The organism is Ramlibacter lithotrophicus, assembly GCF_012184415.1.
In the GTDB taxonomy this organism is placed as follows: Bacteria; Pseudomonadota; Gammaproteobacteria; order Burkholderiales; family Burkholderiaceae_C; genus Ramlibacter; species Ramlibacter lithotrophicus.
Genome location: NZ_VTOX01000003.1, coordinates 393,005 through 447,955 on the forward strand (window position 1 = coordinate 393,005; position 54,951 = coordinate 447,955).

The 54,951-nt window shown below is 69.9% G+C and carries 52 protein-coding genes (2 of these 52 only partly in view); 23 read left to right on the plus strand and 29 right to left on the minus strand.

Annotation, left to right across the window (positions count from 1 at the left end):
* The 8 genes in view from aroB to RAMLITH_RS11770 are tightly spaced (at most 23 nt apart) and all read right to left on the minus strand, a layout consistent with a single transcriptional unit that may run on beyond the window.
* Nucleotides 1-822: the 5' portion of a 3-dehydroquinate synthase gene (gene aroB, locus RAMLITH_RS11735; protein WP_168107580.1), read on the minus strand. 285 nt of this gene lie to the left of the window's left edge; only the first 822 of its 1,107 coding nucleotides appear in the window; it begins with the start codon at nt 820-822; the stop codon falls past the left edge of the window.
* A 9-nt stretch (nt 823-831) separates the two neighbouring features.
* Nucleotides 832-1,359 carry a shikimate kinase gene (locus RAMLITH_RS11740; RefSeq protein WP_168107581.1) on the minus strand — a complete coding sequence of 176 codons (528 nt, stop codon included), beginning with the start codon at nt 1,357-1,359 and terminating at the stop codon, nt 832-834.
* Nucleotides 1,360-1,369: 10 nt separating this feature from the next.
* Nucleotides 1,370-3,364, minus strand: a complete 1,995-nt coding sequence (locus RAMLITH_RS11745; RefSeq protein ID WP_168107582.1) for a hypothetical protein — start codon at nt 3,362-3,364, stop codon at nt 1,370-1,372.
* 23 nt (nt 3,365-3,387) lie between these two features.
* Nucleotides 3,388-5,511 carry a type IV pilus secretin PilQ gene (locus tag RAMLITH_RS11750; protein ID WP_168107583.1) on the minus strand — a complete coding sequence of 708 codons (2,124 nt, stop codon included), beginning with the start codon at nt 5,509-5,511 and terminating at the stop codon, nt 3,388-3,390.
* Complete coding sequence (locus tag RAMLITH_RS11755) at nt 5,508-6,050, minus strand: pilus assembly protein PilP (protein ID WP_168107584.1); 543 nt, start codon at nt 6,048-6,050, stop codon at nt 5,508-5,510. Before RAMLITH_RS11755 ends, RAMLITH_RS11750 begins: the two co-directional genes overlap by 4 nt.
* Nucleotides 6,047-6,718 carry a type IV pilus inner membrane component PilO gene (locus RAMLITH_RS11760; RefSeq protein WP_168107585.1) on the minus strand — a complete coding sequence of 224 codons (672 nt, stop codon included), beginning with the start codon at nt 6,716-6,718 and terminating at the stop codon, nt 6,047-6,049. Before RAMLITH_RS11760 ends, RAMLITH_RS11755 begins: the two co-directional genes overlap by 4 nt.
* A 3-nt stretch (nt 6,719-6,721) precedes the next feature.
* Nucleotides 6,722-7,384: a PilN domain-containing protein gene (locus RAMLITH_RS11765; protein ID WP_168107586.1), complete on the minus strand. Its 663-nt coding sequence runs from the start codon at nt 7,382-7,384 to the stop codon at nt 6,722-6,724.
* Nucleotides 7,381-8,460 carry a pilus assembly protein PilM gene (locus RAMLITH_RS11770; RefSeq protein WP_168107587.1) on the minus strand — a complete coding sequence of 360 codons (1,080 nt, stop codon included), beginning with the start codon at nt 8,458-8,460 and terminating at the stop codon, nt 7,381-7,383. The genes RAMLITH_RS11765 and RAMLITH_RS11770 overlap by 4 nt, the downstream gene beginning before the upstream one ends.
* Before the next feature lie 268 nt (nt 8,461-8,728).
* On the opposite strand from RAMLITH_RS11770, the gene RAMLITH_RS11775 reads away from it, so the two are divergent.
* Nucleotides 8,729-11,200: a penicillin-binding protein 1A gene (locus RAMLITH_RS11775; RefSeq protein ID WP_168107588.1), complete on the plus strand. Its 2,472-nt coding sequence runs from the start codon at nt 8,729-8,731 to the stop codon at nt 11,198-11,200.
* Between the two features lie 3 nt (nt 11,201-11,203).
* Here RAMLITH_RS11775 and cyaY read toward each other — a convergent pair whose 3' ends face one another.
* Nucleotides 11,204-11,530 carry an iron donor protein CyaY gene (cyaY, locus tag RAMLITH_RS11780; RefSeq protein ID WP_168107589.1) on the minus strand — a complete coding sequence of 109 codons (327 nt, stop codon included), beginning with the start codon at nt 11,528-11,530 and terminating at the stop codon, nt 11,204-11,206.
* A gap of 12 nt (nt 11,531-11,542) precedes the next feature.
* On the opposite strand from cyaY, the gene lptM reads away from it, so the two are divergent.
* Both lptM and lysA read left to right on the plus strand, forming a co-directional pair.
* Complete coding sequence (gene lptM / locus RAMLITH_RS25770; protein WP_168107590.1) at nt 11,543-11,764, plus strand: LPS translocon maturation chaperone LptM; 222 nt, start codon at nt 11,543-11,545, stop codon at nt 11,762-11,764.
* Nucleotides 11,761-13,047: a diaminopimelate decarboxylase gene (gene lysA / locus RAMLITH_RS11790; RefSeq protein ID WP_168107591.1), complete on the plus strand. Its 1,287-nt coding sequence runs from the start codon at nt 11,761-11,763 to the stop codon at nt 13,045-13,047. Before lptM ends, lysA begins: the two co-directional genes overlap by 4 nt.
* Nucleotides 13,048-13,051: 4 nt before the next feature.
* Here lysA and RAMLITH_RS11795 read toward each other — a convergent pair whose 3' ends face one another.
* From RAMLITH_RS11795 to RAMLITH_RS11805, 3 genes are all read right to left on the minus strand, one after another.
* Nucleotides 13,052-13,690: a protein-methionine-sulfoxide reductase heme-binding subunit MsrQ gene (locus RAMLITH_RS11795; protein ID WP_168107593.1), complete on the minus strand. Its 639-nt coding sequence runs from the start codon at nt 13,688-13,690 to the stop codon at nt 13,052-13,054.
* On the minus strand, nt 13,690-14,685 hold the full coding sequence (msrP, locus tag RAMLITH_RS11800) for a protein-methionine-sulfoxide reductase catalytic subunit MsrP (RefSeq protein ID WP_168107594.1): 996 nt from the start codon (nt 14,683-14,685) through the stop codon (nt 13,690-13,692). The genes RAMLITH_RS11795 and msrP overlap by 1 nt, the downstream gene beginning before the upstream one ends.
* 155 nt (nt 14,686-14,840) lie before the next feature.
* Nucleotides 14,841-15,503, minus strand: coding sequence for a c-type cytochrome (locus RAMLITH_RS11805; protein WP_168107595.1), 663 nt, complete (start codon nt 15,501-15,503; stop codon nt 14,841-14,843).
* An 80-nt stretch (nt 15,504-15,583) separates the two neighbouring features.
* On the opposite strand from RAMLITH_RS11805, the gene yihA reads away from it, so the two are divergent.
* Together yihA and RAMLITH_RS11815 are read left to right on the plus strand one after the other, a co-directional pair.
* A complete protein-coding gene (yihA, locus tag RAMLITH_RS11810) occupies nt 15,584-16,267 on the plus strand; it encodes a ribosome biogenesis GTP-binding protein YihA/YsxC (protein WP_168107596.1) in 684 nt (227 codons plus the stop codon).
* Complete coding sequence (locus RAMLITH_RS11815; RefSeq protein WP_168107597.1) at nt 16,264-17,163, plus strand: alpha/beta fold hydrolase; 900 nt, start codon at nt 16,264-16,266, stop codon at nt 17,161-17,163. The genes yihA and RAMLITH_RS11815 overlap by 4 nt, the downstream gene beginning before the upstream one ends.
* 1 nt (nt 17,164) lies before the next feature.
* Here the strand turns inward: RAMLITH_RS11815 and RAMLITH_RS11820 are convergent, their stop codons facing one another.
* Entirely contained in the window at nt 17,165-18,028 is an 864-nt protein-coding gene (locus RAMLITH_RS11820; protein ID WP_168107598.1) for an LpxL/LpxP family acyltransferase, read from the minus strand.
* Nucleotides 18,025-18,846 (minus strand): lysophospholipid acyltransferase family protein, encoded by an 822-nt coding sequence (locus RAMLITH_RS11825; RefSeq protein WP_168107599.1) that lies wholly within the window; start codon nt 18,844-18,846, stop codon nt 18,025-18,027. The genes RAMLITH_RS11820 and RAMLITH_RS11825 overlap by 4 nt, the downstream gene beginning before the upstream one ends.
* A gap of 126 nt (nt 18,847-18,972) precedes the next feature.
* Here RAMLITH_RS11825 and metK point away from each other — a divergent pair, with 126 nt between their 5' ends.
* Nucleotides 18,973-20,154: a methionine adenosyltransferase gene (metK, locus tag RAMLITH_RS11830; protein ID WP_168107600.1), complete on the plus strand. Its 1,182-nt coding sequence runs from the start codon at nt 18,973-18,975 to the stop codon at nt 20,152-20,154.
* 450 nt (nt 20,155-20,604) lie between these two features.
* Here metK and RAMLITH_RS11835 read toward each other — a convergent pair whose 3' ends face one another.
* Together RAMLITH_RS11835 and RAMLITH_RS11840 are read right to left on the minus strand one after the other, a co-directional pair.
* Nucleotides 20,605-21,522 (minus strand): hypothetical protein, encoded by a 918-nt coding sequence (locus RAMLITH_RS11835; RefSeq protein WP_168107601.1) that lies wholly within the window; start codon nt 21,520-21,522, stop codon nt 20,605-20,607.
* The gene (locus RAMLITH_RS11840; RefSeq protein ID WP_168107602.1) at nt 21,519-21,980 is read right to left on the minus strand and encodes a hypothetical protein; all 462 of its coding nucleotides are present in this window, start codon (nt 21,978-21,980) and stop codon (nt 21,519-21,521) included. The genes RAMLITH_RS11835 and RAMLITH_RS11840 overlap by 4 nt, the downstream gene beginning before the upstream one ends.
* Before the next feature lie 349 nt (nt 21,981-22,329).
* Here RAMLITH_RS11840 and RAMLITH_RS11845 point away from each other — a divergent pair, with 349 nt between their 5' ends.
* The 4 genes from RAMLITH_RS11845 (at nt 22,330) to RAMLITH_RS11860 (ending at nt 27,831) form a co-directional block, all read left to right on the plus strand.
* Nucleotides 22,330-23,427, plus strand: coding sequence for a ferritin-like domain-containing protein (locus tag RAMLITH_RS11845; protein ID WP_168107747.1), 1,098 nt, complete (start codon nt 22,330-22,332; stop codon nt 23,425-23,427).
* A 155-nt stretch (nt 23,428-23,582) separates the two neighbouring features.
* Nucleotides 23,583-26,150 (plus strand): DNA ligase D, encoded by a 2,568-nt coding sequence (ligD, locus tag RAMLITH_RS11850; RefSeq protein WP_168107603.1) that lies wholly within the window; start codon nt 23,583-23,585, stop codon nt 26,148-26,150.
* 2 nt (nt 26,151-26,152) lie between these two features.
* Nucleotides 26,153-26,923: a histidine phosphatase family protein gene (locus RAMLITH_RS11855; RefSeq protein WP_168107604.1), complete on the plus strand. Its 771-nt coding sequence runs from the start codon at nt 26,153-26,155 to the stop codon at nt 26,921-26,923.
* Entirely contained in the window at nt 26,923-27,831 is a 909-nt protein-coding gene (locus tag RAMLITH_RS11860) for an NAD(P)H-hydrate dehydratase (protein WP_168107605.1), read from the plus strand. The genes RAMLITH_RS11855 and RAMLITH_RS11860 overlap by 1 nt, the downstream gene beginning before the upstream one ends.
* Here the strand turns inward: RAMLITH_RS11860 and RAMLITH_RS11865 are convergent.
* The 4 genes from RAMLITH_RS11865 to RAMLITH_RS11880 form a co-directional block, all read right to left on the minus strand.
* A complete protein-coding gene (locus tag RAMLITH_RS11865) occupies nt 27,788-28,501 on the minus strand; it encodes a hypothetical protein (protein ID WP_168107606.1) in 714 nt (237 codons plus the stop codon). The genes RAMLITH_RS11860 and RAMLITH_RS11865 overlap by 44 nt on opposite strands.
* 75 nt (nt 28,502-28,576) lie before the next feature.
* Nucleotides 28,577-29,581 carry a tripartite tricarboxylate transporter substrate binding protein gene (locus RAMLITH_RS11870; protein ID WP_168107607.1) on the minus strand — a complete coding sequence of 335 codons (1,005 nt, stop codon included), beginning with the start codon at nt 29,579-29,581 and terminating at the stop codon, nt 28,577-28,579.
* 28 nt (nt 29,582-29,609) lie between these two features.
* Nucleotides 29,610-30,674: a hydroxyacid dehydrogenase gene (locus tag RAMLITH_RS11875; protein WP_238344138.1), complete on the minus strand. Its 1,065-nt coding sequence runs from the start codon at nt 30,672-30,674 to the stop codon at nt 29,610-29,612.
* Nucleotides 30,675-30,682: 8 nt separating this feature from the next.
* Nucleotides 30,683-31,360, minus strand: coding sequence for an RraA family protein (locus RAMLITH_RS11880; RefSeq protein WP_168107608.1), 678 nt, complete (start codon nt 31,358-31,360; stop codon nt 30,683-30,685).
* A gap of 197 nt (nt 31,361-31,557) precedes the next feature.
* On the opposite strand from RAMLITH_RS11880, the gene RAMLITH_RS11885 reads away from it, so the two are divergent.
* Nucleotides 31,558-32,256 carry a GntR family transcriptional regulator gene (locus RAMLITH_RS11885; protein WP_168107609.1) on the plus strand — a complete coding sequence of 233 codons (699 nt, stop codon included), beginning with the start codon at nt 31,558-31,560 and terminating at the stop codon, nt 32,254-32,256.
* Between the two features lie 29 nt (nt 32,257-32,285).
* Entirely contained in the window at nt 32,286-33,530 is a 1,245-nt protein-coding gene (locus RAMLITH_RS11890) for an alpha-hydroxy acid oxidase (RefSeq protein ID WP_168107610.1), read from the plus strand.
* A gap of 6 nt (nt 33,531-33,536) precedes the next feature.
* Here RAMLITH_RS11890 and RAMLITH_RS11895 read toward each other — a convergent pair whose 3' ends face one another.
* The 4 genes from RAMLITH_RS11895 to RAMLITH_RS11910 form a co-directional block, all read right to left on the minus strand.
* Entirely contained in the window at nt 33,537-34,448 is a 912-nt protein-coding gene (locus tag RAMLITH_RS11895; protein ID WP_168107611.1) for an aminotransferase class IV, read from the minus strand.
* An 80-nt stretch (nt 34,449-34,528) separates the two neighbouring features.
* Entirely contained in the window at nt 34,529-34,702 is a 174-nt protein-coding gene (locus RAMLITH_RS11900; RefSeq protein WP_168107612.1) for a hypothetical protein, read from the minus strand.
* A gap of 82 nt (nt 34,703-34,784) precedes the next feature.
* Nucleotides 34,785-35,765 (minus strand): zinc-binding dehydrogenase, encoded by a 981-nt coding sequence (locus RAMLITH_RS11905; protein ID WP_168107613.1) that lies wholly within the window; start codon nt 35,763-35,765, stop codon nt 34,785-34,787.
* 15 nt (nt 35,766-35,780) lie between these two features.
* Nucleotides 35,781-36,593: an enoyl-CoA hydratase gene (locus RAMLITH_RS11910; protein WP_168107614.1), complete on the minus strand. Its 813-nt coding sequence runs from the start codon at nt 36,591-36,593 to the stop codon at nt 35,781-35,783.
* 234 nt (nt 36,594-36,827) lie between these two features.
* Here RAMLITH_RS11910 and RAMLITH_RS11915 point away from each other — a divergent pair, with 234 nt between their 5' ends.
* The 5 genes from RAMLITH_RS11915 (at nt 36,828) to RAMLITH_RS11935 (ending at nt 41,011) form a co-directional block, all read left to right on the plus strand.
* The gene (locus RAMLITH_RS11915; protein ID WP_168107615.1) at nt 36,828-37,436 is read left to right on the plus strand and encodes a TetR/AcrR family transcriptional regulator; all 609 of its coding nucleotides are present in this window, start codon (nt 36,828-36,830) and stop codon (nt 37,434-37,436) included.
* On the plus strand, nt 37,433-38,623 hold the full coding sequence (locus tag RAMLITH_RS11920; RefSeq protein ID WP_168107616.1) for an efflux RND transporter periplasmic adaptor subunit: 1,191 nt from the start codon (nt 37,433-37,435) through the stop codon (nt 38,621-38,623). The genes RAMLITH_RS11915 and RAMLITH_RS11920 overlap by 4 nt, the downstream gene beginning before the upstream one ends.
* On the plus strand, nt 38,620-39,813 hold the full coding sequence (locus tag RAMLITH_RS11925) for an ABC transporter permease (RefSeq protein WP_168107617.1): 1,194 nt from the start codon (nt 38,620-38,622) through the stop codon (nt 39,811-39,813). Before RAMLITH_RS11920 ends, RAMLITH_RS11925 begins: the two co-directional genes overlap by 4 nt.
* Nucleotides 39,814-39,896: 83 nt before the next feature.
* On the plus strand, nt 39,897-40,616 hold the full coding sequence (locus RAMLITH_RS11930) for an ABC transporter ATP-binding protein (RefSeq protein ID WP_168107618.1): 720 nt from the start codon (nt 39,897-39,899) through the stop codon (nt 40,614-40,616).
* Nucleotides 40,613-41,011: a hypothetical protein gene (locus tag RAMLITH_RS11935; RefSeq protein WP_168107619.1), complete on the plus strand. Its 399-nt coding sequence runs from the start codon at nt 40,613-40,615 to the stop codon at nt 41,009-41,011. The genes RAMLITH_RS11930 and RAMLITH_RS11935 overlap by 4 nt, the downstream gene beginning before the upstream one ends.
* Before the next feature lie 3 nt (nt 41,012-41,014).
* Here RAMLITH_RS11935 and RAMLITH_RS11940 read toward each other — a convergent pair whose 3' ends face one another.
* The 3 genes from RAMLITH_RS11940 to RAMLITH_RS11950 form a co-directional block, all read right to left on the minus strand.
* Nucleotides 41,015-42,190 carry an MFS transporter gene (locus RAMLITH_RS11940; protein WP_168107620.1) on the minus strand — a complete coding sequence of 392 codons (1,176 nt, stop codon included), beginning with the start codon at nt 42,188-42,190 and terminating at the stop codon, nt 41,015-41,017.
* 75 nt (nt 42,191-42,265) lie between these two features.
* Nucleotides 42,266-44,119, minus strand: coding sequence for a M48 family metalloprotease (locus RAMLITH_RS11945; protein ID WP_168107621.1), 1,854 nt, complete (start codon nt 44,117-44,119; stop codon nt 42,266-42,268).
* A 229-nt stretch (nt 44,120-44,348) separates the two neighbouring features.
* Complete coding sequence (locus tag RAMLITH_RS11950) at nt 44,349-44,936, minus strand: LemA family protein (protein ID WP_168107622.1); 588 nt, start codon at nt 44,934-44,936, stop codon at nt 44,349-44,351.
* Nucleotides 44,937-45,041: 105 nt separating this feature from the next.
* Here RAMLITH_RS11950 and RAMLITH_RS11955 point away from each other — a divergent pair, with 105 nt between their 5' ends.
* Both RAMLITH_RS11955 and RAMLITH_RS11960 read left to right on the plus strand, forming a co-directional pair.
* On the plus strand, nt 45,042-46,049 hold the full coding sequence (locus RAMLITH_RS11955) for a TRAP transporter substrate-binding protein (RefSeq protein ID WP_168107623.1): 1,008 nt from the start codon (nt 45,042-45,044) through the stop codon (nt 46,047-46,049).
* Nucleotides 46,046-46,915 carry a shikimate dehydrogenase gene (locus RAMLITH_RS11960; protein ID WP_168107624.1) on the plus strand — a complete coding sequence of 290 codons (870 nt, stop codon included), beginning with the start codon at nt 46,046-46,048 and terminating at the stop codon, nt 46,913-46,915. The genes RAMLITH_RS11955 and RAMLITH_RS11960 overlap by 4 nt, the downstream gene beginning before the upstream one ends.
* A 14-nt stretch (nt 46,916-46,929) precedes the next feature.
* On the opposite strand, the gene RAMLITH_RS11965 is transcribed toward RAMLITH_RS11960, so the two are convergent.
* Nucleotides 46,930-47,895: a Bug family tripartite tricarboxylate transporter substrate binding protein gene (locus tag RAMLITH_RS11965; protein ID WP_168107625.1), complete on the minus strand. Its 966-nt coding sequence runs from the start codon at nt 47,893-47,895 to the stop codon at nt 46,930-46,932.
* A gap of 135 nt (nt 47,896-48,030) precedes the next feature.
* On the opposite strand from RAMLITH_RS11965, the gene RAMLITH_RS11970 reads away from it, so the two are divergent.
* The 4 genes from RAMLITH_RS11970 to RAMLITH_RS11985 all read left to right on the plus strand — a co-directional run bounded on the left by RAMLITH_RS11970 (nt 48,031) and on the right by RAMLITH_RS11985 (nt 53,394).
* Nucleotides 48,031-49,011, plus strand: a complete 981-nt coding sequence (locus tag RAMLITH_RS11970; protein WP_168107626.1) for an amidohydrolase family protein — start codon at nt 48,031-48,033, stop codon at nt 49,009-49,011.
* 89 nt (nt 49,012-49,100) lie between these two features.
* Entirely contained in the window at nt 49,101-51,005 is a 1,905-nt protein-coding gene (locus tag RAMLITH_RS11975) for a TOL_0244 family TonB-dependent receptor (RefSeq protein WP_168107627.1), read from the plus strand.
* Nucleotides 50,993-51,580: a TOL_0243 family YfiR-like periplasmic protein gene (locus RAMLITH_RS11980; RefSeq protein WP_168107628.1), complete on the plus strand. Its 588-nt coding sequence runs from the start codon at nt 50,993-50,995 to the stop codon at nt 51,578-51,580. The genes RAMLITH_RS11975 and RAMLITH_RS11980 overlap by 13 nt, the downstream gene beginning before the upstream one ends.
* Nucleotides 51,577-53,394 (plus strand): sensor histidine kinase, YfiR-like protein-associated, encoded by a 1,818-nt coding sequence (locus RAMLITH_RS11985; RefSeq protein ID WP_168107629.1) that lies wholly within the window; start codon nt 51,577-51,579, stop codon nt 53,392-53,394. The genes RAMLITH_RS11980 and RAMLITH_RS11985 overlap by 4 nt, the downstream gene beginning before the upstream one ends.
* Nucleotides 53,395-53,404: 10 nt before the next feature.
* Here the strand turns inward: RAMLITH_RS11985 and RAMLITH_RS11990 are convergent, their stop codons facing one another.
* On the minus strand, nt 53,405-54,951 hold the 3' portion of the coding sequence (locus RAMLITH_RS11990; RefSeq protein ID WP_168107630.1) for a CHASE3 domain-containing protein. The gene runs 286 nt beyond the window's last position; the window shows 1,547 of its 1,833 coding nt (coding positions 287-1,833); the start codon falls outside the window, past its right edge — the gene reads right to left on this strand; it ends in the stop codon at nt 53,405-53,407.

The following is a 54,951-nucleotide window of genomic DNA, read 5'->3' on the forward strand; positions in this document are numbered from 1 at the left end:
CGCTTCCCCGTGCAGCCATTCGCCGTAGCCGAGGCCGGCCTCGATGGCGTGGCCGAACGTGTGGCCGAAGTTCAGGATCGCGCGCAGGCCCGATTCGCGCTCGTCCTGGCCGACGACGTCGGCCTTGATCTCGCAGCAGCGCTTCACCGCATGGGCCAGTGCCGCCGTGTCGCGCCGGGTGAGCGACGCCATGTTCTCCTCGATCCAGTCGAGGAAGGCGGTGTCGGCGATCGGACCGTACTTGATGACTTCGGCCATGCCGGCGCTGAATTCCCGGGCCGGCAACGTCTGCAGCGTGTCGAGGTCGCACACCACCAGCCGCGGCTGGTAGAAGGCGCCGATCATGTTCTTGCCCAGCGGATGGTTGATGCCGGTCTTGCCGCCCACCGACGAGTCCACCTGCGCCAGCAAGGTCGTGGGCACCTGCACGAAAGGCACGCCCCGCATGTAGCAGGCGGCCGCGAAGCCCGCCATGTCGCCGACCACGCCGCCCCCGAGCGCATAGATCACCGTCTTGCGGTCACACCCGTGCCCCAGCAGCGCATCAAAGACGAGGTTCAGCGTTTCCCAGTGCTTGTGCGCCTCCCCGTCCGGCAGGACCACCACGTGCACGTCCCGGTGGCGGCTGGCGATGGCGCCCTGCAGCCGCCTTGCGTACAGCGGGCCGACGGTCGTGTTGGTGACGACGACGCCTTGCGTCGCCGGCGGCGCGTCGGCCCAGGTCGCGGCGTCGCCGAGCAATCCGCAACCGATGACGATGGGATAGCTGCGGTCGCCAAGGGCGATCGGCACCTGGTGCAGGACGGAAGGAGCAGCGGCCATGCCGCCAGTTTAAGGGCGCGGCTGCAGCACGCCCGCCAGTTCCAGCTGCATCATCACCATGTTGACCAGGGTTGACACCGAAGGCCGCCCGGTTTCGATGACGTAGTGGCAGGTCTCGCGATAGAGCGGATCGCGCTCCTCGTACAACGCGCGCAGCCGCTGCAGCGGGTCCGCCACCTGCAGCAGCGGACGCTGGCTGTCGTGGCGCAACCGCCGGAACAGCTCTTCGGGCGCCGAGCGCAGGTAGACGACGCAGCCGGTCCGGCGCAGCTGCTCGCGGTTGGCCGGCCGGAGCACGGCGCCGCCGCCGGTGGCCAGAACGCAGGGGCCGACCTGGGTCAGTTCGCGGATGACTTCTTGCTCGATGTCGCGGAAGGCGGCCTCGCCTTCGCGCTCGAAGAACTCGCGGATCGAACAGCCGATCCGCGCCTCGATGTCATGGTCGGAGTCGCGGAAGGGCAGCCCCAGCCGCCGGGCGAGTTGCCGCCCGACGGTGGACTTGCCGGAGCCGGGCAGGCCGACGAGGACGATCAGCAAGCCGGGGCCGTCAGGGAACCACCACCGTTCCCAGCAACGTAGTATTGCCCTTCGGCGTCGTCGCCTTGAGCGATATCTCCGCGCCGGAGCAAGTATCCGTCGGTTGCGAACCTTTCTTCACGATAGCCCGGTGAAGCGTCGGGTTCGTTCCGTTCGGGACGCTCGCCGGGATCACTTCCGCCAAGGCACAGTTGGTTCCGCCACTCACGACGGCCGAGACGGCGGTGCCCGACGGCATGGCGTTGCCGTTCTGATCAGCGACCAGCACGGTCACCCCAGTAGACGAGACATCGGAAACCGGCGCAGGCGTTAGCGCAAAGCTCGTGGAGAACACCACGACTGCCTGGGCTCGCACGCGGGTGCTGCCCCATGCGCCGTTGCAGGTGTTCGCCACATTGGCCGTCAAGTAACTGTGACTCTCACAAGCCACAGCGCCGATACCCGCACCAGGGACCGAGGGATCTCCAATCTTCTGCTCACTCACCGGCGCAGTGTCGAAAACGCCGTTTTCGTTGATGTCGAGGAACGGCTGGCCCATGTCGTAGAACGGCTCACCCTGGTCGTATCGGTTATTGCCGTTGGCATCGACGAACGCCTCTTCGCCCTCTGTATACGCCAGCACCGTGACGCGCCCATTGGCCGGCCGGAATGACTGGCTGACCAGACTGACGCTGCAGCCCGACTTGTTGTTGGCGTCGATGACGACCGAGCACGACGCTGTTACCTGCCCCCCTTCGGTGACGAAGGTGATCGGGGTACCGGCGGGCACCGGCTGGCCCAGGCGGTCGGCGACGAGCAGATTGATGCTCGTCGATTCGTTGTCATAGGTCCAACCTTCGATGTTGAACGTCGAAGCCGACAGCGAGAAGAAATTCTGGACCGGTTGACCCGAATTCACGGACAGGCCGGCCGACGCCGCGGTAATCAGCGGGTTGTTGACAAGCTGTGCGCTCAAACTCAGCGGCGTGGGAACGGCCCCCGATTGCACGATCGCGCTCACTTCGCCGTTTGCGTCAGTTGCGACCACCTTCGAGGCGGTGGAGTTCGTGTCGGCAAAAGTCACGCCGCTGGCGATGGCCGACTGCGAGAGCGCAAGCCGCACGTCCGTGGACGTCGTGATCGGACCGCCGCTGGCGTCCACGACCTTGAACTTGACCGTCGACTGCTTCACCCCGAAAGAAGCAACGGAGGTGTAAATGGTCCCCGGCGTCGCCGATACGAACAGCAGGTTCGTGGGCTGGGGCGCCTGGACCGTAACGGTGGTCTGCACCGGCGGCGCGCTGACGGCGGAGGCGACGAGCGTGACAGTGCCGCCGGCACAACCCGAAGCCTGGAATGTGCTCACCGCCTTGCCGGCAGAATTTGACCGCACCTCGGCAGGGCTGAAGCTTCCGCAGTTCGCTGAGAAGCTGACGGGAACTGAGGTAGCCCCTGCCACGCCATTCACCCGCACGTCAACCGAGACCGAGGTGGATTGAAAGGCCGACAACGTCGTCAGGCCGGCGACCAGGTTCGACAACTGCACATTCGCGGGTGCCGTCTGCACGTCCAGTGTCGCCGCGAGATTCGTCGTGCCGACCGTCGCGTTTGCGGTGAGCGTCTCGGCCCCGGCAGCCGTGAGAGAGGAGGGAATGAGTTGCACCTTCGCGACGCCAGCCGTATCGGTAAGCACCTGGCCCGACGCTGGCTGGAACTGGACCAGGTCGGACCCCGACGCGAAGACGACCAACTTGTTTGACACGGGTGCCCCGCTGGCGTCCTTGAGCGTCGCCTTGGCATAGACGACGCTGCCGGAGGTCACCGAATTGTCGGCCACCGCAGCGCCGGCGGAATTCACCAACGCCATGCTCAATGTTGGAACGGTCACCGTGCCCGTGGGCGTACTACCAGTCCCTCCGGTGCCGCCACCTCCGGGCGTAATTCCGGGGCTGCCGCCACCGCCGCCGCAGGCGGTCATCAAAGCAGCGAGCAGCAGGCCCGCCAGCATTCGCATCAGGTACATCATGGCTCCTCTTCCAGACTCTTTCGTTAACGCGCGGCCGCCCGGTCGGCGATCATCTTGGGGGTGATGAACACCAGCATCTCCTGCTTGTTGGAGCTGCGCTGGCGGCTCTTGAACAGGTTGCCCACGGCCGGCAGGTCGCCGAGCACGGGCACTTTCGCCTCGTTCTCGCTTTCCGTCAGCTCGAAGATGCCGCCGATCACGACGGTGCCGCCGTTCTCGACCAGCACCTGGGTCTTGATGTGCTTGGTGTTGATGGCGATGCCGGCGGCCGTGGTCTCGCCCCGGCTGTCCTTGTTGATGTCCAGGTCCAGGATGATGTTGCCCTCGGGCGTGATCTGGGGCGTCACTTCGAGCTTCAGCGTGGCCCGGCGGAATGCGACCGCCGTGGCGCCGCTGGACGTGGCCTGCTGGTACGGGAACTCGGTGCCCTGCTCGATCATCGCCTTCGTCTGGTCGGCAGTGACGATCCGCGGGCTCGACACGAGCTTGCCCTTGCCGTCCGCTTCGAGCGCCGACAGCTCCAGGTTCAGGAAGCGGTTGGCGGCCGCGCTGAACAGCGAAATCGCGAAGGTGGAGGGACTGAAGCCGCCCTGACCGAGCGCCGGCAGGTTGACGAAGGTCGTGTTGGTCGTGTCCAGCTGGATGGCGCCTTCCCCGGTGGTGCCGGACACGGCGTCGTACGTGCCGCCGATCGCGATGCGGTTGTTGCCGCCCAGCGCATAGCCCGGGTCGCCGCCGCGCACCCCTCGCAGGTCGCTGCCGCCCAGGCGCACGCCGAGCGACTTGCCGAAGGTGTCCGAAGCCTCGACGATGCGCGCTTCGATGAGCACCTGGCGCACCGGAATGTCCAGTTTGGCGATCAGCTGCTGCACCGACTCCAGCTTGACCGGGATGTCCGTGACGAACAGCTGGTTGGTCCTCGGCTCCGCGATGACGCTGCCGCGGGTGCTGAGAATCCGCGCCGCGCCCGTGCCGGCCGTGAGCTGCGCCGCGATGTCGGCGGCCTTGGTGTAATTGAGCTGGAACGACTGCGTGCGCAGCGGCTCCAGGTTCTGGATCGCGTTGCGCGACTCGAGGTCGAGCTTTTCCTTGGCCGCGATTTCGTCCTTTGGCGCGATCCACAGCACGTTGCCGCTCTTGCGCATGCCCAGGCCCTTGGCCTGCAGCACGATGTCCAGCGCCTGGTCCCACGGCACGTCCTTCAGGCGCAACGTGACGGAACCGGTCACCGAGTCCGAGGTCACCACGTTGAAGTTGGTGAAATCGGCGATCACCTGCAGCAGCGAGCGGACCTCGATGTTCTGGAAGTTCAGCGACAGCTTCTCGCCGGTGAAGCCCGGCCCCTGGCTGAGCTTGCCCGGGTCGACCTTCTGCTGCCGCACTTCGACCACGAACTGGTTGTCGCTCTGGTAGGCGGAGTGCTCCCAAGCGCCCTTGGGCTCGATCAGCACCCGCACCCGGTCACCGACCTGCGCGGTCGTGATGGTGCTCACCGGCGTGCCGAAGTCGGTCACGTCGAGGCGCCGGCGCAGTCCCTCGGGCAGCGACGACTTGAGGAATTCCACGACCAGGTTCTGCCCCTGCTGACGGATGTCCACGCCGATCTGGTTGTTCGGCAGGGCGACGATCACGCGGCCGGAGGCATCGGTGCCACGGCGGAAGTCGAGGTCGCGGATCGGCTGGGTCTCGAGGTTGCGGCTTTCCGCGAAAACCGGCGGGGCCGCCGGGGCCGGGCCGGCGGCCACGACCGGGTCGAACACCACCAGCAGCGATTTGCCTTGCAGCTGCGCGCGGTACGCCGCCGCTGTCTTGAGGTTGACGACGAGGCGGGTGCGCTCGCCGGCCTGCACCACGTTCACCGAGCGGATGTTGCCCTGGTTGATTTCCACCGTGTTGCGGCCCAGCCCGTTGGTCGCGCCCGGCACGTCGAGCGCCACCCGCGCGGGGGACTGGATCGTGAAGCCGTTGGGGACGGCCTGCAGCGGCTGCGAAAAATCGATCCGCACGACCTCGACGCCGCCCTGGATCTGGCTCGTGACCGACTCCACCACCTGGGCCTGCGCCGACGCCGGCAACCAGAGGCCGAGCGAGCACGCAAGGACGGCGAGCATCCATCCCCGGCTCGACGCGATCAGTTTCTTGTTCATTTCGACCTCTCTTGCAGCTGCAATGTGGCGGTGCGCTCGATCCATTCGCCGGCGGAATCCTGGACGATCTCGCGCAGGACCACTTCGGTCTCGTCCACCTTCATGATCCGGCCGTAGTTCTGCCCCAGGTAGTTGCCCGGCCGCACCTGGTACAGCAGGTTGTCGACCCGGATCAGCGCCACCGGCTTGCCCTGCTTGATCAGGCTGCCGACCATGGTCATGGCGTCCAGCGGATACGCCTCCAGCGGTTCCTTGCGCCGCGCCAGTTCAGGCGCCACCAGCGAAGCCGTCGTGGTCGTCTGCGCCGACTCGCGCTTCAGTGCCTGCGTCAGCTTCTGGTTGCTGAAGGGGTCGCCCGCGCGCTCCTGCGTGTAGGCCTGGGGGCTGAATTTCTTCGGCTCGGGAATCGGCTCCACCTTGGGCCGGGTCTGGGCGCGCTGCTGGTTCATCCACTGCTGCAACTCCTCCTGTCCCGACTGGGTGCAGGCGGTGAGCGCCAGCGAGAGTGCCAGGAGGGCGGCTGCGGTCCGGCCCGTCATTTCTTGTTCCCCGGTGCCGCCGATTTTCTCTGGGCGTTCACTTCCTCGGCGTCCAGGTAGCGGAAGGTCTTGGCCGTGGCGTCCATGGTCAGCGTGCCGTCCTTGGCCGGGGTCAGCGCCAGGTTGTTGAGGGTCACGATTCGCGAGAGGTTGGCCACGTCGGAGGTAAACGCGCCGACGTCGTGGAAGCGGCCGGTAACGCGGACCGCGATCGGCAACTCGGCGTAGTACTCCTTCACGCTCACCTGCCCCGGCCGGAACAACTCGAAGTTGAGGCTGCGGCCGAGCCCGGCCTGGTTGATGTCGGAGAGCAGGGCGTCCATCTCGGCCTTGCTGGGCAGTTGCTTTTCGAGCTGCGTCACGTACTGCTGCACCTGCTCGCGCTGTTTCCTCAGCGCGTCCAGGTTGACCGCCTGCGCCAGCTTCTTGGTGTAGTCCTGGCGCAAGGTCACTTCCCGCTTCTGCTCGGCCTCCAGCTCCTCGGCGGAGCCGGTCAGCCACACGAACCAGAGCACGACCACGATCGCGGCCATGAGGAACAGGCACAACGCGGCCCGTGGCAGGACCGGCCACGAGCCGGGGTCGTTCGGGTTGAGCCCGCGGAACTGGCCCAGCACGGCCTGCTGGAGCTGCGCGAAGTCGATCTTGGGAGCGCTGACGGTGGCCATGCTTCAGGTTCTCCGCGCCGAGGCGCCCGTGGCCGCGGGAACGGCGGCGGCCGGGATCGAAGCCGCGCTCGCGGCGCCGCTGGCGGCTGCGGCCTTCTGCGCTTCGGCCGCCCGCAGCAGCTTCACGCGCATCGTGAAGTTCGACACCCGCCGCTGGTCGCGCGCGCTCAGCGTCACGCTGCCGGCGGTGATCTCGACGAGCTCCGGCCGGCTCAGCCACGGGCTGTTGTTGGCCAGGTTGCGCAGCAGCTCGGACACCCGCTCGTTCGACTGGGCGATGCCGGAGAGGGCGATCGTCTGGTTGTCCTGCTTCAGGCCGGTCAGGTAGACGCCGTCGGGCGTCTGCTGCACCAGTTCGTTGAGCAGGTGCACTGGCATGTTGCGGTCCGCCTGCAGGTCTTCCACCGCCTGCTGCCGTGCCCTGAGGGCGGCAATCTCGGCCTGCAGGGTCGCGATGTCCTTGATCTGGGCTTCCAGCCGCTTGATCTCGCCGGCCAGCACCAGGTTCTTGCCCTGCTGCTCGGAAATCTGCGCGGCATACCAGGCGTAAATGCCCCCGGCGATCACGACGCCGGCCAGCGCCGAGAGCACCAGCGTCGCGTAGAACGCCTCGCGCCGGCGCTTGCGGGCCGCCTCCCGGTGCGGCAGCAGGTTGATCAGGATCACTGCAGGAACCTCCGCATCGCCAGCCCGCACGACGTCAGGTACGACGGGGCCTCGCGGCGCATCTTCTTCTCCCGCACCGCGCCGCCGACCTGCATCCCTTCGAACGGATTGGCCAGGTTGCAGGGGAACGAGGTCTGGCTGGTGACGGCGTCGGTCAGTCCCGGCAGCGCCGCGGAACCGCCGGCGAGCATCACGTAGTCGACGCGGTTGTGCGGCGTGCTGGTGAAGAAGAACTGGAGCGCCCGGGCCACTTCCTGTGCCAGGCTGTCGACGAACGGCTTCAGGATGGCCGAGCCGTAGTCCTCCGGCAGGTCGCCGTTGCGCTTCTTGTTCTCGGCCTCCTCGGGCGAGAACCCGTACTGGCGCACGATCAGCTGCGTCAGCTGCGCGCCGCCAAACGCCTGGTCCCGGTCGTAGAGCACTTCCTCGTTGCGGATCACCTGCATGCTGGTGGTGAACGCGCCGACCTCGAACAGCGCGACCATCGTGTCCACGCCGCCGTTCGGCAGGGCCTGGATCAGGCGGCCGGCGGCCAGCCGCGACGCATACGACTCGACGTCGACGATCATCGGCTTGAGGCCGGCCGCTTCCGCGAGGCCCTGCCGGTCCTGCACCTTTTCCCTGCGGGACGCGGCGATCAGAACCTCGACGTCGCCGGCGGAGGTGGTGCTCGGTCCCAGCACGCAGAAGTCGAGGCTCACCTCGTCCAGCGAAAACGGGATGTACTGGTTGGCCTCGGCTTCGACCTGGGCCTCCAGGTCCTGCTCGGACAGGCCCGCCGGCAGGATGATCTTCTTGGTGATGACGGCCGACGGCGGCAGCGCCATCGCCACGTTCTTGGTCCGGGTGCCGCTCTTCTTGACGACCCGGCGCATGGCCTCGGCGACCTCCTCGAACTTCTCGACATTCCCGTCGACGACCCAGCCGCGCTCCAGCGGCTCGATGGCGCAGCGCTCCAGGACGAGCTCGCCGCCCTTGTCGCGGCCGAGCTCGACCAGCTTGACGCTGGACGAACTGATGTCCAGGCCAAGCAGAGGTGCCGGCTGACGGCTCAACAGAGACCCCAATAAGCTCATTCAGGCTCCTGCAGCTGGGTATTTCAAGACGTAACAGACTTAAAGTTTCACTTGAATGCTAGCAGTAACATCCTTGTCGGCAAAAGACTTTTGGCCTTCCGGGCGCTGTCCGCGTTGCCAAAAGCCGACGCCGGCGAACTGCGATACTGCAGGGGTGGAACGGGCGTGAGCCGGTGCTCACATCCCTTCGTTTTTCCGCCCGCTGCGCTCGAGCAGGGGGCCAGGGGGTCATTTTTATAATGACCGCTGCCATCTCACGTGGAGCCATATGCCGTCCGAACCGACCTCACAAGAGCACCGACCGCGGTGGCCGCGCTCCGTGCCGGGCTGGCGGGGGGCCGTGCTGCGCGGGCTGCTGTGGACGGCCGGCGCCGGAATCGCCGCCGTGGTGTCGGTGGCGATCATCGTGGGCGTGGCGCTGGCCGTCGCCTACCCCAACCTGCCGGAACTCACCGACCTCGCGGATTACCGGCCCAAGCTGCCGCTGCGGGTCTATTCCGCCGACGGCGTGCTGATCGGGGAGTTCGGCGAGGAGCGCCGCAGCCTCACGCCGATCGCCCAGATTCCCAAGGTCATGACCAACGCGGTGCTCGCGATCGAGGACGCGCGTTTCTATTCCCACGGCGGCGTCGACTACCGGGGGCTGATGCGGGCGGCCATCGCCAACCTCGGCCGGGTCAAGAGCCAGGGCGCGTCGACCATCACCATGCAGGTGGCGCGCAACGTGTACCTGTCGTCCGAGAAGACCTTCACCCGCAAGCTCTACGAGGTGCTCCTCACCTTCAAGCTGGAACACCTGCTGACGAAGGACCAGATCCTCGAGATCTACATGAACCAGATCTTCCTGGGCAACCGCGCCTACGGGTTCGCGGCCGCTTCCGAGACCTACTTCGGCAAGCCCATGAAGGACCTCACGATCGCCGAGGCGGCCATGCTGGCCGGCCTGCCGAAATCCCCGTCCGCCAACAACCCGCTCACCAATCCGTCGCGCGCCCGCTCGCGCCAGCTGTACATCATCGAACGCATGGAGGAAAACGGGTTCATCACCCCGGATGAGGCGCAGGCGGCGAAGAAACAGGAACTGAAGTTCCGCAGCACGACCGGGCAGACGCGGGTTCATGCCGAATACGTCGCCGAGACGGTGCGCCAGCTGGTGTACGCCCAGTACGGCGACGAGGCGTACACGCGCGGCCTGAACGTCTTCACCACCATCAACGCCGGCCAGCAGGAAACCGCCTATCGCGCCTTGCGCAAGGGCATCATGGACTACGAGCGGCGCCAGTACTACCGCGGCCCGGAGGAGTTCGTCGACCTGCCGGCCGACGACAAGGCGGCGGAGGACGACATCGACGACGCGCTGGCCGACCACCCCGACAACGGCGACGTGATGGCGGCGGTCGTGCTGGAGGCCGGCCCCAAGATGATCCGCGCCGTGCGCCAGAACGGCGAGCACATCGAGATCACCGGCGAGGGCCTGAAGCCGGCGCAGTCGGGGCTGTCGGAGAAGGCGCCGCCCAAGATCAGGATCCGCCGGGGCGCCGTCATCCGGGTGGCGCAGACGCCCAAGGACACCTGGGAGGTCACCCAGTTGCCGGAGGTGGAGGGCGCGTTCGTGGCGCTGGATCCCCGCGACGGGGCCATCCAGGCGCTGGTCGGCGGGTTCGACTTCAACAAGAACAAGTTCAACCACGTTACCCAGGCCTGGCGCCAGCCGGGCTCGGCGTTCAAGCCGTTCATCTATTCCGCGGCGCTGGAAAAGGGCTTCACGCCGTCGACCATCGTCAACGACGCGCCGCTGTTCTTCGACGCGGCGACCACCGGCGGACAGCCCTGGGAGCCGAAGAACTACGACGGCAAGTTCGAGGGTCCGATGCCGCTGCACACCGCGCTCGCCAAGTCCAAGAACATGGTGTCGATCCGCGTGCTGCAGGCCGTCGGCACGCAGAACGCGCAGGACTGGGTCGCGCGCTTCGGCTTCGACGCCGAGAAGCATCCGCCGTATCTCACCATGGCGCTGGGCGCCGGCGCCGTGACGCCGATGCAGATGGCCACGGCCTACTCGGTGTTCGCCAACGGCGGCTACCGCGTCAACCCCTGGCTGATCTCGAAGATCTCGGACCAGCGCGGCAAGGTGCTGGTCGAGAGCCAGCCCCCGCTGCCGAACGAATCGATGCGGGCGGTGGACGCGCGCAACGCCTTCATCATGGGCCGGCTGCTGCAGGAGATCACCCGCGCCGGAACGGCGGCTCGCGCCCAGTCCAGCCTCAAGCGGGTCGACCTGTACGGCAAGACCGGCACCACCAACGATGCCATCGACACCTGGTTCGCCGGCTACCAGCCGACCCTCGCCGCCGTGGTCTGGATGGGGTACGACACCCCGCGCTCGCTGGGCGTGCGCGAGACCGGCGGCGGCCTGAGCCTGCCGATCTGGATCACTTTCATGGACAAGGCGCTCAAGGGCGTGCCCGTGATGGAGCCGTCGGCCCCGGAGGGCGTCGTCAACGTCGGCGGCGAGTGGTATTACGAGGAATACGCCCGCGGCGGCGGCGTGGGCAGCGTCGGCGTCACCTCGCCGGCGCAGGAGAATGGCCCGGGGACGGCCACGCCGGCGACGGTGCCGGGTGCGCCCGGCGTGCCTTACGACAGGAGCCTCATGAACTCCGACGGGCTGCCGCCCAACCGGCCGGCCGTTTCGCCGTCCGAGGAGCGCCGCAGCATCCTCGACCTGTTCCGGAACTAGCCGCTAGGAGAACTCGAGCGGCAGCCCCGCCTGATCGCCGGCGTAGCGGCTCAGGTTGGCGAAGAACTCGCCCTGGCCCTTGGTGTCGACCCAGCGCGTGCCGTCGAACTTGTAGTGGAAGCCGCCGGCGCGCGCTGCCATCCAGACCTCGTGCAGCGGCTTTTGCAGGTTCACGACGATCTGGCTGCCGTTGCGAAAGGTGATCGTGACCATGCCGCCCACCCGCTGGTTGTCGATGTCGGCATCGGTCTGGTCGTTGATGCGGTCGCACGAGGCCTCGATGCGGCCCAACAGCGCCTCGGCCTGGTCCATGAATTCGAGGTCGGTCATTACAATTTCACCATGTTGAATGTTCCCGAAATTCTAGTCAGCACGGCCGCGCGGCGGCTTGTCCTGGCAGCAGTCGTGGTCGGCACGCTCGCCGGCTGCGGCCAGAGAGGGCCCTTGTTCCTGCCCACCGAACCGGCGGCGGCGCAACGCGCCACCCTGCCCCAGACCCTCAGCCCGGCACGTGCCGCCTCCGCGCCGCCCTCAGGCACGGCCACACCCGCTCCCCGCCAATGACCTCGCCCCACACCGCCGCGCTGCCCGGCCAGCCGCACTTCTCCCACCGCGACGGCGAGCTGTTCGTCGAGGACGTCGCGCTGCGCGAACTCGCGCGCGAACACGGCACGCCGCTGTTCGTGTACTCCAAGGCGGCCATGCTGTCGGCCCTGGCGGCCTACCAGCGCGGGTTCGCCGGGCGCAAGGCGCGCATCTGCTATGCGATGAAGGCGAACTCGTCGCTGGCCGTGCTGCAGGTGTTCGCGCAGGCAGGCTGCGGCTTCGACATCGTTTCGGGCGGCGAACTGCAGCGGGCGCTGGCCGCCGGCGGCCGGCCGGCCGACATCATCTTCTCGGGCGTCGGCAAGACCCGGGCCGAGATGCGCCAGGCGCTCGACAGCGGCATCGGCTGCTTCAACGTCGAGAGCGAAGCGGAACTGGAAGTGCTCAGCGAGGTCGCGACCGCGGCTGGCGCCGTCGCGCCGGTGAGCATCCGCGTGAATCCGGACGTGGACCCGAAGACCCACCCCTACATCTCCACCGGGCTGAAGGGCAACAAGTTCGGCGTGGCCCACGACCGCGCCCTCGCCGCCTACCGGCGGGCGGCCGCGCTGCCCGGACTGCGGGTGGTCGGCATCGACTGCCACATCGGCTCGCAGATCACCGCCGCCGCGCCCTACCTCGACGCAATGGACCGCATCCTGGATCTGGTGGAAAGCGTCGAGGCGGCGGGCATCGCGCTGCCGCACATCGACTTCGGCGGCGGCCTGGGCATTGCCTACCAGGGCGAGCAGCCGCCCGCAGCCGACGCGCTGTGGGCCAGGTTGTTCGAGAAGCTGGACGCGCGCGGTTTCGGCGACCGCCAGTTCCTGATCGAGCCGGGCCGCTCGCTGGTGGGCAACGCGGGCGCGTGCCTCACCGAAGTGCTGTACCTGAAGCCGGGCGAACAGAAGAATTTCTGCGTGGTCGACGCCGCGATGAACGACCTGCCCCGCCCCGCCATGTACCAGGCCTGGCACGCCATCGTTCCGCTTGGAGCGAGCAGCGCGGCGGCCAGCACCTACGACATCGTCGGCCCGGTGTGCGAAAGCGGCGACTGGATCGCGCGCGACCGCGAACTCGCCGTGCGGCCGGGCGACGTCCTGGCGGTGCTGTCCGCCGGCGCCTATTGCATGAGCATGGCCAGCAACTACAACAGCCGCGGCCGCGCCGCGGAAGTGCTGGTGGACGGCGATCGCGCCGTGCTGATCCGTGCCCGCGAAACCGTCGCCGACCAGATGCGGATGGAGCGCCTGCTGCCCTGACCGGTCAGGCGCGGCGCGCCGCGGCCGCGCCGGGGCCGCGCCGCTTGCGCACCGCCTGCACCAGCCGCCAGCCGAGCAGCAGCGCCAGGATGGCCGCGTACACCGCCACTTCGGCGAAGTCGTTCTTGCCGGCGCGCATCCAGAAGAAGTGCAGGATCGCCAGTCCGGCGACCAGGTACACGAGGCGATGCAGCGCCTGCCAGCGGCGCGCCCCCAGCGCCTTCACCGCGCGGTTGAACGACGTGGCGGCCAGCGGCGTCAGCAGCACGAACGCGAGAAATCCCACCAGGATGAACGGCCGCTTCGGGATGTCCTTCGCGATCTCCGCCAGGTCGAATCCCATGTCGAACCAGGCGTAGGCCAGCAGGTGCAGCGCCGCGTAGAAATAGACGAACAGTCCCAGCATGCGGCGAAAGCGCGCCAGCGCCGCGGTGCCGGTGATCACGCGCAGGGGCGTCACGGCGAGCGTCAGGCAGAGGAAGCGCAGCGTCCAGTCGCCGAGCGAGCGCTCCAGGTACTCCGCGGGATTGGCGCCGAGCTTGTCGGCCGCCGCGCCCCACACCAGCCACGCCAGTGGCAGGAGCGCCAGCACGAACAGCGCCGGCTTGGCCAGCGGGTGCATGAAGGCCCTGCCGGCCGGCATCAGTAGTTCTTCTTCAGGTCCATGCCGGCGTAGAGCTGCCCCACCTGGGCCTCGTAGCCGTTGAACATCAGCGTCTTGCGCTTTTTGGCGAACAGCCCGTCTTCCCCGATGCGCCGCTCGGTCGCCTGGGACCAGCGCGGATGGTCCACGTTCGGGTTCACGTTGGAATAGAAGCCGTATTCGTTGGCGGCCGCCTTGTTCCAGGCGGTCTTCGGCTCGCGGTCGGTGAAGCGGATCTTCACGAGGCTCTTCGCGCTCTTGAAACCGTACTTCCACGGCACGACGAGCCGCACGGGCGCGCCGTTCTGGTTCGGCAGCACTTCGCCGTACATGCCGAAGCTGAGCAAGGTGAGCGGATGCATCGCCTCGTCCATCCGCAGGCCTTCGACATAAGGCCAGTCAAGCACGCGCGAGCCGACGCCCGGCATCGTCCTGGAATCCGCCAGCGTCACGAACTCGACGAACTTCGCGCCGCCCAGCGGCTCGACCCGCTCGACCAGCTTCGACAGCGAATAGCCGACCCAGGGAATCACCATCGACCAGCCCTCGACGCAGCGCAGGCGGTAGATCCGTTCCTCCTGCGCGCCCAGCTTCAGCAGGTCCTCGATGGCGTAGCGCGCGGGCTTCTTCACCAGCCCTTCGATTTCCACCGTCCACGGCGCCGTCCTGAGCGTCTTCGCGTTGCGGTACGGGTCGTCCTTGTCGGTGCCGAATTCGTAGAAGTTGTTGTAGCTGGTCGCGTCGTTGTACTCGGTGACCTTCTCCATGGTCATCGCACCCGCGACCCCGGACTTCACCGCCGGCAGCGCAGCCAGCTTCCCGGGCCGCTGGACTTGCGCCAGCGCATCGCGCGAAGCCCAGCCGGCCAGCACCGGGCCGGCCACCCCCGCGGCCAGCGCCTTCAGCAGGTCGCGCCGGCCGTGGTACACCGCCGCCGCCGTGATCTCGCTCGGCACCGGGTGGATGAAGCCGTCGTCGTCGCTTCTGATCAGCATGTCGTCTCCCTGACGCCCGGCGAGGCCGGGCCACGCGACCATACAACATGGCGAAAAGCCCCGGCACCCGCAAGGCGGAGGGATCCTGACGGCGCATGGGACCAAAAAAAAACGAGCCCGGCGGGGCTCGTTCATGGTGGCCGGGGCGGGGCGGCTCAGCGCAGGCCGGCGATGTAATCGGCCACGGCCTTGATTTCGCGGTCGTTCATGCGAGCGGCGACCTGGTTCATCTGGACGCTGTTCTTGCGCACGCCGTCGCGGAAGCTGACCAGCTGGGCAGCGACGTAGTCGGCATGCTGGCCCGATACGCGGGGATACTGGGCCGGGATGCCGGCCCCGTTGGGGCTGTGGCAGCCGGAGCAGGCGGCGATCTGGCGGTCGGCCAGGCCGCCGCGGTAGATGCGCTCGCCCAGCGTCACCAGTTCCTTGTCCTTCGCGAAGGCCGGCTTGGCTTTCTGGCTGGCGGCCCAATACGCGATGTTCTTCATGTCGGCCTCGCTCAGCATGGCCGCAAAGCCCTGCATGACCGGGCTCACCCGCTTGCCGGCCTTGAATTCCTGCAGCTGCTTGACGATGTATTCCGGATGCTGCTGCGCCAGCTTCGGATTGGCGGGCACCGCCGAATTACCGTCCTGGCCGTGGCAGGCGGCGCAAACCGCCGCGTACTTGGCGCCGCCGGCGGCGATGTCGGGCTTGGCCGCCGCTGGCGCGGCCGGGGCAGGCGCAGCGCCGGCCGCCGGGGCCGCCTGCTGGGCGAACGAGACGGACGCGGACATCGCCAGGGCAGCGGCAATCAGCAAGGAGACGGTCGGCTTCATTCTTGGAAACGTCTTTCGAGGCGCAAAACCGCGTAATTCTACAATGCCGCTCCCGGGCCTCCCCGAACCACAAGGCAAGCATGACCTCCCCCCCGGCCCCCAGAGACGCCACCAGCACGGCCGCCGCGCTCGCCATGGGTTGGCTCCACACCGCCCGCTTTCTGACCACCGCGCCGAAACTGGAATTCCTGCCGGCGCTGGAAGTCCCGGAGATCGCCTTCGTCGGCCGCTCCAATGCCGGCAAGTCCACCTGCATCAACACCTTGACGCAGCAAAAGCGCCTGGCCTTCGCCTCGAAGACGCCGGGCCGCACCCAGAGCATCAACCTGTTCTCGCTCGGCAAGCAGGGCCAGACCGATGCGGTCCTGGCCGACCTGCCCGGCTACGGGTATGCCGCGGTGCCCAAGGCCGACAAGCTGCGCTGGCAGCAGGTGATGGCCAATTACCTGGTGACGCGCGAGAACCTGCGCGCCGTCGTCCTGCTGGTGGATCCGCGGCAGGGCGTCACCGAACTCGACGACATCCTGCTCGAAGTCATCCGGCCGCGCGTCGAACAGGGGCTGAAGTTCCTTCTGCTGCTGACCAAGGCCGACAAGCTCAATCGCGCCGAAGCGGCCAAGGCGCTGTCGATCGCGCGCCTGCAGGCCGGCGGCGGCGAGGTCAAGCTGTTTTCGGCGCTCAAGAAGCAGGGCGTCGAGGAGACCGCCCTGCTGCTGTCGCATTGGGCCCATGGCGAGGAGCCACCGCGAGGAGAGCCGGGATGATCGACCGCTACCTGGAGGTGCTGCCGCACGGCATCACCCTGAGCTGCCGCGCCGCCGGCGCGCGCGGGCGACCGGTACTGATGTTCCTGCACGGTTTTCCGGAAGCGGCCTTCGTCTGGGACGAACTGCTGGAACACTTCGCCCGCCCCGAACACGGCGGCTACCGCTGCGTGGCGCCCAACCTGCGTGGCTACGAGCGCTCGTCGCAGCCCGAGGACGTCAAGGCGTACCGCGCGAAACACCTGGTCGAGGACATCGCCGCGCTCGCGACCATCGAGGGTGCGCCGCTGGAATGCCTGGTCGCGCACGACTGGGGCGGCGCCGTCGCGTGGAGTCTCGCCAACCAGCGGCCGCAACTGACGAAGCGCCTGGCGATCCTCAATTCGCCGCATCCGGGCACCTTCCTGCGCGACCTGCAGTCCGACCCGAAGCAGCAGGCGGCCAGCGCGTACATGAACTTCCTGATCCGCCCGGACGCGGAGGCGCTGCTGCGCGAGGACGGCTACCGCCGGCTGTGGGGCTTCTTCACGCAGTGGGGCGGCGCGCCATGGCTCACCGACGGGCTGCGGCAGCAATACCGCGACGTGTGGGACGCCAGCCTGACGGGCGGCCTCAATTACTACCGGGCCTCTCCGCTGCGCCCGCCGCGGCCTGAGGATCCCGCCGCGAGCACGATCGCCTTGCCGCGCGAGATGCTCACGATCGACCTGCCGACGCTGGTGCTGTGGGGCATGAAGGACGTCGCCCTGCTGCCCTCGCTGGTGGATGGCCTGGACCAGTACGTGCCCGACCTCACCCTGGAGAAAGTCGACGACGCCAGCCACTGGATCTTCCACGAGCAGCCCCAGCTGGTCGCCGACCGGCTGGAGCGCTTCCTGGCCGGGACCGGCCGCTGACTCAGTAGACCGGCGGCTGGCCCGGCGGGCGCGTCTTGAAGCGCTTGTGGACCCAGTAGTACTGGTCCGGCATGGCGTCAATCCAGCCTTCCAGCCGCTGGTTCATGAGCGCCGTGTCGGCCGCGATGTCCTCGGTCGGAAAGTTCTGCCACGCCGGCAGCACGCGCACCTCGTAGCCTTCGCGGGTCAGTCGCGTCACGACCGGCACCACCTTGGCCCGTCCCAGCTTCGCGAAGCGCGACAGCGACGGCACCGTGGCGGCGGCCAGCCCGTAGAAAGGCACGAAGATCGATTCCTCGGGGCCGAAGTTCATGTCCGGCAGCAGGTACATCACTTCGCCGCGCCGCAGCGACGAGACCAGTTCGCGCACGCCGTCCTCGCGTCCGAACGGCCGTCCGCCGGGGAAGCGGTGGCGGCCGCGCAGCACCCAGGCATCGACCACCGGATTGCTCTGCTTCGTGTAGATGCCGACCCAGCGCCGCGGCACCTGCTGCGTCAGCGCTGTCCAGCCGGCGTCCATCCCGACGAAGTGCGGCGCAAAGACCAGCGTCGGCTGCTCGCCGGCGAACTCGTCGACGGCGCCGGTGAGCACCAGCCGGCGCCGCACCAGCGCCGGGGCGCCATGCCAGATCCAGCTGCGGTCGAGCCAGGCCTGCGCGAAGCGCAGGAACACGCGAAACACCAGCGCCTCGCGCCGGCGCGGGTCCAGCCCGGGAAAGCAGGCCGCGAGGTTGGCCCGAACCACCCGCCGCCGCGGCACCACCATGGCGTACAGCACGCACCCCAGCAACCAGCCCAGCGCGCGCACGACGGCCAGCGGCCACGGCGCCAGCAAGCGCATGAAGAGGATGCCCAACCGGCTCATATCGCGCGTCCTGCCGGATGCTTGTACCGGGCGTAGCCCCAGAGGTACTGCTGCGGACATTCGCGGATCAGTGCCTCCATGTGGGAATTCACGCCGGCCGCGGCTGCCACATCGTCGGCGGGCACCGGGCCCGGCCATGGCCGCACCCGCACCAGGTAGCCGCGGCCGCGCGGCAGCCGCTCGCCCCACGCCAGCAGCACGACGGCGCCGGCCTGCCGCGCCAGCCGGGCCGACAAGGTCATCGTGTAGGCGGAGCGGCCGAAGAACGGAGCCCACACGCCCATGCCTTGCGGCGGGACCTGGTCGGGCAGCAGGCCCACCGCTTCGCCGGCGCGGAGCGCCTTGAGCATCTGCCGCACTCCGGCCAGGGTGGTCGGGGCCGCCGCCAGGTTGCGTCGCGCGCGGGCGGTGTCCACCACCTCCCGCAGCCACTCCTTGCGTGCCGGGCGATACAGCACCGTGATGGCGCCGAAACGCTCCGCATAGCCTTGCGCCGTGGCCTCGAAGCAGCCCAGGTGCGGCGTCAGGAAGACGATGCCGCGACCCCGGTCCCGGGCCTCGACGATCAGCGAGGCGTTCTCCCAGTGAATGCGCACCGGGCGGCCGAACCACAGCCGCGGTACTTCCGTCACGAGCTTGCCGGCCTCGGCGACGGCCGCCCGCACCGTGGCCGGTCCGTACCCCGCCTGCGCGGCGTTCTCCAGGAAACGGCGCCGGTACGACGGCGAGGCCAGGAACGACGCCCACCCGACCAGCGCCCCCAGGGCGTGCAGGAGCGGCAGCGGCAGCAGCGCGAACGCGCGGAGGATGGTCTTCACAAACGGTAAAATGAGCCGTCGCCGAGTTAATGAACTACTTGCAGGGCGACCCAGAAATTCTGCTAAAGCGTTCGCCCAAGCTCCGGCAAAAGGCAACGCGCCTTCAAACCAACGGAGTTTATTCAAATGGCGAACGACTTCCTCTTCACCTCGGAATCGGTGTCCGAAGGCCATCCCGACAAGGTGGCCGACCAGATCTCGGACGCGATCCTCGACGCGATCTTCACCCAGGACCCGCGCAGCCGGGTCGCCGCCGAGACGCTGACGAACACCGGGCTGGTGGTGCTGGCCGGCGAGATCACGACCAACGCGCACGTCGACTACATCCAGGTCGCGCGCGACACCATCAAGCGCATCGGGTACGACAACACCGAGTACGGCATCGACTACAAGGGCTGCGCGGTGCTGGTCGCCTACGACAAGCAGTCCAACGACATCGCGCAGGGCGTGGACCACGCGTCCGACGACCACCTGAACACCGGCGCCGGCGACCAGGGCCTGATGTTCGGCTATGCCTGCGACGAAACGCCGGAGCTGATGCCGGCGCCGATCTACTACGCGCACCGCCTCGTCGAGCGGCAGGCGCAGCTGCGCAAGGACGGGCGCCTGCCCTTCCTGCGCCCCGACGCCAAGAGCCAGGTGACGATGCGCTATGTGGACGGCAAGCCGCACAGCATCGACACCGTGGTGCTGTCCAGCCAGCACGCGCCGGAGATGAGCGACGGCCACAAGATGAAGCCGGCCTTCGTCGAGGCGGTGGTCGAGGAAATCATCAAGCCGGTGCTGCCGCGCGAGTGGCTGAAGGAAACCCGCTACCTGATCAATCCGACCGGACGCTTCGTCATCGGCGGTCCGCAAGGCGACTGCGGCCTCACCGGCCGCAAGATCATCGTCGACACCTACGGCGGCGCCTGCCCCCACGGCGGCGGCGCCTTCTCCGGCAAGGACCCATCCAAGGTGGATCGTTCGGCCGCCTATGCGGCGCGTTACGTGGCGAAGAACATCGTGGCTGCCGGCCTGGCCAAGCAGTGCCAGATCCAGGTGGCGTATGCGATCGGCGTGGCCAAGCCGATGAACGTGACGATCTACACCGAAGGCACCGGCGTGATCCCCGACCACAGGATCGCGGAGCTGGTGCACGAGCATTTCGACCTGCGGCCCAAGGGCATCATCCAGATGCTCGACCTGCTGCGGCCGATCTACGAGAAGACCGCTGCCTACGGCCACTTCGGCCGCGAGGAGCCCGAGTTCTCGTGGGAAAGAACAGACAAGGCTGCCGCGCTCCGCGCGGCAGCGGGCCTGAAGTAAGACCGCGCAGGCGGGCTTGCTTCAGGGCCGAGCGCAGCGCGCTTGTCTGTTCTTCAGCGCAGGCTCATATCGCCGCAAGGCGATGTGAAGGCGCGCAGCGCCGGTGCCGGAGCTAAAAGGCACCGATAAGGCAGCTGCGCTCCGCGCAGCTGCGGGTCTGAAGTAACCTTCAGACCCCGAGCGCAAGCGAGCTTATCGGGCTTTCAGCGCAGGCTTACATCGCCGCAGGCGATGTAAAGGCGCGCAGCGCCGTGCCGGAGCTAAAAGGCACGGACAAAGCAGCACCGCTCCGCGCGGCAGCGGGCCTGAAGTAAGACCGCGCACGCGGGCTTGCTTCAGCGCCCGAGCGCAGCGAGCTTGTCTGTTCTTCAGCGCAGGCTCATATCGCCGCAGGCGATGTGAAGGCGCGCAAGCGCCGTGCCGGAGCTAAAGAACTGACGATCAGCTCACCTACGACCCCGCCGCGTGCTGCTGCCGCTCGTACTCGCTGCGCTTCATCGTCACGTAGGTGTCCCGGTCCATCTCGCGCAGCTGGCGCGGGTAGCGCTCGGTTTCGCGGAACCACGTCTCGATGCGTTTGTCCACCTGCTGCCCCGGCGGTGCGCCGAGTGCCGCCAGGTGCGCGTCGATCGCCAGGTAGTAACGCATCGCGGTACGCTCGATCGCGCCGCGCACCCCTCCGATGTGGATCGGCTGCCCGGCGCCGTCGCGCCCGACGACGCTGAATCCGACCTTGTCCGCACCCGCCGTCGCCAGGTAGCCCTGCATCGCCAGCTTGCCCGCGATCCCATAGGCGTAGGAGTAGCTGAAGTGCATGAAGGTGCGCTGCCCGTCGATCGGCACCGCCGACACCGTGATTCGGTAGTCGCGCGTGCCGACCGGCCCGGTCGCCGCCGCCAGGCGGCTCTCGAAATAGTCGGGGCGCGCCGCCACCGGTTGCAGCGCGAAGTCGAGGCGGTAAGCGTCCTGCACCGGCTGGTCGTACTTGCGGCCGATCCGCACCTGGAGCATGGCGGCGCCGTTGTTGCGCTCCGCGGCGCGGCAGTACTTCGTGTTGAAGGGCAGCAGCAGCACGTCGCACCAGTCGTCGGGCTGGGCAAGCGCCCCGCTCACCTTGGAGAAAGGATGGTCGAGCACGGCATACACGTCGCCCTTGAGCGTGTCGCCGCGCTCGGACGAGTCGACGTGCAGCGCGCGCCGGAACGCGTTGTGGCGCAGTTCGTCGCGCAGTTCGTCGTATTTGGCGCGCAGCGCGCCCGGTCCGGCGTACGCGTGCGCGCTCGCCCAGCCGGCGGCCAGCGCCAGGACCAGTGCCAGCCTCAGCAGCAGGCGCTGCGTTCCGCGCGAGGGGTCCGGGTGGCTTCTCATGCGTGCTTCCCCTGCGTTTCGTAGGCCAGTTCCGGCGCATAGCCCTGGCCCGCCTGTTCCTCGACGAGTTCCTCGACGTCGAACTGGATCCCGCCCATGAACAGCGAGTGCGGCTGCACTGCGTAGATGTAGCGCCCGCGTTCCCCGAGGTCGAGGGCCAGCCGCAGCTGCGGCTGCTCCACCTGCTCCCAGGCCCGGATGAGGCGGGCCCGCACGAGGTTGTCCGTGCACTGCACCGAGCGCAGCTTGTGGTGGTTGTGCACGAGGTTGATCGCGTCGAGATAGGCCGCCGCGCTCTTGTTGCGGATGTGGAAGTTCGGCGTGACGTCGATGCCGACGGTGAGCACCTGGCCTTCGACCTCCAGCGTGAAGTTGCGTCCGGTGACGCCGTCGCTGCCTTCACCGTACTTGTACGTGAGGTGCAGGTGCGAAGGGGTCTTGCGCAAGGAGTACTTCATGGTCGGTCGATGGTGCGCGGCCGGTGCGCGATGCGTGACAGATTGCGCGAGCCCCGTCGCGCACCCTGTAGGACAACACAGCATTCCCCTGTGAGCGCGGCAGGCACGGCCCGTGGCCCGCGTGGCTTCCTTCCTACAACCGGTCTCCCGCTTCGCTGACGATGGCCGCCCACCGCGCGCCGAAGATGAGATGTGGGCCTCGCGGCCGCCGCACCCGCCAGATGCGCGGGCGTTCAAGGGCGGCTTCGCACTTCATCCATCGTCACAGGAGCATCACATGGCAGCAGAAGACAGAGACCTCAACCGCGAAGACCGCGAGCTGAACCGCGACCTCGAGGACAAGCGCGACATGAACCGTGACCCGATCACCGACGCGCCGGGCGCGCACCCGATCGGGACCGGCATCGGCGCCACCGGCGGCGCCGTCGCGGGCGCCGCGGCGGGGGCCATCGGGGGACCGATCGGCCTGGCGGTGGGCGGCGTCGTCGGAGCCGTGGTCGGCGGACTGGCCGGCAAGGCGGCGGCCGAAGCCGTCAATCCGACGGCGGAAGAAGACCACTGGCGGCAGAACTACACCCGTGAGCCCTACTACGAGCAGGGCCGCAGCTTCGACGACTACGGGCCGGCCTACCGCCTCGGCGCGACGGGGCGCACGAAGTACGAGCACGACTGGGACCAGGCCGAGCCGCGGCTGCGCTCGGAATGGGAATCCTCGCGCGGCACTTCGAGCCTGGACTGGGACAGGGCCCGTCCGGCCAGCCGCGCCGCCTGGGAGCGCGTGGACCGCAACCTGACGGGCGCCGATGACCGCATGGGCGTCGCCGGCGGCAACATGTACACGGCCGACAGCCGCATGCACATGGATCGCGATTCGATGGCTATGAGCGACGGCACCGGCAACCGGATGGAGATGTCGGGCGGCAGCATGGGTTCGACCGGGACGCAAGGCGTTGCCGCGAAGGTCGGCGAAATGCAGAGCGCCGGTGACAACAGCGCCGACCGCGACGACGTCATCGACGTGCTGAAGGACCTCGTCGAAACCTGTTTCGACGGCGAATACGGCTTCCGCGCCTGCGCCGACCAGGCCAAGCGCGAGGACCTCAAGTCGCTGTTCCGCCAGCGGGCCGAGGACTGCCGCCGCGGCGCGCAGGAGCTCGCCGAGCAGATTCATGCCCTCGGTGGCAAGGTGTCGGAAGGCGGCAGCGCGCTGGGCGCGGTCGAGCGCGGCTGGGTCGCGGTGCGGGCGACGCTGTCGACCTACGACGACAAGGCGGTGCTCGAAGAGTGCGAGCGCGGCGAGGACAACGCACTGGCCCGCTACCGCAAGGCACTGCAGAAGCCCCTGCCGGCCAACCTCAAGCTGCTCGTGGAGCGCCAGCTCCAGGGGGTCCAGCGCAACCACGACCAGATCAGGATGCTGCGCAATCAGTTCCGCGCGGCGTCGTGACGGCGCCCTGACGCGCTGGGAGAGGGCCGGCATGCGCCGGCCCTTTTTCCTGGCCGCCGAATCGATGTCCAGCTCCGGCGCCGGCACAAAAGCGCCCTTTTCCTACAGCTGCGCTGCCGCGGCTTTCCGATGATCGGCGCAGAAAGGCTCCTGGCATGGACGAGCGCTCATCCGACGCCCTCAAGACCGACCGCGACAAGCGCAACTTCGACATCACGCCCGAGCCCGCCGCCGGCGGCGCGGCCAACGAGGAAGCGCGCGCGTTCGTGGTACAGAAGCACTGGGCCACCCGCCTGCACTACGACTTCCGGCTGGAGCTGGGCGGCACCATGAAGAGCTGGGCCGTGCCCAAGGGTCCCAGCTTCGATCCGGCGGACAAGCGGATGGCGGTGCACGTCGAAGACCACCCGATCTCCTACAACACCTTCGAAGGCACGATTCCGCCCAAGCAGTACGGCGCGGGCAAGGTCATCGTCTGGGACAAGGGCGTCTGGATCCCGCTGGAGGACCCGTACGAGGGCTTGCGGCAGGGACGGCTCAAGTTCGAGTTGCGCGGCCACAAGCTGCATGGACGGTGGACGCTCGTGCGCATCAAGAACCGGCGCGACGAGCGCCAGGATCCCTGGCTCCTCATCAAGGAGCGCGACGAGCACGTCCGGGCGGCCGGCGAATACAGCGTCGTCGACGCCTTGCCCGACAGCGTGAAGCACTTGCCGGACCAGCCCGCGCCGAAGGGCGCCGCGGTGGCGCCGGCGACCGTCACCGGGGCTTCCGGGCCGCCTGCCGGGGCTCGCGCCGCGCCGCTGCCGGACAAGCTCCAGCCGCAACTCGCCACCCTGGTCGACGAGCCGCCCGGCGATCCGCAGCGTTGGGTGTTCGAGATCAAGTTCGACGGCTACCGCATGCTCGCGCGCGCCGAAGGCGGCCAGGTACGGCTGCTCACCCGCAACGGCAACGACTGGACGGCGAAGCTGCCGGAACTGGCGCGGTCGCTGGAGGCGATGGACCTGCCCGACGGCTGGTACGACGGCGAGATCATCATGCCGGGCACGCGGGTGCCGGCGGACTTCCAGGCGCTGCAAGGCGCCTTCGATTCGGCGCGCACCGCCGACATCGTCTACTACCTGTTCGACCTGCCGTATTGCGCCGGCCACGACCTGCGCGGCGTGCCGCTGGTCGAGCGGCGCGCGGTGCTGCAGCGCATCGTCGAGCGCAGGCCGCAGGACAAGGTCCGGTTCAGCGCGGTGTTCGACGCGCCGCCGCAGGAAATCGTGGCGTCGGCCTGCCGGCTCGGACTGGAAGGCGTGATCGCCAAGCGCCGCGATTCGGCCTACGTGACGCGGCGATCGTCGGACTGGGTCAAACTCAAGTGCGGCCAGCGGCAGGAGTTCGTCGTCGGCGGGTATACCGATCCCAAGGGCTCGCGCACCGGGCTCGGCTCACTGCTGCTGGGCGTGCACGACGAACAGGGCGCGCTGCGCTACGCCGGCAACGTCGGCACCGGCTTCAACGAGCAGACCTTGCGCGAGCTGCGCGCGCGGCTGGGCGAGCTGCAGGCGGGCGCCAGTCCGTTCGCGCCCGACGCGAACCTGCCCAGGCAGGCGCACTGGGTGCGCCCGGAGCTGGTGTGCGAAGTGGCCTTCGGCGAGTGGACCCGCGACGGCCGCATCCGCCATTCGGTGTTCCACGGGATCCGCGACGACAAGCCGGCCCAGGCGATCACGCGCGAAGCAGCCCGGCCGGCCGCGCCCGTGGACCGGCCGGCGAAGTCCGCGAGCCGTCGCAGGGCGGCCCCGTCGCCCGGCAAGGAGGCGGCGGTGCCGGCCGAAGTCGCACTCCCGGCCTCCCTGCGGGTGACCAACCCCGATCGCGTCATCGATGCGGCGAGCGGCGCCACCAAGCTCGACCTCGTGCGCTATTACGCGCTGGTGGCGCCGCTGATGATGGAGCACCTGCGCGACCGTCCGGTGGCGCTGGTGCGAGCCCCGACCGGCATCGGCGGCGAGCTGTTCTTCCAGAAGCACATGGAGCGATACAAGATGCCGGGGGTCGTTCAGCTGGATCGAGCCATCGATCCGGACCATCCGCCGCTGCTGGCGGTGGCGCAGCCGGAGGGCCTGCTGTCCGCGGCGCAGATGAACGTCGTCGAATTCCACACCTGGAATGGCATGACGCGCTCCATCCGCACGCCGGACCGCATGACCTTCGACCTCGACCCCGGCGAAGGCGTTGGCTGGCCGCAGATCCAGGAAGCGGCGCAACTGGTGCATGGCTTCCTGCGGGAGCTGGGCCTCGCCGCGTTCCTCAAGACCAGCGGCGGCAAGGGCCTGCACATCGTCGTGCCGCTCGTGCCGAAGTTCGACTGGGACACGGTGAAGGACTTCTCGCAGGCGATCGTCCAGCACCTGGCGCGCACCATCCCGCAGCGCTTCGTCGCCAAGAGCGGCGGCGGCAACCGGGTCGGCCGCATCTTCATCGACTACCTGCGCAACGGCTTCGGCGCGACCACCGCCGCGGCCTGGTCGGCCCGCTCGCGCCCGGGGCTCGGGATCTCGGTGCCCGTGCGCTGGGAAGAACTCGCGCAGTTGACCTCCGGCGCGCACTGGACCGTCGCCACCGTGCAGTCGCGCCTGGCGGACGGCAACGAGCCGTGGTCCGCGTACGAGGCGAGCCGCAATGGGCTAGCGGCCGCGATGAAGACGCTCGGCTTCAAGGCGAGGTGACCGTGCGAGCCCCGAGAGGTACCCAGTGGCCACGCACGCTGTGGATCGTGCGCCACGGCCAGAGTGCGGGCAACGTCGCGCGCGACTGCGCGGAAGCGGCCGGCCTGCCCGTCATCGACATTGCCGATCGCGACATCGACGTGCCGCTGTCGGAACTGGGACGACGGCAGGCGACGGCGCTCGGCCACTGGTTCGGCGAACTGCCGCCGGACCGGCGGCCCGACGTGCTGCTGTGCTCGCCGTACGTCCGGGCGCGGGAGACGGCGCGCCTGCTGCGCGAGAGCGCGGGACTGCCCGAGGACCAGTTGCGGCTGCGCGTCGACGAGCGGCTGCGCGAGAAGGAGTTCGGCATTCTCGACCGCCTCACCCGCTTCGGCATCCGCCAGAAGTACCCGGAGCTGAGCGACCAGCGGGTGCACGTGGGCAAGTTCTACTTCCGCCCGCCCGGCGGCGAGAGCTGGTGCGACGTGATCCTGCGGCTGCGCAGCCTGCTGGAGATGGTGACGCGCGAGCACGGCGGCGAGCGCGTGCTGGTGGTCGCCCACCAGGTGATCGTCAACTGCATGCGCTACCTGGTCGAGTGCCTCGACGAGGCGCAGATCCTCGCCATCGACCGTCGCGGCGACGTGCCCAACTGCGGCGTGACCTCGTACGAGTACCAGCCCGCGCGCGACGCCCTGGTGCCGGACCTGGTGAACTTCGTCGCGCCGCTGCGCGAGGCGGGCGCGCCGGTGACGGTCGAACCGGACGCCCTGGCGGCGCCCAAGCCGTGATGGCGGGCGAGCCGGGGTGGACATGCCTCGATGCGCGCCTGCTGCGGCACTGGCCGCTGCCGGCCGTCGCGCAGGACGCCGACAAGGAGGATCGCGGCCGGGTGCTGGTCGTTGCCGGCAGCCGCGAGATTCCCGGCGCGGCGCTGCTGGCCGGCATTGCCGCGTTGCGCGCCGGGGCCGGCAAGCTCGTGGTGGCGACGGCGCAGTCGGTGGCCCAGCCGCTGGCCCTGGCGCTGCCCGAAGCGCGAGTGATCGCGCTGCCGGAAAACGATCGCGGCGCCCTGGCGCCGGCCGCCCTCGAACTGCTCGCCGACAGCGCGAGCGGCACTCGGGCGGCGCTGCTCGGGCCGGGGCTGATGGACGACACCGGCACCTGCGAACTTGTCGAGGGCCTGCTGCCGCTGCTGCGCCACGCGCCGGTGGTGCTCGATGCGCTCGCGATGGACGTCGCGCGCCAGGGCCGCCGCTTCGACCAGCCGCTGCTGCTGACGCCGCACGCCGGCGAGATGGCCCACCTGCTCGGAGCGACCAAGGAGGAGATCGTCGCCGACCCGCTGCGGGCCGCCCGCGGCGCGGCGCACCGCTGGAACGCCGTCGTGGCCCTCAAGGGTGCGACCACGGTGATCGCGACGCCGCGTGGCGACTGCTGGCGCCACGAGGGCGGGCACCCGGGCCTCGCCACCTCGGGCTCGGGCGACGTGCTGGCAGGGCTGGTCGCGGGGCTGGCCGCGCGGCAGGCGCCACTGGAACAGGCCGGAGCATGGGGGGTGGTGCTCCACGCCGGAGCCGGCGCGGCACTGGCGCGGCGGCTGGGGCCGCTGGGGTTCCTGGCGCGCGAACTGGCGGCGGAAATTCCGCCCCTCGTCAGTCGCCTGCAGCGGCGGTCGGCGGCCGCCAGGGCAGCGTGAGCTGCAAGACCAGCGGCGGGCCTTCCCGGGACACCGTCACGCCTTCGGCCGCCGCGAGGGCTTCGACATCGGTCCACTCTAGCCGCCGGTAGGCCGGCTCGGCGACGAAGGAGGGCTCGCCCTGCGTCGGCCGCACGGTGAGCGTGAGCACCAGTGCGGGCCCGGTCGCGCGCGCCGCCAGCGTGAGATCGGCGGGGGCGAGCGTATGGTCGGTGGCGTGGATCAGCGCGGCCGTCACCACGCCGCGCATCGCCGAGCGCCGGACCTCGCCGGCCAGGTCGCCGACCTCGCTGCGCAGGTTGTAGCCGCGGAACGTGAGGCTGGTGGCGACCAGCCCCAGGCATTCGCGCACGCCGGCTTCGGCGGTGGTGGCCACCTCATCGTCGGGCGCAAGCCAGGTCACCACGTCCAGGCAGGAATGAAGCGCGGCCTTGGCGAAGCTGTTGATCTTGTGCGCGCTCTCGTGCACGTCGCGCAGGTCGGGCTGGGGCGCCTTGAGGCGGCGGTCCATGACCTCGTAGATCATTCCGATCGGCTGCAGGTTCACCACCAGGTGGTGCCGCATCGAGGGGGCCAGGCGGCGCAGCAGCGTGTAGCGCGCCGCCTCGGCCAGGCGGTCCGCCACGAAGCCCGGCACGGGCTCCTGGACCGAGGGCGGGGTGGGGCTCATCAGGTCAAGGGTATTTCACAGCGTCGACCCTTGTCAATGAAGAACCCCTGGCGTGCCGCGCGCGGCACGGCCGCGTCACTTGTCGGACCAGGGCATCTCTTTCCAGAGCGCACGGAAGGTCGCGTCGCCGTTTTGCAGCTCGGCGGCATACTGCGCCGGCGGCAGGTAGCGCAGCGGAGCGAAGTACGACGCCGCCTGCGCCTGGAACTCCTTGTCCTGCACCGTCTTCTCCAGCGCCTTGACCAGCGCCTCGCGCACCGCCGGCGGCAGGCCCTTGGGCGCCGCGACGCCGCGCAGCGAAGCCATGACGATGTCGAAGCCCTGCTCCTTGAAGGTCGGCAGGCCGGGCGCCAGGTTGGTGCGCGCCACGCTCATCTGGCCCAGGTTGCGCAACGGCGTGCCGCCCTTGGCGTACTGCAGCGCCTCGCCGATGTTCATCGCGGCGACGACGATCTGCTTGGAGGCGATCGCCTTGTGCACCTCGGCCGCGCCCTTGAAGGGGATGTGGTTCATCTTCACACCCGCCGCCTTCTCGAACATCATGGTCGCGAGGTGGTCGTCCGAGCCGATGCCGGTGGTGCCGTAACTGACGGCGCCGGGATTCGCCTTGGCGTACGCGGCCAGTTCGCCCAGCGTCTTGTACGGGCTGTCGGCATGCACGCTGAAGTTGCCCGGATCGTCGACGACGTTGCCCAGCAGGTCGAAGCTTTCCCAGGTGAACGTGGCCTTGCGCTCGATCGGCACGGTGAGCACGTTGGGCGTGTTGATGAAGCCGATCGTGTAGCCGTCCGGCGCGGCGGCCGCCACGGCGCCGAAGCCGATCGCGCCGCCGGCGCCCGGCTTGTTCTGCACGACGATCGCGGCGTTGTTGCCCAGGTACTTTTCCATGTACTTGGCCAGCACGCGGGCGATGATGTCGGTGCCGCCGCCGGGTGCGTACGCGACGATCATGTTGATCGGGCGTTCCGGATAGGCGGCGCGCGCCGCGGTGGGCGCCATGCCGACCAGGGCGGCGCCGGCCAGGAACAGCGCAGGAAGGGCGCCGAGGATCTTGCGTCGCGGGGTTGCGTACTGCTGCATTGTCGTCTCCTGTGAATGAACCGGTGCGTCAGGCGGTCGCGGCCAGCGCCGTGCGGCCGCCCGCGCCGAGCGCCTGGAGGCGGGCCTGGAAGGCGGGCCACACCTCGGGATTGATCAGCCGCGGCGGGCGGTGCCCGGCGAGCAGCTGCAGGATCTGCTCGGCCGCGATGACGGCCATGTTGCGGCGCGCCTCGTGGGTCACGCCGGCGGTGTGGAAGGTCGCGAACACGTTGTCCATCTGCAGCAGCGGATGGTCCAGCGGGGGCGGCTCCTGGTCCCAGACGTCGATGCCGGCGCCGGCAAGGTGGCCGCTGCGCAGCGCGTCGGTCAGCGCCGCCTCGTCGTGGATCCCGCCGCGGGCCGTCGTGATGAAGAGGGCGCCCTGCCTCATGCGGGCGAACGCGGCCGCGTCCACCATCTTCAGAGTGGTCTTGTCGCGCGGGCAGTGAAGGGAAACCACGTCCGAGCGTTCCAGCAGTTCCTCGAACGTCACCGGGGCCGCGCCGCGCCGGACGATCTCGGCCGGATCGAGCAGCGGATCGGTGGCGAGCACCTCCATGCCGAACGCGCGCGCCAGCGCCGCGACGCGGGTGCCCACGTGCCCGATGCCGACGATGCCCAGCGTCTTGCCGCGGATCTCGTGGCCCATCACGTCCTCGCGGCCGAACCCCTGTTCGCGGCGCAGCCGGCGGTCGCATTCCAGCATGCGGCGCGACACGCCGAGCAGGAGCCCGAACGTGTGCTCGGCCACCGAAGCGGCGTTGCCGCCGGCCTGGTTGACGACCGGAATGCCGGCCTTGGTGCACGCGGCGACGTCCACGGTGTCGTAGCCGGCGCCGGTCGACGACACGCACAGCAGCCCGGGACAGCGCTGCAGGAGCGAGTCGGTCACGAACCACTGCTTCGGCAACTCGTCCTTCGCGGCCGAGACGTGATAGACGTGCGCCTGCGCCAGCAGCGCCGCCGCGGCTTCGTCGGCGCCGCGCCGCGGGAAGACGTCGAGGACCACCCCCTCACGCTCCCGGAAAAAGCGGTCGAAGGCCGGATCGATCCACAGGTCCGCGCGGACCACTCGCATCAGGGGTGCGGTCATCGCAGACCTCAGCGCGGCTCGGGATCGCAGCCGATGCGCTTGAGGGCCGCATCGATCCACGCGATGTCCAGGCGCCCTTCGTTGATGGCGGCCATGGTCTTCGTCTCCGCCGCCACCTTCTCGGTGGCGGCCCGCAGCACGGCCTCGGCGTCGTCGTAAGGCACGCAGAGGAAGCCGTCGGCGTCGCCGACGATCAGGTCGCCCGGATGGATGACCATCCCGTCGATGGCGATCGGCACGTTGATCTCGCCGGGACCGTCCTTGTACGGACCGCGGTGCGTGACGCCCGCGGCATACACCGGGAAGCTGCCCGCGGCGATCGTCTCGACGTCGCGGATGGCGCCGTTCATGACGAAGCCGGCGACGCCGCGCTGCGAAGCGTTGGTCACCATCAGCTCGCCGACCAGGGCATTGGTCAGGTCCCCGCCGCCGTCGACGACGATCACGTCGCCGGGCTGGGCCATGGCGATCGCCTTGTGGATCATCAGGTTGTCGCCGGGGCGCGTCTTGACCGTCAGCGCGGGGCCGGCGAGCCGGCCCGAGCCGTGCATCGGGCGCAGCCGCGCACCGCCGGCCGTCATGCGCGCCATGCAGTCGCTGATGTTGGCAACGGGGATGGCGCGGAAGCTGTCGACGAGGGACTCGCTCACTTGCCGCTGGCGCTTGCAGATCTGCAATCCAATCATGTTCCGAAGGTTCCTGTTCGGCCGGCGAACCGCCGCCGGCTGCTCTGGCGCGACTGTACTCGAAAAAAACAATACGGCATCATTCCAAACCAGTGAGACGGCTCTTTAGAGGGAAGACCCCAATGAAGCGACGGGGCGAAATACAATTTTTGAACAATTGAGGGACAATCCCGCTTCACCGCCCCGACCGAGTCCACATGCCCAGCGCCAGCGACACCGCCTACGAGCTCCTCAAGCAGCGCCTCGTTGCGGGCAGCTATCCGCCCGGCGCCCAGCTGAAGGAGGAACACGTCGCGCGCGAACTGGGCCTGTCGCGCACGCCGGTGCGCGCCGCGCTGAAGCGCCTCATCGACGACGGCCTCGCCACCGTCGACGCGCGCCGCGGGGTGCGTGCCGCCGAATGGACCGACGCCGACATCAGCGAGACCTACCACCTGCGCAGCCTGCTGGAAGCGCATGCGGCGCAGCGCGCCGCGCAGCGCCGCGATCCGGCGGTGGTCGCCGCGCTGGAGCGCCTGAACGACGAGATGGCCGCGGCGATCGCCCGTGGCGGGGACGACATGGCGCTGAACCTGCAGTCCATCAACAGCCGCTTCCACCGCACGGTGCTCGACGCGTCGGGATCGCCGCGCCTGAAGCTGCTGCTCGCGAGCATCATCGACATGCCGATCGTCGTGCGCTCCTTCTTCGTGAGCACCCGAGCCGACCTGGCGCAGAGCCTGCAGCACCACCGCGACATCACCGCGGCCATCGCGGCCGGCGACGGCGAAGTGGCGGCGCAGACCATGCAGGTGCACCTGCGCCTGGCGACGCACCGCTTCTTCCAGCGGCGCGCCGACTTCGTGAAATCCCAGCACGCGGCCGCCGGCCGCGCTGCGCAGCAACCGACAACCTGAAGCAGCATGGCGCTGCACCGTTTTCCCGCATGAGCACCCACGACTCCTCCGCGCCGCTGTCCGGCGCCGCCCCAGGCACCACCTCCAGGCCCGCAACGGTGCGTGCGCCCGCGCCTCGGCTGGCCCGCATCCTGTCGCTTCACGACTTCGAGCTGGCCGCACGCGCCCACCTGCCGCGGCCGGTCTTCGGCTACATCAACGGCGCCGCCGAGGACAATCACTCCGAACGCGGCAACCGCACCGCGTTCGACGCCTGGGACTTCGTCCCGCGCGTGCTGGTCGACATCTCCAGGCGCAGCACGGCCACCACCTTGTTCGGCGAGACCTACGCGGCGCCGTTCGGCATCGCGCCGGTCGGCCTGAGCGCCCTCTCCGCCTATCGCGGCGACATCGTGCTCGCGCAGGCAGCGGCGCGGGCCGGCGTGCCGATGATCATGAGCGGCTCGTCCCTGATCCGGCTGGAGGAAGTCGCCCAGGCGAGCCCTGCCGCCTGGTTCCAGGCCTACCTGCCGGGCGACGTCGCGAACATCACGGCGCTGATCGAGCGTGTGGCACGGGCCGGCTTCACGAAACTGGTCATCACGGTGGATACACCCACGGCGGCCAATCGCGAGAACAACGTGCGGGCGGGCTTCTCCACGCCGCTGCGGCCCACCGTGCGGCTGGCCTGGGACGGCATCACCCACCCGAGATGGCTGTTCGGCACCTTCCTCAAGACGATCGCGCGGCACGGGGTGCCGCATTTCGAGAACAACTACGCGCGGCGCGGCGCGCCCATCATCTCTCCGAACGTGGAGCGCGATTTCTCCGACCGAGGCCACCTGAGCTGGGAGCACTTCGCGCTGATCCGCCGCCTGTGGCAAGGCATCCTGGTGATCAAGGGGGTGCTGCATCCCGACGACGCGCGCCGCGCGCGCGACCACGGTGCCGACGGCGTCATCGTGTCCAACCATGGCGGCCGCCAGCTCGATGGCGCGGTCGCGCCGCTGCGGGTGCTGCCGGAGATCGTCGCCGCCGTCCCCGAACTGCCGGTGATGATGGACAGCGGCGTGCGCCGCGGGGCCGACGTGCTGAAGGCGGTCGCGCTGGGGGCGAAGATGGTGTTCGCCGGCAGGCCGTTCGCCTATGCCGCCGCGGTGGGCGGGCCCGACGGCGTCGGCCACGCGATCGACATCCTGCAGACCGAGGTGTCGCGCAACATGGCGATGCTCGGGATCTCGCGGCTGGAGGAACTCGACCGCGAGCGGTTCCTGCGCCGGGCGGAAGCGCGCTGAGGCGCTTCAGTCCCCGTCGTAGCGCACCGGCGTGCTGTAGCGCGGGTCGGCGTGCCAGTCCCAGTAGGTCTTCGCCAGCTGGCGGGTGAGCGGGCCGACGCCCCCGCTGCCGACAGCCTGTCCGTCGACCCGCGTCACCGGCAGGACGCCGCCGCCCGAGGTGCTGAGAAACACCTCCTGCGCGGCCCGCGCTTCGGCGGCCGGCAGCGCGCGCACTTCGCACGGAATGCCGAGCGCGTGCGCCATCTCGAGCACCGTGCGGCGCGTGACTCCCTCCAGCACGCCTTCGGCGGGCGTGACGAGCCGGCCGCCGGTGACGGCGAACACGTTGAAGCCAGGCCCTTCCACCACGTTGCCGGCCGCATCCGTGAGCACCACCGTGTCGGCGCCGGCGTCGAGCGCGCCCAGCAGGCCCATGGTGAGGTCGTTCCAGTGGTAGTTCTTGGCGCGCGGATCGACGCTGGCGGCCGGGATCCGCTGCACCTCGCTGATGCGCAGGTGCAGCCCGCGCTGCCGCTGCTCGTCGTTCGCGATCCACACATAAGGCACCGCGAACGCGTAGAACTGGTTGACCGCCTGGCGCGGGTCGCGTGAGCCCCATGGCGGCTGGCCCCGCGTGACGATCATCTCCACGTACGAGCGGCGCAGCCGCGCCAGGCTGACGCAGCGCTCCAGGACGGCAGTGATCTCGTCGCGGCTGCGGCCCGGGTCCAGCCGGAAGCGCCCGCAACTGGCCAGGAAGCGATCGAGGTGCGCATCGAGCCGGAAGAAGGCGCCCTCCCACACCGTCACGACGTCGTAGGTCGCATCCGAGCGCAGGAAGCCCCAGTCGGTGATCGGCACGCAGGCCTGGCCGATCGGGACGAATTCGCCGCGCACGAAGGCGGCGCCCTGGGAGAAATCGCAAGCGGCGGTCATCCGCTCATTCTGGGCATGCCGGCCCGGGCCCGCAAGGCCGGGCGCTGTCGGCTCTGCGTCCGGCTGTCCGCTTGCTGATTTCAGCTGCCGCCCTTGTGGGTGCGCTTGCCGGGGTTCTTCTTGTTGCGGGTGGCGCGGCCGCGCTCCAGGCTCTGCCGCTGGCCGCAGCCCTCGCGGCGGATCTGGTAGCCCTCCGCGCACTTGGGCGCGGGGGTGCGCTTGCGGTCGGCTTCGGTGACGATCTTGTTGCCCATGGCTGCCTCTTCGAAAAGGGCGGATTGGGCCATGGACCGGCCGCGAGCGCGTTGCGCCCCGTCAAGTTTTGCGCGAACTGGTTCAGCCGGCGCTGCTCGCAAGCACGATCTTGCCGAGGTGCCGGTCGGCTCGCATGTGCTCGCGCGCCGCCTCCAGCTGCTCGAAGGGGAAGGCGCGGTCGACGAGCGGCGTGATGCGCCCATCCGCGACGGCCGGCATGAGGTCGCGCACGAACCCCGGGACGTCGGCAGCCCGCTGCTCGGGGGTGCGCATCTTGTTCGACACGCCGAACAGGATCAGCCGGCGCGCGTGGAGGGCCTCGATATCGATCGGCGCCTTCAGCGTGCCGTCGACGTAACCCACCATCCCGAGCTTGCCTTCGAACGCCAGGCAGCGGATCTCCTCGGCGAACACCGAGCCGCCGACGTTGTTCACGACCATGTTCACGCCGGCGCCGCCGGTGGCCTGCATGACGGCGTCGTGGAAATCGGGCTCGCGGGTGCACAGCGCCACGTCGAGCCCCTGTTCGCGCAGGCGGGCCAGCTTGTCGGCAGCGCCGGAAGTCCCGATCACCTTGGCGCCGAACGCCTTGGCGACCTGCAGGCTCGCCACGCCGACGCCGGACGAGACGCCGTTGACGAGCACCCAGTCCGACGCGGCGACGCGCCCGTGCAGCAGCAACAGGTCGTAGGCGACCTGGTAGACGACCGGAATGGCGGCCGCCTGCTCCCACGACAGGCGCTGGGGCACGGCCATCGCCTCGCGTACGTCCATGACCGCGTACGTGGCGAAGGCAGCCGGGCAGCGGCCCATGACGCGCTGCCCCGGCTGCCAGCCGGTGACGCCGGCGCCGGCGGCGACCACCTCGCCGGCCGCCTCGAAGCCGATGGCGCGCGCCCCCGGGCTGGCGTGCAGCCCGTGCCCCGTGATGAACTCGCCCCGGTTGAGCCCGGCCGCGTGCACGCGCACCAGCAGTTGCCCGGGACCGGGCTGCGGCTGCGGGCCCTCGCGCAGTTGCAGCACGGCGCTGTCGCCGTTCACGTCCATCCACCAGGTCTGCATGATGTCTCCTTGTTCTCAGCGGCCCGTGAACACGGGCCTGCGTTTTTCCATGAAGGCGCGCCGGCCTTCGGTGTAGTCCTCGCTTTCGAAGCAGCCGAGGATCATGGAACGGCACTGGTCCATGTCGAGGTCCGGCGAGGGCTTGAGGATTTCGCGCGTGATCGCCTTGGCGGTGCGGATCGTCAGCGGCGCATTCTGGTCCATGGCCGTGGTGTATTCGGCCAGCAGCTGCGGCAGTTGGTCGGGCTCGCAGACCCGGGTCAGCAGGCCGAGGGCCTTCGCCTCCTGCGCATCGATCCGGCGAGCCGTGAAGAACAGATCCTTGGCCGCGCCGGGGCCGATCAGGTCCACCAGGTTCTTCATCGCGGAATAGCGGTAGCCGAGCCCGAGGCGGGCGGCGGGAATGGCGAACACCGAGTCGGTCGCGGCAATGCGGATGTCGCAGGCGATCGCGACGTTGACGCCGCCGCCGATGCAATACCCGCGGATGCAGGAGAGCGTGGGCTTCCCGAAGTCGTGGATGCTGGCGAGGGCCTCCTCGGCCAGCACTTCGTACTTCGCCACGGCCTCCCTGGCGGCGCGCATGTCCTCGAACTGCGAGATGTCGGCGCCGGACACGAAGGCCTTTTCGCCCGCGCCGGAAAACACGACCAGCCGCACGCCGTCGTCCCCCGCCGCCTGCTGCAGCAGCGGCGGTACGGCGGCCCACATGTCCACCGACAGCGCGTTGTGCTTCGCCGGATTGTTGAAGCGGATGTGGAGGGCGGATCCCTCCAGCCAGGTCTGGACCCGGTCGGTGGGCGAGCGGTAGGGCGCGGGAGAGGACATCGGTGGACTCCGCAAGGTGGTCAGGCACGGGGAGCAAGCCCGCTCACGAGGGCCCGGCCCGGGACCGGTTCGTCGAAGGGCGCAGTGTGCCCGAGCCGGCCCGCGGGCGGCCGTCGGGTTTGCCCTCGTTGCTTGCGCCTGCACGCTCGAGCTTCGGGCAATTGCACCCCGTCCTGGCGCGCATGCCCGCGCCGTCGTATACTGGCAAGTATTCAATTACTTACCAAGATCACCATGAGCACCGCGCCCGCCAGGCTGCCGACCGAGGAACGGCAGGCCGAGATCGTCACCGCCGCGCTGGAACTCGCGAAGGAAACCAGCCCGGGACTGATCACCACCAGCGACATCGCCGCCGGCGTCGGCGTGAGCCAGGGGGCGCTGTTCAAGCACTTTCCGACGAAGGACGCGATCTGGCTGGCTGCGATGGGCTGGGTGCGCGGCCAGTTGCTCGCCCGACTGGAGAAGGCGGCGGACCAGGCCGCATCGCCGATGGATGCGCTCGCGGGCATGTTCAAGGCGCACGTCGGCTTCGTCGCGAGCCATCCGGGCGTTCCGCGCTTCATCTTCCACGAGCTGCAGCGCGCGGCGGATTCGCCGGTCAAGCAGGAAGTGCGCAAGCTGCTGCAGGCCTACCGCAAGCTGCTGCGCCGGCAGCTGGACGCGGCCGTGGCGCGGGGCCAGGTATCGCCCAAGGTGGACCTGGAAGCGGCCGCCACCTTGTTCGTCGGGGTCGTGCAGGGCCTGGTGATGCAGTCCATGCTGAGCGGCAACGCCGCGGCCATCAAGGGCCAGGCCGACGCCGTCTTCGCCATCTACCGCCGCGGCATCGAGGAGCTCGCATGAAGATCGCCAGCCTGTTCTCGCGGCGAGTGGCGCTGGCCGCCGTGGCCCTCCTGCTGGTGGGCGCGCTCGGTTTCGTCATGCTGCGCTCCGGCCCGCTCGCGCCGACCCGCGTCACGGTGCAGCAGGCGCAGACCGGCGTCGTCCAGCCCGCACTGTTCGGGCTCGGCACGGTGGAGGCGCGGCGTACCTACCTGGCGGGTCCCACGGTCGCCGGCCGGGTGGCGCGCGTGCTGGTCGACGTCGGCGACAGCGTGAAGGCCGGGCAGTTGCTGGCCGAAATGGACCCGGTCGATCTCGACCAGCGTGCCACCGCCCTCGAAGCGTCCGTCGCCCGTGCCGGCAGTGCCGCGGCGGCCGCCGAAGCACAGCGGCGCGACGCCCTCGCCCGCCGCGAACTGGCTGCGGCGAACGCGCAGCGCTACATCGAGCTGGGGGCGAAGAACTTCATCAGCGCCAGCGCCGTCGAGGCCAAGCGGCAGGAGCAGGCGTCGGCCGAAGCGGCGGTGGCCGCCGCCGAGGCCAACCTCGCGGCGGCCCGGCAGGACCGGCAGCGCCTGGCCGCCGAACGCGCGGCCCTGCGCCAGCAGCGCGACAACGTGCGCCTGCTGGCGCCGGTCGACGCGCTGGTGATCGGCCGCGACGCCGAACCGGGCTCCACGGTGGTGGCCGGGCAAGCGGTGGTCAAGCTGGTGGACCCGCGGTCGATCTGGGTGAAGACCCGCTTCGACCAGGGCCGCTCCGGTGGCCTGGCCCCGGGCCTTCCCGCCTCGATCGCGCTGCGGTCCGATCCCACGCGGGCGCTCGCCGGCCGCATCGCCCGCGTGGAGTCGGTCAGCGACAGCGTCACCGAGGAGCGGCTGGCGCAGGTCGCCTTCGACCAGCTGCCACCCGGCATCGCGATCGGCGACCTGGCCGAAGTGACGGTGACGCTGCCGGGGAATTCGCCGGCGGTGCTGGTGCCGAACGCGGCGATCCGCCAGCTCTCCGACCGCACCGGCGTGTGGGTCGCCGATGCCGACGGCCTGCGCTTCGTGCCGGTGCGCCTGGGCCACGCCGGACTCGACGGGCGCGTCGAGGTGCTGGCCGGGCTGAAGACCGGCGACCCGGTGGTGGTGCACAGCGAGCGCGAGCTCGGCTCGCGCAGCCGCATCAAGATCGTCGACACCATCGTGGGACAGCGCTCATGATCAGCCTGGCGGGTCGCGACATCCTGCATTCGGCGGGCAAGTTCGTTCTCACCGGCATCGGGCTGGGTCTGCTGATCGGCGTCACGCTGACGATGGCCGGCCTGTACCGCGGCATGGTGGAGGACGCCCGCGTGCTCCTGGACAACAGCCGGGCCGACCTGTGGGTGGTGCAGCAGGACACGCAAGGCCCGTACGCGGAATCCTCGAGCCTGCGCGACGACGTGGTGCGCACCGTGCGCGGCTTGCCGGGCGTCGCCCGCGCGGCCAACGTCACCTACTTCACGATGCAGGTGGGCCGCGGCAGCACCGAGGTGCGCGCCATGGTGGTCGGCTTCGAACCGGGCGGGCCGGGCAGCCCGGGCGCGCTGGTGGCGGGGCGCCAGGTCACCCGCAGCCACTACGAGGCCGTCGCTGACGTGAAGACCGGCTTCGCCGTCGGCGACCGCATCCGCATCCGTCGCCAGGAGTACACCGTGGTGGGCCTGACCCGGCGCGCCGTGTCCTCCGGCGGCGACCCGATGGTGTTCATCCCGCTCAAGGACGCCCAGGAAGCGCAGTTCCTCAAGGACAACGACGCGATCGTGAACGAGCGGGCGCGCACCGCGGCCAACCCCGCGTTCAACCGCCCCGGCGTGCCGGGGCTGCTGGACGCCGTGCAGGCGGCGCAGAGCAGCAACCACAACGTGAACGCGGTGCTGGTGCAGGTGGCGCCGGGCTGGGATGTCGAGCAGGTGGCGCAACCGATCCGGCGCTGGAAGCACCTCGGCGCCTTCACGCGGGCGCAGATGGAGGAGATCCTGGTCGCGAAACTGATCGCCACTTCGGCGAAGCAGATCGGCATGTTCCTGGTGATCCTGGCGATCGTCAGCGCCGCCATCGTCGCGTTCATCATCTACACCATGACGCTCGGCAAGATCCGCGAGATCGCCGTGCTGAAGCTGATCGGCACGCGCAACCGGACGATCGCCGGCATGATCCTGCAGCAGGCGCTGGGCCTGGGCGTCATCGGCTTTGCCGTGGGCAAGATCTCGGCCACCTTCTGGGCACCGCTCTTCCCCAAGTACGTGCTGCTGGAGCCCGGCGACGCCGTGCGCGGGCTGCTGGCGGTGATGGTGATCTGCGCGGTGGCGAGCACGCTCGCGATCCGCACGGCGCTGCGCGTCGATCCGGCCGCGGCGATCGGAGGCTGAAGAAATGTGCCCCCACGCTCACTCGCGTTCGCTGCCCCCCGAGGGGGCTTCAGCCTCCTTGAGGCGGCTCGGCGGAGGCTGACATGGAGGGCATCCGCATCGAGGGCCTGCGCAAGCGCTACGGCGCCGGCGACACCGCAGTGGACGCGCTCAAGGACGTGAACCTCACCGTCGCCGCGGGCGAGGTGGTGGGCCTGATCGGCCCGTCCGGCTCCGGCAAGAGCACGCTCCTGAAATGCCTGGGCGCGGTCGTCGAGCCCAGCGGCGGGCGCATGACGCTGGGCGGCCAGGTGATCTACGACGATGGCTGGAAGCTCGCCGACCTGCGCGCGCTGCGGCGCGACAGCATCGGCTTCGTGTTCCAGGCGCCGTACCTGATCCCGTTCCTGGACGTCACCGACAACGTGGCGCTGCTGCCGATGCTCGCCGGGCGGCCCAACGGCGAGGCGCGCCGGCGCGCCCTCGAGCTGCTGCAGGCGCTGGACGTCGGCCATCGCGCGAAGGCGCAGCCGTCGGAGCTGTCCGGCGGCGAACAGCAGCGCGTGTCGATCGCGCGGGCGCTGGCCAACCGGCCGCCGGTGATCCTCGCCGACGAACCGACGGCGCCACTCGACAGCGAACGCGCCCTGGCGGTCGTGCGGATCCTCGAGGACATGGCCGCGCGGCACCGCACGGCAATCATCGTCGTCACGCACGACGAAAAGATCATCCCGACCTTCAAGCGCATCTACCACATCCGGGATGGGCGCACCTACGAAGAGGCGGGCGAAGGCCGCCGCCTCGAGGAAGGAGTTCCCTCATGACCGCGGCCCCGCCCGATCGCTTCCTGCGCGCCGCCGCCATCGTGGCCGCGCTGTTCGGCCTCGCGACGATCGCCTCCGGCGGCAACGCGCTGTCCGGCGGGCCGGCGGCGCGGCAGGCTGCCGGGGCCTACGTCCCGTTCGTCCTCTGGTTCAACTTCCTGGCCGGCTTTGCCTACGTCGCCGCCGGCGCCGGGTTGTGGCTGCGACGGCGCTGGGCCGCGATGCTGGCGCTGGTGATCGCCGGTACCACGCTGCTGGTGTTCGCCGCGTTCGGCGTGCACGTGCTGAACGGCGGCGCCTACGAGGTGCGCACCGCCGGCGCCATGACCTTGCGCTCGCTGGTGTGGATCGCGATCGGCTGGCTGGCCTGGCGCCGGATCGCGCGCCTCGGTTGATCGTCAGGAGCGCTCGACGGCGAACGCCGAGCGCTTGCGCGCGAAGGCCCCGCCCGATGCCAGCACGGTGGCGCCGGCCCAGAACACCGCTCCCACCCCGACCGCCGATCCCAGCGCACCGAACACCAGCGGAAAGAAGGTCTGGCTCGCGCTGACGATCGAGGTGCGCATGCCGACGGCTTCGCCGGCGCGCGCCGGCGGCGCCGTCAGGTGCAGCAGGCTCATGGCCATCGGCGTGCCGCAGCCGACGCTGAGGCCCATGGCAAACGCCGCCGCGACCATCAGCGGGAAGGTGCCGGCGAGCGGGAATACCGTGTAGCAGACGGCGGCCACGAACAGCGCCCAGCTCATGATGCGCCACTCGCTCATGCGGGCATGAATGATCGGCAGCAACAACCGGATCGCGAAGGTGCCGGCGCCGAACGCGCCCATCAGCGTGCCGGTCAGGGTGGCGCTCAGGCCGGCACGGGCCCCTTGCAGGGGCGCGAGGAACTGGAACATGTCCCAGGCCATGGTCAGCAGGCCGCTCACGATCAGCACCGCCCGCAGCGGCGGGTGCCGCAGCAGGTCCAGCACCGGGCCGGGTGTCGCGGGCAGCCCGGCGACCGGGGCGCGGGCCCCCGCCCGCAGGAAGGGCCACAACAGGCCGAACGAGACGGCGGCGAACGCCAGCATGGCCAGGAAAGCCGCCGCGTAGCCCAGTTGGTCGATCACGAAGCCGGCCACCAGCGGGCCGCTCATGCCGGAGATCGAGAACCCCATCGCCAGCACGGAGAACGAGTGCGTGAGCTGGCGCGCCGGCGTGAGCTGGCCCACGGCGTTCTGCACCGCCACGTGGGCCAGCGTGTAGCCGGTGCCGATCAGGACGCTGGCGACGTACAGGGCCGGCATGGTCCGCAGGCCCGCCGAGATCAGGCTGCCCAGCGCCAGTGATGCCAGGCCCACCGCCGCGGGCCGTGCGAATCCCAGGCGATCGGCCCAGCGCCCCATGTGGATGGAGAGGACCATCGGCACGACCATCAGCAGGCTCATGAGCAGGCCGATGGCGAACGGGGACGCGTCGAGCGCGACGGCCTGCAGCGTGAGGGTGAAACGGTTGCCGGCGAATGCGATGTGGCCGAGGACGAGCAGGCAGATCAGCCTGAATGGAACCGCATGGACTGCTTCACGGAATGGCACCGCGGGAGTGTAAAGGTGGCACGATGTCCCCGCCCAGGCGTGGAACGCTGCAAAGCTTTCGTCTGACAGCGGACTTCACGCCGTCTCCGGCAGCAGTGGCAGCGGATCGAATTGCGCCGCCAGCGGCGGCGGCAGCGGCGTGTCGATCAGCAGGCAAAGGCAGCGCAGCGCGTCGTGCGTGCGTTGCGGCCAGCCGGCCAATGGCTGCCCGGCGATCCACTGCTTGACGAGCGCCGGCCGCTCCATCCGCCCCAGCAGCACGAGGCGGTCGAGCGCCGCCGCGAGCTCGCCGGCGGACGGCATCGGCAACTCGCCGGCTGGCGGCAGGCGCAGGCCCGCATGCACGGCCCGCAGCCATCGCGCGCGTTCCTCGACCGACAGCGACGCCGCCAGCGCGCGGCTGACGAGCGCGACCGGATGCGCCAGTTCGGCCAGTGCGAGCCCGCGCCGCTCCGCCGAGAGCCGTTCGCCGTGCATCCCGAGCTGGCGCTGCAGCACCAGCCCCTCCAGGTATTCGGCGAGCGAGACGCGGCCATCGGCCTGCGCCACCGCGCGTGCGCCGCCCACCAGCGCCGCACGGTCCGGCGCCGGCAAGGCCGCCGCCAGCCGCAGCAGGCGCTCGAACCACGGCAACCGGCGGCGCGGCGGCAGGGACTGCACCGACTGCAACAGCCGTTCGTGCGCGGCCTGGTCCGGCACCGCCCGGCGCCAGGCCTGCATTTCCGCCGCGGACTGCGGCGGCACCAGGCAGGCAAGCACGGCGGCGTGCACCGGCCCGGGCATGGTGGTGGCTGACAACTCGAAGAGCGGCGCCTCGAGCGGACTGGCCGCGGCTTCGGGCGCGGCCGCCTGACCGCTGCCGGCGAGGCCCGTGGCCGTGACCTGCGCCAGCGCGGGCATGGCACTGAACTCGAACGCAGGCAACGCCGGCCCGCCTGCTTCTGGCTGCGGCAGCGGGTCGTCCGGCAGCGGCGGCATGTCACGGCCGAAGATCCGCCGCAGCCGCTCCTGGATCGGGGGATGACTGGCGAGCCACGCCGTGGGCAGCACGGCATCGGCCGAGAGCAGCAGATGCGACACCACTTCGGCGTTCGCACTGGCCATGCGCTCGCCGCGCCCGACCTGTCCCGCCACCTTGCGCAAGGCGTTGCCCAGCCCCGTCGGCTGCCGCGTGAACTGCACGGCGAACGCATCGGCCAGGTGTTCGCGCTGGCGCGACACGCCCGCGCGCAGCAGTCGCCCGGCCAGCCACCCGACGCTGCCGGCCAGCGCCAGCGCCGCGCCGATGGCCAACGCCGGTCCGCGCCGCCCGCGGGTGTCGACCGAGCTCATGAGGTCGCGCCCGAAGTTGAAAACCATCTGCAGGCCGAACACCATGCCGATCAGGCGCATGTTCAATCGGGTGTCGCCGTTGAGGATGTGCGCGAACTCGTGCGCGACCACGCCCTGCAGCTCGTCGCGGGTGAGGCGATCGAGCGCGCCGCGCGTGACCACGACCACGCTGTCCTGCTGCTCCCAGCCCGCCGCCAGCGCGTTGATGGTCGGCTCCCGGTCCAGCACGAACACCCGCGGCGACTTCAGGCCCGACGCGATCGCCATCTCGTCGACGATGTTGCGCAGGCGCCGTTCCGCCATGCCTTGCGGCGTCGCGACTTCCCGGCCACCCACCATCCGCGCGACATGCGCGCCGCCGTCGCGCAGGCGCAGCGATTCGAGCCACGCCCCGCCCAGCACGAAGCCCAGGGTCAGCGCCGTGTTGGTTTCGAAGAACCAGTTCGGGTAGCCGAAGAAACCGCCGAACTGCAGCCGCCATGCGAGCGCCAGCGCCGCGTTGACGCCGGCCACGGTGAACAGCACGGTGAGCGCGAACAGCGCCAGCAGCTTGCGCGTGGCCGCGCGGGCCTGCTCCTGCTGCTGGCGGAAGCGCATCGCGCCGCCGTCAGAAGCTGTGAATGAATTGATCGCGCCCGCGACGGAGTGCATCAGGGTGCAGGCGCAGGCGCGGTCCGCGGTCCAGGCTGGCCGCCTGGACCAGGGCCGTAACGCCCGCCTGCGCCCTGAGGCGCCCCGTCCCGCAGGGCGAGCCGCGGCACGCAAGCGCCGAGACCGGTGCCTCGAACAAGGCTCGCGCGGGTGCGAGGAATTCGTTCACAGCTTCTCAGAACTGGACGCGCGGCGCCTGCCGCTCCTGCTCCGACTGGGTGGATTGCAGCATGGCGGCGGGCGCGAAACCGAACACGCCGGCTATGAGGTTCGCGGGGAACTGCCCGGTGCCGTTGTTGAAATCGAGCACCGCGTCGTTGTAGGCCTGGCGCGCGAAGCCGACGCGGTTCTCGGTCGACGTGAGTTCCTCGGACAGCTCGCGCATGGTCTGGTCCGCCTTCAGCTGCGGATAGGCTTCGGCCACCACCATCAGGCGGCCCAGCGCGCTGCCCAGCGTGCCTTCGGCCGCCCCCAGCGCCGTCATCGAGGCGGCGGCGACTGGATCGCGGCGGGCCGCGATCGCGGCGGCGCAAGCCTGGTTGCGGGCGGCGATGACGGCCTCCAGCGTGTCGCGCTCGTGCTGCAGGTACTTGCGCGCGGTCTCGACCAGGTTGGGGATCAGGTCGTAGCGCCGCTTCAGCTGCACGTCGATCTGGGCGAACGCGTTGGCGATGGCGTTGCGCAGCCGCACCAGCCGGTTGTAGATGGCGATGACGGCTACGGCCAGGACGGCCGCCACCAGCGCGAGGATGGTGATTTCCATGAGCCCCTCCAGCGGGCGAGTGTACGGCTGAGCTGGGCGGGCGCCAAGCGCCCGCATACACTCGCGCCAGTCCGGCCCGCGAACCGGCAACCACAGGAGACAAGGATGAGACGATCGATGCTCAAGGCGGCGCTGGCCGCGCTGGCCCTCGCCACCTTCGGCGGCGTCGCCGCGCAGGACGTCAGGGAGCGAACGCTCAAGCTGGGACTGCAGAACCCGAAGGGCCACCCGGTCGTGTCGGGCGCCGAGCGCTTCGCCGAACTCGTCGCCGCCAAGTCGGGTGGACGCATCAAGGTGAACCTGTACCCCGGCGGCAGCCTCGGCAGCGACGCGGCCACCGTCACCGCGGTCCAGGGCGGCACCGTGGAGATGACGATCCTCAACTCGGGCATCCTGGCCACGCAGGCCAGGGAGTTCGCGATCTACGACTTCCCGTTCCTGTTCGCCAACCCGCGCGAAGCAGATGCGGTCGTCGACGGCACGTTCGGCAAGGCGATGCACGCCAAGCTGGCCGACAAGGGCATCATCGGCCTGGCCTACTGGGAATTGGGATTCCGCGACCTGACCAACGGCCGGCGGCCGATCCAGAAGGTGGAGGACATCGCCGGCCTGAAGCTGCGCGTCATCCCCAACCCGATCAACATCGACTGGGTCAAGGCGCTCGACGCCAACCCCACGCCGCTGGCCTTTCCCGAGCTGTACGCCGCGCTCGACCAGCGAGCCGTGGACGGCCAGGAGAATCCGGTCAGCGTGATCCTCGCGAACCGGTTCGCGGAGGTGCAGAAGTACCTCACCCTCACCCATCACCAGTACAACCCGCAGTCGGTGATCGTCAGCCGGAAGGTGTGGGACGGATTGAACCCGGCCGAGCGGCAGATCCTGCAGGACGCGGCGACCGAAGCCGGCCGCTACCAGCGCCAGCTGTCGCGCGAGCAGGCGGCGTCGGCGATCGACCAGTTGAAGAAGGCCGGCATGCAGGTGACCGAGCTGCCGGCGGCGGAACAGGCGAAGCTGCGCGAGAAGATGAAGCCGGTGATCGACAAGCACACGGCGACCGTGGGCGAGGCCACCGTGCGCGAGCTGATGGCCGAACTGGCGAAGCTGCGCAAGTGACCCCCGCGCGCGGCAAGGTGCTGCTGGGCCTGATCGGCGCCGGCATCCAGCGCTCGCTGACGCCGGCCCTGCACGAGGCGGAAGGCGGCCAGCACGGGCTGCGCGTGCACTACCAGCTGATCGACCTGGACGCCAGCGGCGCCACCGCATCCGACCTGCCGCTGTTGATCGCCGCCGCGCGGATCATGGGCTTCGCCGGCCTGAACATCACCTATCCCTGCAAGCAGGCGGTGCTGCCGCTGCTCGACGAGTTGGCCCCGGACGCCCAGGCGATGGGCGCCGTCAACACCGTCGTCAACCGCAACGGCCGGCTGGTCGGCCACAACACCGACGGCTGGGGCTGGCGCTGGGGCTTTCGCCGCGCGCTGCCGGATGCCGACCTGTCGCGGGTGGTGCTGCTGGGGGCGGGGGGCGCCGGATCGGCGGTCGCCCACTCGGTGCTGGAGCTGGGCGCGCAGCGCCTCGCGATCGTCGACGTCGACCCGGCGCGCTCGGCCCAGCTGGCCGAGTCGCTCGCGCGGCGTCATGGAGCGGACCGCGTGCGAGCCGTGACCGACGCGGCCGAGGCGCTCGCCGACGCCACGGGCCTGATCCACGCGACGCCGACCGGCATGGACAAGATGCCGGGATCGCCGCTGGCGGCCGACTTGCTGCGACCCGAGCTCTGGGTCTCGGAGATCGTCTATTTCCCGATCGAGACGGCGCTGCTGAAGGCGGCGCGCGCCCGTGGCTGCGCCACGGTGGACGGCGGCACCATGGCCGTCGGCCAGGCGATCGGCGCGTTCCAGCTGTTCACCGGCATCGCGCCCGATGCGCAGCGGATGGACGCGCACTTGCGCGCCATGCTCGCCGCCGGTCCGGCCTGAAGCGGGCGCGCCGCCTACTGGTCGAGCGAATAGCCGGATGCCTTGACCGGCGCTTCCCAGCGTTTGAGGTGGGTCGCCTGGGTGGTCGCCAGCGCCTGCGGACCAGCGAAAGCGGGGGTCAGCGCCAGCGCCTTGATCCTGGCCTGGACCTCGGGACTCGCCAGCGCCTTGCCGACCGCGTCGCTGAGCTTCTGGGTGCGGGCAGCCGGCATGTTGGCCGGCCCGTACAGGCCGAAGAACGCGTCGGCGACGAAGTCGACACCCGACTCGCGCACCGTCGGCACGTCCGGCAGGGCCGCCGAACGGTTTTCGCCGGTGACGGCCAGGATGCGCACCTTGCCGGCCTTGTGGTGTTCCAGCGTCTCGGACGGCGTGTCGACCATCAGCGGGATCTGGCCGCCGATCAGGTCCTGCGCCGCGGGCGCGCCGCCCTTGTACGGTACGTGCGTCATCGGGACGCTCGAGACCTGGCCCAGCAGCAGCCCGGCGAAATGCGGCACCGTGCCGGCACCGGACGTCGCGTAATTGGCCTTGCCCGGGTTGGCCTTCATCCACGCCAGCACGCCCTTCAGGTCGCCCGCCGGCGCGGCGGGCCCCGCCGTCACGGCGAAGTCGAAGGTCGTGACCCGCGCCACCGGCGTGAAATCCTTCATCGGGTCGTAGCCCAGGTTCTTCGTGGCCCAGGGCAGGATCACCAGGGCCCCGCTCGGCGCCAGCACCAGCGTGTTGCCGTCGGGCGCCGCGCGCTTGACTTCGCCCAGCGCCACGCGGCCGGCCGCCCCCGGCTTGTTGTCGACGATCACGTTCTGGTCGAGCGTGGATCGCATGTGGTCCGCGATCAGGCGCGCGACGACGTCGACCGAGCCCCCGGGCGGGAACCCGACCAGGATCTTCAGGGTGGACTTGTCCTGCGCCAGCGCAGTGCCGGAAGCAGCGAGCAGCACCGAGGCGGCGAGCAGGTTGAGCGATCTTCTCTTCATGTGATTTCCCCAGGGAGCAGAGTCCGCCGGAGTGTGGACGACGGCGAGGCGCCCTGCATCCGTGACTACCCTGGAGCCAGCATGGATTACAGTGCGGCGCTGCACTCGCACCGCGAACCACCAGGAGTCCCAGCCATGCCCGTGATCGACGTCCACACCCACATGTTCACCACGAAGTGGCTCGAACTGCTGCAGCGGGAAGGCGGGATCTACAACATCCAGACCCGACCGGACGGCCAGCGCGAGATCTTCCGCGGCAACACGCCGGTGGTGCTGCCGCAGAAAGGCCACTTCAACTGGGAGCTGCGCATCGCGCACATGGACCAGGCCGGGATCGACATTTCGGTCGTGTCGCTCACCTGCCCCAACGTGTACTGGGGCGGCGAGGAAGTCAGCGTGCAGGCGGCGCGCGAGGCCAACGACAACGTCGCCGACGCCCAGTCGCGCTATCCCGACCGGATCCGCTGGTTCGCCTCGCTGCCCTGGGAGTACCCGCAACGCGCCGTCGAAGAGCTGGAGCGCAGTTGCGCCAAGGGCGCGGTGGGCGTGATGGTGCTCGCCAACGTGGCTGGCAAGAGCCTCACGGACCCGATGTTCGCGCCGGTCTGGAAAGCGATCGACGACCGCAAGCTGCCGGTGCTGGTGCACCCCACGGATCCGCCCGGCGTCGACCTGATGGACATGACCAAGTTCGACCTCAGCTGGTCGGTCGGCTTCATGTTCGACACCACGCTGGCCATCACCCGGATGATCTTCGAGGGGTTCTTCGACCAGTACCCCAACCTGAAGGTGATCGCCTCGCACGGCGGCGGCACCCTGCCCTACCTGGTGGGCCGGTTCGAGAAGGGCGACGAGGTCGAGCTGGCGCAACGCCGCCAGATGAAGCGCAAGCCCACCGACTACCTGCGCCACATCTACTACGACAGCATCACCTACGACCTCGGGGCGCTGCAGTACCTGATCTCGGTCGTGGGCGCCGACCACGTGATGCTGGGCACGGACTGGCCGCACTGGGTCCACGACACCAAGGGTGCCTTCGCCAACACCGCCAGGCTGCCGCGCGAGCAGATGACGGCCGTGCGCGGCGACAACGCGATGCGGGTCTTCGGCTTCTGACATTCGGCACGACACGGTCACCACGACGCGGCCTGCGCGACCGTGCCGTCGCCACCCGCCGCTGGATCAAAGCCGGTAACATCGCCGCGGTGAAGTCCAGCCCGAAGAAGTCCATGCATGCCGCGCTGGGAGCACTGCTCGCGCTCGCCACCATCCACGCCGCCGATGCGACACAGCTGGCCGCGCTCGGCAACCTCGCCGACCTGTCGCTGGAGCAGCTCACCACGATCGAGGTGACCTCGGTGTCGGGGCGGCCGCAGACGCTGCGCAGCGCCGCCGCCTCCGTCTACGTCATCACCGCCGACGAGATGCGGCGCTCGGCCGCGACCAGCCTGCCCGAGGCGCTGCGGCTGGCGCCCAACCTGCAGGTGGCGCGGCTGAACGCCGGGCAGTACGCGATCAGCGCACGCGGCTTCAACAATGCCATCGCCAACAAGCTGCTGGTGCTGGTCGACGGCCGCACGATCTATTCCACGCTGTTCGCCGGCGTGTTCTGGGACTTCCACGACGTGCCGCTCGACGACATCGAGCGTATCGAGGTGATCAGCGGCCCCGGCGGCACGATCTGGGGCGCCAACGCCGTGAACGGCATCATCAACGTCGTCACCCGCCCGGCGGCGGCGACGCAGGGTCCGCGCGTGGCCGCGACACGCTCGCACGCCGGCGGCGAACAGGTGGCCCGCTGGGGCGGGCGCCTGGGCACCAGCCATGTCCGCCTCTACGGGATGGCGATCGACCGGAACAACACGTCCCTCGCCAGCGGCGTCGAGCGACCCGATGCGAGCAGCAAGAAGCAGGCGGGCTTTCGCGCCGACTTCGACGGCGGCGGCCACCAGCTCACCGTGCAGGGCGACGTGTTCAGTGCCGGCGACCTGCCGGCCACCAACCTCGCGCCGAAGATGCACGGCGGCAACCTGCTCGCGCGCTGGGACCGCCGGCTGGCCGACGGATCGGCGTTCCGGTTGCAGGCCGCCTGGGACCTGTATGCCCGCGACGAGACCACCACCTTCCGCAACGAGGCACGCACGTTCGACCTGGGGTTCACCCACGAGCCGGCCGTGGCCGCCGGTCACCACCTGCTGTGGGGCGCCGGCTACCGCTCGGGCCGCGACGCCAACGATCCCAGCCCCGTCGTGGCTTTCGTCCCGGCGGAACGAACCCTGGCCTGGTGGAACATCTTCGTGCAGGACGAGATCGCGCTGGCCGACGGCGTGCAATTGACACTGGGCGCGAAGGCCGAGCGCAACAGCTACACCGGCGTGGAGCTGCTGCCGACGGCCCGCCTGGCCTACACCCACGCCGGGGGCGCCACGACCTGGGCAGCGCTGTCGCGTGCCGTGCGCGCGCCGTCCCGGATCGACCGCGAGTTCTTCTTCCCCGGCCGCGCGCCGTTCGCGATCGCGGGCGGGCCGCAGTTCGACTCGGAAACCGCCACCGTGGCCGAAGCCGGCCACCGCGGCGCCATCGGCGAGAACCTGAGCTACGACCTCGCCGTGTTCCGCCAGCAGTACAAGGGACTGCGCGGCGGCAGCGACGCCGTTCCGACGACGATCCAGAACCGGATCGAGGGCCATGCCGACGGCGTGGAAGCGTGGGGAACCTGGCAGGCGAGCCCGGGCTGGCGCCTGTCGGCCGGTTATCTGCGATTGGACAAGAAGCTGGCATACGCCTCCAGCCCGCCGGCAACCGCCACCACCGGCATCGCGAACCTGGGCAACGACCCGCGCTCGCAGTGGAAAGTGCGCTCGCAGCTCGATCTCGGCAGCAACGTGGCCCTGGACCTCACCGCCCGCCGGGTCGGGGCCCTGCCGGCGCCGGCCGTTCCCGCCTACACCGAGCTCGATGCGCGCCTCGCCTGGACCGTCCGGCGCGACCTGGAGGTGTCGCTCCTCGGACAGAACCTGCTGCATTCCAGCCACGTCGAATTCAACGCACCGGCCGCCGCCAGCCAGATCCGGCGCCGGCTGTTCCTGAGGCTGGTTTGGCAGCCCTGAAGCCACCAGCGCTTCGGCCCGCCCTCGCCTGGCGGCTGGCCCTCGCGTTCGTCTTCGCCTGGCTGCTGCTCGCCCCGGCGCATGCGCAGGCCGCGCTCTCCGCACCGCGCGAGAGCGCCGTGAAGGCGGCCTTCCTCATGAAGTTCGGGACCTTCGTCGACTGGCCGCCCGAAGCCTTCCGCCGCCCCGACGAGCCGCTGGTGATCGGGATCCTGGGTGACGATGCGGTCCATGCCGACCTCGAGCAGCTCGCCCACGGCCGCACTGTCAACGGCCGCGCCATCGTGGCGCGCCGCTTGCGCGAGCCGCCGGCCCAGGGCGAGCGGCTGCACATCCTGTTCCTCGCCACGAACAACGAGAGCCGGCTGCGCGAACTGCTGGTGCGCACCACGGGGCCGGTGCTCGTGGTCACGCAGGCCGAAGCCGGCCTGGCGCTGGGCGCCGCGCTGAACTTCGTGCTGGAGCGCGGCCGGGTCCGGTTCGACGCGTCGCCACGCGCCGCCGAGGGGCGCGCGCTCAAGCTCAGTTCGCGGCTGCTTGCCGTCGCCCGGTCGGTCGAAGAGCGCGCGCCATGAGGCTCGAGGACGCCACTTCGATCCGCCAGAAGCTGCGGCTGGTCCTGCTGCGCGGCAGCCTGGTCAGCCTGCTGCTGGCGGGCTTCGGGCTGATGGCGCTGGACATGGTGCGGCACGTCCGCTCGACGCAGCACGACCTGCAGGCGCAGGCGGACGTGCTGGCGCTGGCCTCGCAGGCGTCCCTGAGCTTCCAGGATCCGAAGGCGGCGACCGAGGACCTCAGTTCGCTGCGGGCCAAGCCGACGGTCGCGGCGGCGGCGCTGCACGACGTGCAAGGGCAGGTCTTCGCCTCCTACGCGGGGCCCGCCGAAACGACCGAGATCCCGGTGCGGGTGCCCCAGCGCGGCTCCCGCCTCGGATGGCGCTTCGTCGAGGTGGTGCGGCCGGTCCTGGCCAGCCAGGAGCCGGTCGGCTCGATCTATATCCGGGGCGAGCACCAGTTGCTGTCCCGGCTGCTGGAATACCTGGGGGCGCTGGCCGTGATCCTGGCGGCCAGCCTGGGCGCCGGCGTGGCGCTCACCAACCGGCTGCAGCGCTCGATCACCGAGCCGATCACCGCGATCAGCGAGGTGGCCAGGAAGGTGCTGCGCGGCGAGACACACCAGGTGCGCGCCGAGAGGACGAGCAACGACGAGGTCGGCGAACTGGTCGAGGCCTTCAACGCCATGCTGGACGAACTGGGTCAGCGCGCACGGCGGCTGGAGGAATCGAACCGGGCCAAGGACCGCTTCCTGGCAACGCTGGCGCACGAACTGCGCAACCCGCTCGCGCCGATCCGCACCGGGCTGGAGATCCTCAAGAAGGACGGCGGCCGCACCTCAGCCTCTGAGCGCGCCCGCTCGACCATGGAGCGGCAGCTCGTGCACATGGTCCACCTGATCGACGACCTGCTGGACATCGCGCGGGTGAACACCGGCAAGTTCAAGCTGGACCGGCGCCAGGTCGGGCTGCGTTCGCTGATCGACGCGGCGGTGGAAACCGGACGGCCCATGCTGGAGGAAAAACGGCAGACGCTCGCGCTCGAATTTCCCGAAGCGGACCTCCTGGTCAAGGTGGACCCGGTGCGCGTCACCCAGGCCGTCAGCAACCTGCTCAGCAACGCCGCCAAGTACACGCCGGCCGGGGGCCATGTGGCGCTGAGGGTGCGCGACGACCAGGGCGTGCAGATCTCGGTCCAGGATGACGGCATCGGGATCGCGCCCGACTCGCTGGAGCGGGTGTTCGAGTTGTTCGCCCAGGTCGGCTCCGGCACCGACGGCGGTCATGGCCTGGGCATCGGGCTGTTCCTGGTGCGCAGCGTGGTGGAGATGCACGGCGGCCGCGTGACCGCCGCCAGCGCCGGCCCGGGCAAGGGATCGTGCTTCACCCTCTCGCTGCCGCCGGAAGTGCTCGAGGGCCGGGTGCCGGCCACGCCGGCCAACGCGCCGGCGCCGGGACCGGGGCCCGAGCGGGCCCGGCGCTTCCTCGTCGTGGACGACAACGCGGATGCCGCCGGCACCCTGGCCATGCTGCTGGAAATGCTGGGACACACCGTGAGCGTCGCCCACAGCGGCGAGGAAGCGCTGGCCGCGGTCGGCGGCTTCGCGCCCGATGTCGTGGTGCTCGATATCGGCATGCCGGGGATGGATGGCTACGAGGTGGCGCGGCGCCTGAAGCAGCGCACCGACCTGGCGCCTCCGCCGCTGCTGGTGGCGGCGACCGGCTGGGGCACCGAAGCCGATCGCTCGCGCGCCCTGGCGGCCGGCTTCGACCGGCACCTCACCAAGCCGATCGAGATGCAGGCGCTCGAGGCGATCGTCCAGGACGGACGCTAGGACCCGGGCCCTACGCGACGAGCGTGCTGTCGGCCAGCACCGGCTCCAGCACCACCGGCAGGATCGCGCGCACCCGCGTGCCACGGCCCGGCGCCGTGGCGATGTCAAGGTGCCCACCCACCAGCCCGGCCCGCTCGCCCATCGAGATCAGCCCGAAGTGCTTCTTGCGCTCCGCGGGCGAGCTGTAGCGGGCGAGGTCGAAACCGGCGCCGTTGTCCTGCACCGTCAGTTCGAGCTCGCCGCCGACCATCCGCAACTCGACGCTGACTTCGGTCGCACCGGCGTGACGGGCCGCGTTGGTGAGCGCCTCCTGGCCGATGCGGAAGCAGGCGGTCTGGATCTCCGCCGGCACTTCGGAGAAGTCGTCGTCCGCCTCCAGCGCCGTCTCCCAGCCGGCGGGCCGGCCCTGCTGCTCCAGCGCCCACTCCAGCGCGGCGGCCAGGCCCAGATCGTCCAGCATGGTCGGACGCAGGTTCAGCGCCATGCCGCGGATCTGCGCGATCGCGGCGTCGACGATGGCGACGCATTCCGGAATGCGCGCGCCGGCGCCCTCGGCGCCGCGCAGCACGTCCATCAGGTGCATGCGGATCACCGTCAGCGACTGCCCGGTGTCGTCGTGCAGCTCGCGCGCGATGTGCCGCCGCTCCTGCTCCTGCGCCGTGATCAGCTGCGCGGACAGGTCGCGCAGTCGCAGCTTGGCGTCGAGCAGGTCGGCCGTGCGCTCGCGCACCTGCGCCTCCAGGGAGCGATTGAGCCGCTGCAGTTCCTCGTCGACGCGCAGGCGCTCCTGCATCTCGTCGCGCAGCGCGTTCTCCGCCTTGCGCCGCTCGGTCAGGTCGCGCGCGATCATGCAGAAGCCGCTCAGGTCGCCCTGCGCGTCGCGCAGCGGCGTCATCACCACGCTGGCCCAGAACGCGCTGCCATCGCTGTGCACCAGCCAGCCGTCCTCGGCGAAGCGCCCCTGCGAGGCGGCGTGCTGCAGCGTGTGGGTCGGCTTGTCGGCCTCCGCGTCCTGCGGGCTGTAGAACCGGCCGAAATCGTGGCCGACGATGTCGTGCTCGTCGTAGCCCGTGATGCGCTGCGCGCCGGCGTTCCAGGTGCGCACGCAACCCTGCAGGTCCAGCATGATGATCGCGTATTCGGCGACGCTGCTCGTCATCAGGTGGAAGCGCTGCTCGCTCTCCAGCAGTTGCCGTTGCGCCGCGCTGCGGCGCCGCACCTGCAGGTACAGCACGGCCAGCGCGCAGAACAGCACCAGCACGACCACGGTCATGCCGGCCCAGAACCACTGCACCAGCCGCTCGTGGTCGGCGAGGCGCTCGCCGAGCAGGCGTTCCTCCTCGACCTCCAGGTTGCGCAGGTGCTCGCGCAGCACCGCCATCTCGCCGCCGGGGCGGCCGGTGTCGACGATCGACTTGGCGGCGTCGAAGCCACCCGCCCGGCGCGCCTGGACCAGGTCGGCGGCGGAGGCGAGGCGGGCCGCCAGGTCGCGCTCGAGCTCGGCGAAATGCCGCGCCTGCTCCGCACTCTCCGTCATCAGCGTGCCCAGCCGGGCCA

What these genes read in the sequence shown, in the direction of transcription:
- RAMLITH_RS11745 (WP_168107582.1), bottom strand. Translation starts at nt 3,364, where the DNA reads ATGATGTACCTGATGCGAATGCTGGCGGGCCTGCTGCTCGCTGCTTTG.
- RAMLITH_RS11750 (WP_168107583.1), bottom strand. Translation starts at nt 5,511, where the DNA reads ATGAACAAGAAACTGATCGCGTCGAGCCGGGGATGGATGCTCGCCGTC.
- RAMLITH_RS11755 (WP_168107584.1), bottom strand. Translation starts at nt 6,050, where the DNA reads ATGACGGGCCGGACCGCAGCCGCCCTCCTGGCACTCTCGCTGGCGCTC.
- RAMLITH_RS11760 (WP_168107585.1), bottom strand. Translation starts at nt 6,718, where the DNA reads ATGGCCACCGTCAGCGCTCCCAAGATCGACTTCGCGCAGCTCCAGCAG.
- RAMLITH_RS11770 (WP_168107587.1), bottom strand. Translation starts at nt 8,460, where the DNA reads ATGAGCTTATTGGGGTCTCTGTTGAGCCGTCAGCCGGCACCTCTGCTT.
- RAMLITH_RS11775 (WP_168107588.1), top strand. Translation starts at nt 8,729, where the DNA reads ATGCCGTCCGAACCGACCTCACAAGAGCACCGACCGCGGTGGCCGCGC.
- cyaY (WP_168107589.1), bottom strand. Translation starts at nt 11,530, where the DNA reads ATGACCGACCTCGAATTCATGGACCAGGCCGAGGCGCTGTTGGGCCGC.
- lptM (WP_168107590.1), top strand. Translation starts at nt 11,543, where the DNA reads ATGTTGAATGTTCCCGAAATTCTAGTCAGCACGGCCGCGCGGCGGCTT.
- lysA (WP_168107591.1), top strand. Translation starts at nt 11,761, where the DNA reads ATGACCTCGCCCCACACCGCCGCGCTGCCCGGCCAGCCGCACTTCTCC.
- RAMLITH_RS11795 (WP_168107593.1), bottom strand. Translation starts at nt 13,690, where the DNA reads ATGCCGGCCGGCAGGGCCTTCATGCACCCGCTGGCCAAGCCGGCGCTG.
- msrP (WP_168107594.1), bottom strand. Translation starts at nt 14,685, where the DNA reads ATGCTGATCAGAAGCGACGACGACGGCTTCATCCACCCGGTGCCGAGC.
- RAMLITH_RS11805 (WP_168107595.1), bottom strand. Translation starts at nt 15,503, where the DNA reads ATGAAGCCGACCGTCTCCTTGCTGATTGCCGCTGCCCTGGCGATGTCC.
- yihA (WP_168107596.1), top strand. Translation starts at nt 15,584, where the DNA reads ATGACCTCCCCCCCGGCCCCCAGAGACGCCACCAGCACGGCCGCCGCG.
- RAMLITH_RS11815 (WP_168107597.1), top strand. Translation starts at nt 16,264, where the DNA reads ATGATCGACCGCTACCTGGAGGTGCTGCCGCACGGCATCACCCTGAGC.
- RAMLITH_RS11820 (WP_168107598.1), bottom strand. Translation starts at nt 18,028, where the DNA reads ATGAGCCGGTTGGGCATCCTCTTCATGCGCTTGCTGGCGCCGTGGCCG.
- metK (WP_168107600.1), top strand. Translation starts at nt 18,973, where the DNA reads ATGGCGAACGACTTCCTCTTCACCTCGGAATCGGTGTCCGAAGGCCAT.
- RAMLITH_RS11835 (WP_168107601.1), bottom strand. Translation starts at nt 21,522, where the DNA reads ATGAGAAGCCACCCGGACCCCTCGCGCGGAACGCAGCGCCTGCTGCTG.
- RAMLITH_RS11840 (WP_168107602.1), bottom strand. Translation starts at nt 21,980, where the DNA reads ATGAAGTACTCCTTGCGCAAGACCCCTTCGCACCTGCACCTCACGTAC.
- RAMLITH_RS11845 (WP_168107747.1), top strand. Translation starts at nt 22,330, where the DNA reads ATGAACCGTGACCCGATCACCGACGCGCCGGGCGCGCACCCGATCGGG.
- ligD (WP_168107603.1), top strand. Translation starts at nt 23,583, where the DNA reads ATGGACGAGCGCTCATCCGACGCCCTCAAGACCGACCGCGACAAGCGC.
- RAMLITH_RS11860 (WP_168107605.1), top strand. Translation starts at nt 26,923, where the DNA reads ATGGCGGGCGAGCCGGGGTGGACATGCCTCGATGCGCGCCTGCTGCGG.
- RAMLITH_RS11865 (WP_168107606.1), bottom strand. Translation starts at nt 28,501, where the DNA reads ATGAGCCCCACCCCGCCCTCGGTCCAGGAGCCCGTGCCGGGCTTCGTG.
- RAMLITH_RS11870 (WP_168107607.1), bottom strand. Translation starts at nt 29,581, where the DNA reads ATGCAGCAGTACGCAACCCCGCGACGCAAGATCCTCGGCGCCCTTCCT.
- RAMLITH_RS11875 (WP_238344138.1), bottom strand. Translation starts at nt 30,674, where the DNA reads ATGACCGCACCCCTGATGCGAGTGGTCCGCGCGGACCTGTGGATCGAT.
- RAMLITH_RS11880 (WP_168107608.1), bottom strand. Translation starts at nt 31,360, where the DNA reads ATGATTGGATTGCAGATCTGCAAGCGCCAGCGGCAAGTGAGCGAGTCC.
- RAMLITH_RS11885 (WP_168107609.1), top strand. Translation starts at nt 31,558, where the DNA reads ATGCCCAGCGCCAGCGACACCGCCTACGAGCTCCTCAAGCAGCGCCTC.
- RAMLITH_RS11890 (WP_168107610.1), top strand. Translation starts at nt 32,286, where the DNA reads ATGAGCACCCACGACTCCTCCGCGCCGCTGTCCGGCGCCGCCCCAGGC.
- RAMLITH_RS11895 (WP_168107611.1), bottom strand. Translation starts at nt 34,448, where the DNA reads ATGACCGCCGCTTGCGATTTCTCCCAGGGCGCCGCCTTCGTGCGCGGC.
- RAMLITH_RS11900 (WP_168107612.1), bottom strand. Translation starts at nt 34,702, where the DNA reads ATGGGCAACAAGATCGTCACCGAAGCCGACCGCAAGCGCACCCCCGCG.
- RAMLITH_RS11905 (WP_168107613.1), bottom strand. Translation starts at nt 35,765, where the DNA reads ATGCAGACCTGGTGGATGGACGTGAACGGCGACAGCGCCGTGCTGCAA.
- RAMLITH_RS11910 (WP_168107614.1), bottom strand. Translation starts at nt 36,593, where the DNA reads ATGTCCTCTCCCGCGCCCTACCGCTCGCCCACCGACCGGGTCCAGACC.
- RAMLITH_RS11915 (WP_168107615.1), top strand. Translation starts at nt 36,828, where the DNA reads ATGAGCACCGCGCCCGCCAGGCTGCCGACCGAGGAACGGCAGGCCGAG.
- RAMLITH_RS11920 (WP_168107616.1), top strand. Translation starts at nt 37,433, where the DNA reads ATGAAGATCGCCAGCCTGTTCTCGCGGCGAGTGGCGCTGGCCGCCGTG.
- RAMLITH_RS11925 (WP_168107617.1), top strand. Translation starts at nt 38,620, where the DNA reads ATGATCAGCCTGGCGGGTCGCGACATCCTGCATTCGGCGGGCAAGTTC.
- RAMLITH_RS11930 (WP_168107618.1), top strand. Translation starts at nt 39,897, where the DNA reads ATGGAGGGCATCCGCATCGAGGGCCTGCGCAAGCGCTACGGCGCCGGC.
- RAMLITH_RS11935 (WP_168107619.1), top strand. Translation starts at nt 40,613, where the DNA reads ATGACCGCGGCCCCGCCCGATCGCTTCCTGCGCGCCGCCGCCATCGTG.
- RAMLITH_RS11945 (WP_168107621.1), bottom strand. Translation starts at nt 44,119, where the DNA reads ATGCGCTTCCGCCAGCAGCAGGAGCAGGCCCGCGCGGCCACGCGCAAG.
- RAMLITH_RS11950 (WP_168107622.1), bottom strand. Translation starts at nt 44,936, where the DNA reads ATGGAAATCACCATCCTCGCGCTGGTGGCGGCCGTCCTGGCCGTAGCC.
- RAMLITH_RS11955 (WP_168107623.1), top strand. Translation starts at nt 45,042, where the DNA reads ATGAGACGATCGATGCTCAAGGCGGCGCTGGCCGCGCTGGCCCTCGCC.
- RAMLITH_RS11965 (WP_168107625.1), bottom strand. Translation starts at nt 47,895, where the DNA reads ATGAAGAGAAGATCGCTCAACCTGCTCGCCGCCTCGGTGCTGCTCGCT.
- RAMLITH_RS11970 (WP_168107626.1), top strand. Translation starts at nt 48,031, where the DNA reads ATGCCCGTGATCGACGTCCACACCCACATGTTCACCACGAAGTGGCTC.
- RAMLITH_RS11985 (WP_168107629.1), top strand. Translation starts at nt 51,577, where the DNA reads ATGAGGCTCGAGGACGCCACTTCGATCCGCCAGAAGCTGCGGCTGGTC.